Annotated in this window: 60 protein-coding genes and 1 pseudogene (2 of these 61 only partly in view); 29 read left to right on the top strand and 32 right to left on the bottom strand. The window is 66.1% G+C overall.

The genetic code is table 11. From position 1 onward, the window contains the following. Positions 1-615, bottom strand: partial view of an ABC transporter ATP-binding protein gene (locus R4823_RS26815; protein WP_338616786.1) — the beginning only. Its footprint begins 1,200 nt before the window's first position; 615 of the gene's 1,815 nt are visible here — the first part of the coding sequence; the start codon lies at positions 613-615; its stop codon lies off the left edge, out of view. A gap of 151 nt (positions 616-766) precedes the next feature. Here R4823_RS26815 and R4823_RS26820 point away from each other — a divergent pair, with 151 nt between their 5' ends. Then, positions 767-1,366: an SDR family oxidoreductase gene (locus R4823_RS26820; RefSeq protein ID WP_132979492.1), complete on the top strand. Its 600-nt coding sequence runs from the start codon at positions 767-769 to the stop codon at positions 1,364-1,366. An 8-nt stretch (positions 1,367-1,374) separates the two neighbouring features. Here the strand turns inward: R4823_RS26820 and R4823_RS26825 are convergent, their stop codons facing one another. The 3 genes from R4823_RS26825 to R4823_RS26835 are packed head-to-tail and all read right to left on the bottom strand — an operon-like array spanning position 1,375 to position 4,011. Further along, the gene (locus R4823_RS26825) at positions 1,375-2,112 is read right to left on the bottom strand and encodes an SDR family oxidoreductase (protein WP_087838118.1); all 738 of its coding nucleotides are present in this window, start codon (positions 2,110-2,112) and stop codon (positions 1,375-1,377) included. Continuing rightward, complete coding sequence (locus tag R4823_RS26830; RefSeq protein ID WP_087838119.1) at positions 2,093-3,010, bottom strand: amidohydrolase family protein; 918 nt, start codon at positions 3,008-3,010, stop codon at positions 2,093-2,095. Before R4823_RS26830 ends, R4823_RS26825 begins: the two co-directional genes overlap by 20 nt. Before the next feature lie 32 nt (positions 3,011-3,042). After that, complete coding sequence (locus R4823_RS26835) at positions 3,043-4,011, bottom strand: tripartite tricarboxylate transporter substrate binding protein (protein WP_087838120.1); 969 nt, start codon at positions 4,009-4,011, stop codon at positions 3,043-3,045. Positions 4,012-4,266: 255 nt separating this feature from the next. Between R4823_RS26835 and R4823_RS26840 the strand changes: the two genes are divergently transcribed. Next, a complete protein-coding gene (locus tag R4823_RS26840) occupies positions 4,267-5,256 on the top strand; it encodes a tripartite tricarboxylate transporter substrate binding protein (protein WP_338616791.1) in 990 nt (329 codons plus the stop codon). A 42-nt stretch (positions 5,257-5,298) separates the two neighbouring features. Here R4823_RS26840 and R4823_RS26845 read toward each other — a convergent pair whose 3' ends face one another. Together R4823_RS26845 and R4823_RS26850 are read right to left on the bottom strand one after the other, a co-directional pair. Continuing rightward, positions 5,299-6,738, bottom strand: coding sequence for an aldehyde dehydrogenase family protein (locus R4823_RS26845; RefSeq protein WP_279817859.1), 1,440 nt, complete (start codon positions 6,736-6,738; stop codon positions 5,299-5,301). Continuing rightward, the gene (locus tag R4823_RS26850; RefSeq protein ID WP_087838123.1) at positions 6,735-7,808 is read right to left on the bottom strand and encodes a hypothetical protein; all 1,074 of its coding nucleotides are present in this window, start codon (positions 7,806-7,808) and stop codon (positions 6,735-6,737) included. The genes R4823_RS26845 and R4823_RS26850 overlap by 4 nt, the downstream gene beginning before the upstream one ends. Before the next feature lie 208 nt (positions 7,809-8,016). On the opposite strand from R4823_RS26850, the gene R4823_RS26855 reads away from it, so the two are divergent. Then, positions 8,017-8,874 (top strand): AraC family transcriptional regulator, encoded by an 858-nt coding sequence (locus tag R4823_RS26855; RefSeq protein WP_132979489.1) that lies wholly within the window; start codon positions 8,017-8,019, stop codon positions 8,872-8,874. A 47-nt stretch (positions 8,875-8,921) separates the two neighbouring features. Here R4823_RS26855 and R4823_RS26860 read toward each other — a convergent pair whose 3' ends face one another. From R4823_RS26860 to R4823_RS26900, 9 genes are all read right to left on the bottom strand, one after another. Beyond that, positions 8,922-9,629: an ABC transporter ATP-binding protein gene (locus R4823_RS26860; RefSeq protein ID WP_338616795.1), complete on the bottom strand. Its 708-nt coding sequence runs from the start codon at positions 9,627-9,629 to the stop codon at positions 8,922-8,924. Then, positions 9,622-10,386, bottom strand: coding sequence for an ABC transporter ATP-binding protein (locus R4823_RS26865; protein ID WP_087838126.1), 765 nt, complete (start codon positions 10,384-10,386; stop codon positions 9,622-9,624). Before R4823_RS26865 ends, R4823_RS26860 begins: the two co-directional genes overlap by 8 nt. Beyond that, positions 10,383-11,399 carry a branched-chain amino acid ABC transporter permease gene (locus R4823_RS26870; RefSeq protein WP_087838127.1) on the bottom strand — a complete coding sequence of 339 codons (1,017 nt, stop codon included), beginning with the start codon at positions 11,397-11,399 and terminating at the stop codon, positions 10,383-10,385. The genes R4823_RS26865 and R4823_RS26870 overlap by 4 nt, the downstream gene beginning before the upstream one ends. Further along, positions 11,399-12,259: a branched-chain amino acid ABC transporter permease gene (locus R4823_RS26875; RefSeq protein WP_087838128.1), complete on the bottom strand. Its 861-nt coding sequence runs from the start codon at positions 12,257-12,259 to the stop codon at positions 11,399-11,401. Before R4823_RS26875 ends, R4823_RS26870 begins: the two co-directional genes overlap by 1 nt. Positions 12,260-12,437: 178 nt before the next feature. After that, entirely contained in the window at positions 12,438-13,613 is a 1,176-nt protein-coding gene (locus R4823_RS26880; RefSeq protein WP_087838129.1) for an ABC transporter substrate-binding protein, read from the bottom strand. A 135-nt stretch (positions 13,614-13,748) separates the two neighbouring features. After that, positions 13,749-14,531 (bottom strand): GntR family transcriptional regulator, encoded by a 783-nt coding sequence (locus R4823_RS26885; RefSeq protein WP_132979486.1) that lies wholly within the window; start codon positions 14,529-14,531, stop codon positions 13,749-13,751. Between the two features lie 350 nt (positions 14,532-14,881). After that, positions 14,882-16,114, bottom strand: a complete 1,233-nt coding sequence (gene amt / locus R4823_RS26890) for an ammonium transporter (protein ID WP_087838159.1) — start codon at positions 16,112-16,114, stop codon at positions 14,882-14,884. 120 nt (positions 16,115-16,234) lie between these two features. Beyond that, positions 16,235-16,573 (bottom strand): P-II family nitrogen regulator, encoded by a 339-nt coding sequence (glnK, locus tag R4823_RS26895; RefSeq protein WP_087838131.1) that lies wholly within the window; start codon positions 16,571-16,573, stop codon positions 16,235-16,237. A 61-nt stretch (positions 16,574-16,634) separates the two neighbouring features. Beyond that, on the bottom strand, positions 16,635-17,357 hold the full coding sequence (locus R4823_RS26900) for a TorF family putative porin (protein WP_087838132.1): 723 nt from the start codon (positions 17,355-17,357) through the stop codon (positions 16,635-16,637). A 281-nt stretch (positions 17,358-17,638) separates the two neighbouring features. On the opposite strand from R4823_RS26900, the gene R4823_RS26905 reads away from it, so the two are divergent. Next, complete coding sequence (locus tag R4823_RS26905; RefSeq protein WP_087838133.1) at positions 17,639-17,905, top strand: accessory factor UbiK family protein; 267 nt, start codon at positions 17,639-17,641, stop codon at positions 17,903-17,905. A gap of 63 nt (positions 17,906-17,968) precedes the next feature. Here the strand turns inward: R4823_RS26905 and R4823_RS26910 are convergent, their stop codons facing one another. Together R4823_RS26910 and R4823_RS26915 are read right to left on the bottom strand one after the other, a co-directional pair. Continuing rightward, a complete protein-coding gene (locus R4823_RS26910; RefSeq protein ID WP_338616797.1) occupies positions 17,969-18,934 on the bottom strand; it encodes a tripartite tricarboxylate transporter substrate binding protein in 966 nt (321 codons plus the stop codon). Then, entirely contained in the window at positions 18,931-19,251 is a 321-nt protein-coding gene (locus R4823_RS26915; RefSeq protein WP_338616798.1) for a YciI family protein, read from the bottom strand. The genes R4823_RS26910 and R4823_RS26915 overlap by 4 nt, the downstream gene beginning before the upstream one ends. A 36-nt stretch (positions 19,252-19,287) precedes the next feature. Here R4823_RS26915 and R4823_RS26920 point away from each other — a divergent pair, with 36 nt between their 5' ends. Continuing rightward, positions 19,288-19,548, top strand: coding sequence for a hypothetical protein (locus R4823_RS26920; protein ID WP_338616799.1), 261 nt, complete (start codon positions 19,288-19,290; stop codon positions 19,546-19,548). Positions 19,549-19,731: 183 nt separating this feature from the next. Continuing rightward, on the top strand, positions 19,732-21,366 hold the full coding sequence (locus tag R4823_RS26925; RefSeq protein WP_338616800.1) for an ABC transporter ATP-binding protein: 1,635 nt from the start codon (positions 19,732-19,734) through the stop codon (positions 21,364-21,366). Positions 21,367-21,615: 249 nt separating this feature from the next. On the opposite strand, the gene R4823_RS26930 is transcribed toward R4823_RS26925, so the two are convergent. The 4 genes from R4823_RS26930 to R4823_RS26945 all read right to left on the bottom strand — a co-directional run bounded on the left by R4823_RS26930 (position 21,616) and on the right by R4823_RS26945 (position 24,649). Beyond that, positions 21,616-22,089 carry a GNAT family N-acetyltransferase gene (locus R4823_RS26930; RefSeq protein ID WP_132979464.1) on the bottom strand — a complete coding sequence of 158 codons (474 nt, stop codon included), beginning with the start codon at positions 22,087-22,089 and terminating at the stop codon, positions 21,616-21,618. A 58-nt stretch (positions 22,090-22,147) separates the two neighbouring features. Beyond that, complete coding sequence (locus R4823_RS26935; RefSeq protein ID WP_243724494.1) at positions 22,148-22,993, bottom strand: DUF817 domain-containing protein; 846 nt, start codon at positions 22,991-22,993, stop codon at positions 22,148-22,150. 143 nt (positions 22,994-23,136) lie between these two features. Continuing rightward, a complete protein-coding gene (locus R4823_RS26940; RefSeq protein WP_338616801.1) occupies positions 23,137-24,261 on the bottom strand; it encodes a XylR N-terminal domain-containing protein in 1,125 nt (374 codons plus the stop codon). 121 nt (positions 24,262-24,382) lie between these two features. Beyond that, a complete protein-coding gene (locus R4823_RS26945) occupies positions 24,383-24,649 on the bottom strand; it encodes a hypothetical protein (RefSeq protein ID WP_087836745.1) in 267 nt (88 codons plus the stop codon). 200 nt (positions 24,650-24,849) lie between these two features. On the opposite strand from R4823_RS26945, the gene R4823_RS26950 reads away from it, so the two are divergent. Then, entirely contained in the window at positions 24,850-26,178 is a 1,329-nt protein-coding gene (locus R4823_RS26950; RefSeq protein WP_132979455.1) for an amidohydrolase family protein, read from the top strand. 39 nt (positions 26,179-26,217) lie between these two features. Here the strand turns inward: R4823_RS26950 and R4823_RS26955 are convergent. The 3 genes and pseudogenes from R4823_RS26955 to R4823_RS26965 all read right to left on the bottom strand — a co-directional run. After that, positions 26,218-26,394: pseudogene (locus R4823_RS26955) on the bottom strand (HipA domain-containing protein); the annotation flags it as partial. A gap of 183 nt (positions 26,395-26,577) precedes the next feature. After that, entirely contained in the window at positions 26,578-27,585 is a 1,008-nt protein-coding gene (gene dmpG / locus R4823_RS26960; RefSeq protein WP_087836748.1) for a 4-hydroxy-2-oxovalerate aldolase, read from the bottom strand. A gap of 10 nt (positions 27,586-27,595) precedes the next feature. Beyond that, positions 27,596-28,546 carry an acetaldehyde dehydrogenase (acetylating) gene (locus R4823_RS26965; protein WP_338616802.1) on the bottom strand — a complete coding sequence of 317 codons (951 nt, stop codon included), beginning with the start codon at positions 28,544-28,546 and terminating at the stop codon, positions 27,596-27,598. A 221-nt stretch (positions 28,547-28,767) separates the two neighbouring features. On the opposite strand from R4823_RS26965, the gene R4823_RS26970 reads away from it, so the two are divergent. Next, positions 28,768-29,988, top strand: coding sequence for a GGDEF domain-containing protein (locus R4823_RS26970; protein WP_338616804.1), 1,221 nt, complete (start codon positions 28,768-28,770; stop codon positions 29,986-29,988). After that, complete coding sequence (locus R4823_RS26975; protein ID WP_087836751.1) at positions 29,985-30,470, top strand: Lrp/AsnC family transcriptional regulator; 486 nt, start codon at positions 29,985-29,987, stop codon at positions 30,468-30,470. Before R4823_RS26970 ends, R4823_RS26975 begins: the two co-directional genes overlap by 4 nt. Positions 30,471-30,474: 4 nt before the next feature. On the opposite strand, the gene R4823_RS26980 is transcribed toward R4823_RS26975, so the two are convergent. Continuing rightward, a complete protein-coding gene (locus R4823_RS26980; protein ID WP_165963109.1) occupies positions 30,475-31,143 on the bottom strand; it encodes a hypothetical protein in 669 nt (222 codons plus the stop codon). A gap of 219 nt (positions 31,144-31,362) precedes the next feature. Here R4823_RS26980 and R4823_RS26985 point away from each other — a divergent pair, with 219 nt between their 5' ends. Next, positions 31,363-31,551 (top strand): hypothetical protein, encoded by a 189-nt coding sequence (locus R4823_RS26985; protein ID WP_338616805.1) that lies wholly within the window; start codon positions 31,363-31,365, stop codon positions 31,549-31,551. A gap of 33 nt (positions 31,552-31,584) precedes the next feature. Here R4823_RS26985 and R4823_RS26990 read toward each other — a convergent pair whose 3' ends face one another. Together R4823_RS26990 and R4823_RS26995 are read right to left on the bottom strand one after the other, a co-directional pair. Next, a complete protein-coding gene (locus tag R4823_RS26990) occupies positions 31,585-32,454 on the bottom strand; it encodes an alpha/beta fold hydrolase (protein WP_087836768.1) in 870 nt (289 codons plus the stop codon). Positions 32,455-32,480: 26 nt separating this feature from the next. Then, positions 32,481-33,425, bottom strand: coding sequence for a 3-carboxyethylcatechol 2,3-dioxygenase (locus R4823_RS26995; RefSeq protein ID WP_254914536.1), 945 nt, complete (start codon positions 33,423-33,425; stop codon positions 32,481-32,483). 152 nt (positions 33,426-33,577) lie between these two features. On the opposite strand from R4823_RS26995, the gene R4823_RS27000 reads away from it, so the two are divergent. From R4823_RS27000 to R4823_RS27050, 11 genes are all read left to right on the top strand, one after another. Beyond that, positions 33,578-34,846, top strand: a complete 1,269-nt coding sequence (locus R4823_RS27000; RefSeq protein WP_165963108.1) for a Rieske 2Fe-2S domain-containing protein — start codon at positions 33,578-33,580, stop codon at positions 34,844-34,846. 21 nt (positions 34,847-34,867) lie between these two features. Next, positions 34,868-35,350, top strand: coding sequence for an aromatic-ring-hydroxylating dioxygenase subunit beta (locus tag R4823_RS27005; protein WP_087836755.1), 483 nt, complete (start codon positions 34,868-34,870; stop codon positions 35,348-35,350). 48 nt (positions 35,351-35,398) lie between these two features. Next, positions 35,399-36,358 carry a tripartite tricarboxylate transporter substrate binding protein gene (locus tag R4823_RS27010; RefSeq protein ID WP_132979452.1) on the top strand — a complete coding sequence of 320 codons (960 nt, stop codon included), beginning with the start codon at positions 35,399-35,401 and terminating at the stop codon, positions 36,356-36,358. A gap of 16 nt (positions 36,359-36,374) precedes the next feature. Further along, a complete protein-coding gene (locus R4823_RS27015) occupies positions 36,375-37,406 on the top strand; it encodes an alcohol dehydrogenase catalytic domain-containing protein (protein ID WP_132979451.1) in 1,032 nt (343 codons plus the stop codon). 106 nt (positions 37,407-37,512) lie between these two features. After that, positions 37,513-38,322 (top strand): helix-turn-helix domain-containing protein, encoded by an 810-nt coding sequence (locus tag R4823_RS27020; protein WP_087836758.1) that lies wholly within the window; start codon positions 37,513-37,515, stop codon positions 38,320-38,322. 52 nt (positions 38,323-38,374) lie between these two features. Then, positions 38,375-39,147, top strand: a protein-coding gene (locus tag R4823_RS27025; RefSeq protein WP_132980470.1) for an IS5 family transposase whose coding sequence is annotated in 2 segments (ribosomal slippage) — positions 38,375-38,699 and positions 38,699-39,147 — 774 coding nt in all. Because the reading frame shifts where the segments join, the coding sequence is not laid out codon by codon here. 89 nt (positions 39,148-39,236) lie between these two features. After that, a complete protein-coding gene (locus tag R4823_RS27030; RefSeq protein WP_087836759.1) occupies positions 39,237-39,623 on the top strand; it encodes a hypothetical protein in 387 nt (128 codons plus the stop codon). 12 nt (positions 39,624-39,635) lie between these two features. Further along, positions 39,636-40,139: a sigma-70 family RNA polymerase sigma factor gene (locus tag R4823_RS27035; RefSeq protein WP_338616810.1), complete on the top strand. Its 504-nt coding sequence runs from the start codon at positions 39,636-39,638 to the stop codon at positions 40,137-40,139. 4 nt (positions 40,140-40,143) lie between these two features. Further along, entirely contained in the window at positions 40,144-40,923 is a 780-nt protein-coding gene (locus R4823_RS27040) for an anti-sigma factor (protein ID WP_132979448.1), read from the top strand. Positions 40,924-41,019: 96 nt separating this feature from the next. After that, on the top strand, positions 41,020-41,301 hold the full coding sequence (locus R4823_RS27045) for a DUF1778 domain-containing protein (protein ID WP_087836762.1): 282 nt from the start codon (positions 41,020-41,022) through the stop codon (positions 41,299-41,301). Further along, positions 41,298-41,801 carry a GNAT family N-acetyltransferase gene (locus tag R4823_RS27050; RefSeq protein ID WP_132979447.1) on the top strand — a complete coding sequence of 168 codons (504 nt, stop codon included), beginning with the start codon at positions 41,298-41,300 and terminating at the stop codon, positions 41,799-41,801. The genes R4823_RS27045 and R4823_RS27050 overlap by 4 nt, the downstream gene beginning before the upstream one ends. 4 nt (positions 41,802-41,805) lie before the next feature. On the opposite strand, the gene R4823_RS27055 is transcribed toward R4823_RS27050, so the two are convergent. The 5 genes from R4823_RS27055 to R4823_RS27075 all read right to left on the bottom strand — a co-directional run bounded on the left by R4823_RS27055 (position 41,806) and on the right by R4823_RS27075 (position 46,441). Continuing rightward, a complete protein-coding gene (locus tag R4823_RS27055; protein ID WP_338616814.1) occupies positions 41,806-42,672 on the bottom strand; it encodes an ABC transporter permease in 867 nt (288 codons plus the stop codon). Beyond that, a complete protein-coding gene (locus R4823_RS27060) occupies positions 42,662-43,501 on the bottom strand; it encodes an ABC transporter ATP-binding protein (RefSeq protein WP_207958616.1) in 840 nt (279 codons plus the stop codon). The genes R4823_RS27055 and R4823_RS27060 overlap by 11 nt, the downstream gene beginning before the upstream one ends. Further along, positions 43,482-44,630, bottom strand: coding sequence for an NADH:flavin oxidoreductase/NADH oxidase (locus R4823_RS27065; protein WP_132979445.1), 1,149 nt, complete (start codon positions 44,628-44,630; stop codon positions 43,482-43,484). Before R4823_RS27065 ends, R4823_RS27060 begins: the two co-directional genes overlap by 20 nt. A 73-nt stretch (positions 44,631-44,703) precedes the next feature. Then, positions 44,704-45,411 (bottom strand): GntR family transcriptional regulator, encoded by a 708-nt coding sequence (locus R4823_RS27070; RefSeq protein WP_087836549.1) that lies wholly within the window; start codon positions 45,409-45,411, stop codon positions 44,704-44,706. Between the two features lie 16 nt (positions 45,412-45,427). Further along, positions 45,428-46,441 carry an ABC transporter substrate-binding protein gene (locus R4823_RS27075; protein WP_338616816.1) on the bottom strand — a complete coding sequence of 338 codons (1,014 nt, stop codon included), beginning with the start codon at positions 46,439-46,441 and terminating at the stop codon, positions 45,428-45,430. A gap of 377 nt (positions 46,442-46,818) precedes the next feature. On the opposite strand from R4823_RS27075, the gene R4823_RS27080 reads away from it, so the two are divergent. From R4823_RS27080 to araD1, 8 genes are all read left to right on the top strand, one after another. Further along, positions 46,819-47,811, top strand: coding sequence for a tripartite tricarboxylate transporter substrate binding protein (locus R4823_RS27080; RefSeq protein ID WP_338616817.1), 993 nt, complete (start codon positions 46,819-46,821; stop codon positions 47,809-47,811). 119 nt (positions 47,812-47,930) lie between these two features. Continuing rightward, entirely contained in the window at positions 47,931-49,499 is a 1,569-nt protein-coding gene (locus R4823_RS27085; RefSeq protein ID WP_338616818.1) for a sulfatase-like hydrolase/transferase, read from the top strand. 60 nt (positions 49,500-49,559) lie between these two features. Continuing rightward, the gene (locus R4823_RS27090) at positions 49,560-50,285 is read left to right on the top strand and encodes a FadR/GntR family transcriptional regulator (protein ID WP_338616820.1); all 726 of its coding nucleotides are present in this window, start codon (positions 49,560-49,562) and stop codon (positions 50,283-50,285) included. After that, entirely contained in the window at positions 50,282-51,202 is a 921-nt protein-coding gene (locus R4823_RS27095; RefSeq protein ID WP_338616822.1) for an SMP-30/gluconolactonase/LRE family protein, read from the top strand. Before R4823_RS27090 ends, R4823_RS27095 begins: the two co-directional genes overlap by 4 nt. A 9-nt stretch (positions 51,203-51,211) precedes the next feature. Beyond that, positions 51,212-52,138: a YncE family protein gene (locus tag R4823_RS27100; protein WP_338616823.1), complete on the top strand. Its 927-nt coding sequence runs from the start codon at positions 51,212-51,214 to the stop codon at positions 52,136-52,138. Positions 52,139-52,169: 31 nt separating this feature from the next. After that, a complete protein-coding gene (locus tag R4823_RS27105; protein ID WP_338616824.1) occupies positions 52,170-53,198 on the top strand; it encodes a 4-hydroxythreonine-4-phosphate dehydrogenase PdxA in 1,029 nt (342 codons plus the stop codon). A 20-nt stretch (positions 53,199-53,218) separates the two neighbouring features. Then, on the top strand, positions 53,219-54,391 hold the full coding sequence (locus R4823_RS27110; protein ID WP_087836557.1) for an L-rhamnonate dehydratase: 1,173 nt from the start codon (positions 53,219-53,221) through the stop codon (positions 54,389-54,391). A gap of 5 nt (positions 54,392-54,396) precedes the next feature. Beyond that, positions 54,397-55,112, top strand: the 5' portion of a protein-coding gene (gene araD1 / locus R4823_RS27115) for an AraD1 family protein (protein ID WP_338616825.1). Its footprint extends 274 nt past the window's final position; only the first 716 of its 990 coding nucleotides appear in the window; the start codon lies at positions 54,397-54,399; its stop codon lies off the right edge, out of view.

Raw genomic sequence — 55,112 nt, forward strand, 5'->3', positions numbered from 1 at the left:
CGACTCGGTGATGAAGCCCGAATTGCGGTTGGTCTCGCGCACGATGGAACGCTGCTGCGTCTTGATCTCGCGGCTGAGCAGGCCGGTCAGCCCGCCCAGCAGCAGCACCCCGACCAGGAACACCGGCACCAGCAGCCAGTTCTTCGTGACCGAATACCAGGTCAGGAAACCCACTCCCACCACCGCCGCGAACACCGTGTTGATAAAGGTGTTGATGAAACGCTCGCTGTCCGCCCGGACCTTCTGCAGCAGGGACAGCACCTCGCCGCTGCGCAGGTCCTCGAACTCCTGGAAGCGCAGGCGCAGCACCTGCCGCAGGCCGTCGTTGAAAAGATGCGTGCCCAGCTTCTGCATCACCAGCCGGGTCGTGTACTCCTGCAAGGCGCGGGCCAGGCGCGACAGGATGGCGATCCCCACCGCCAGGCCCAGCAGTCCCAGCACGCCCGTGACCAGCTCGTGCTCGGTCTTGCCGGCGCGATTGATCGCGTACTCGTCGATGATGCGGCCGAAGATGATGGGGTCGACCAGGGCCAGTACCTGGGAGGCGCCCGCCAGCAGCAGCGCGACGAAGGCCAGGGAGCGGTGGGGCTTGAGGTAGGTCCACAGGAGGCGCATGGAGATCCTTGGGACGATGTATCGCCCCAGAGGATACCTCCAGGGTTGCGGGTGGACCAGGCACCCTTGGCCGATAATGATGCGCGAGGCAGCCGGATCGCCTTCGATACAGACCACGAGGCCGCCCACGGCCCGCTCCAGAGAGACACACATGCTGCTTCAGGACAAGACCGCCATCGTCTACGGCGCCGACGTCGCGGCCAAGGCCGGACGCATCGACGTCAGCCTGAACGCTGCCAGTATCCGCGGCGACCTGCAGGGCACTCCACTGCTGGACATGGCCATGGCCGATTTCATGGCGCCCGTGGAGACGGGCGTGCGGGCCAATTTCCTGACGATGCGCGGCGCGGCCCGGCACATGGTGCGGCAGGGGCACGGCGTCATCCTGGCGCTTTCGGCGACGTCCGCCGGCCTGTCCGGCCGGGATCGGGTCTACCACCGGACCGGCGGGTTCGCCGTCGCGTGCACGGCCATCGAGGCAATGGCCCGAACCTTCGCGGGGGAACTGGGGCGGCACGGCGTGCGCGTCGTCTGCCTGCGCTCGGACGCGCTGCCGGAGACCTGGCCGCCGGAAGCCGAGGCCGAGCTGCGCGAGATCCGGGACTACATGAATGCAGGAACGGCGCTGGGGCGCCTGCCGCGGATCGCCGAGGTGGCGGATGCGGCGGCCTTCGCGGCCTCCGACCGCGCGGGCGCGATGACGGGCGCCATCGTCAACCTGACCTGCGGATCCATCATGGACGCGGACTGAGACCGCCGTCAGCCCCGCTCGGCCGCCGCGATGTCCCGCCCGCCACACACGAACAGGTTCTGCCCCGTGACATAGGACGTCTCGTCCCGCAGGAAGAACATGGCCGCATTGGCCACGTCCTCGGGCTGCGCTACCCGTCCCATGGGAATCGAGGCCTCCAGCGCCAGGGCCCGCTCCGAGCCGGCGGGGTGGTAGACCCGTAGCATGGGCGTATCCACCGGCCCGGGGCTGACGACGTTGACATTGATGCCGTGCGGCGCCAGTTCAACCGCCAAGGCCCTGGCCATGCCCAGGATGCCGGACTTCACCGCGCCGTAGAGCGAGCTGCGCACGCGCCCCAGGCTGACCCGGCTACCCAGCAGCACGATGTGCCCATGTCGCCGGGCTTTCATGGACGGGACCACGAGGCCGATGCATTGCATGGCGGCGCGCAGATGGAGGTGCACGATGCGGTCGAAGCCTTCGGCGTCGAAAGCCTCGACTGGCGCCATGTGCGGTATTCCCGCGCAATGCACGAAGCCGGTCACGCGGTGCTCGCGCAAGATGGCCTCGCACACCTCCCGCGTGGCCACGGCGTCGGTCAGGTCGACGATCCGGTCCATGGCACCGAGCGGCACCGCGGGCGGCCGGTCGGACAGGTTGACCACCCGTCCGCCCTCTGCCAGCACACGCCGGGCAAGAGCCGCTCCTATCCCGCCACTGGCCCCGGTTATCACCGTCACGCCGTCATTGGGCGGCGCGGCCATCCCGGCCCTCCCGGGTCGAATCCACGGCGGCAGGCCCGGGCAGTCCGAACACTCGCACCGCGTTCTCGCCCAGCGTCTTGCGAAAGCTCGTATCCGACAAGGGAAGTTGCATGTACGCGTCCAGGCAGGCGTCGATCTCCCGCACCGGATATCCTGACCCGTACATCATCTGGTCCTGCAGGAACCCGTTGGCCGCCTGGACCAGCAGGTCTCCCCCAGGCATGAAGAGGTAGGCATCGGCCGATACGTATACGTTCTCGTGGCGATAGGCCACGCCCAGCAGCTCGGCGAAAAAGGGCCAGCAGGCGTGCCCGGCAACGATGGACAGGTTGGGAAAGTCCCGCGCCACCCCCTGGATGTACCGCGGGTGAGTATCCTCGATCTCCGGCCCCGCGAACGGTCCGGACATCAGCACCACCGGCACCTTGCGGTCATCGCACAACTCGTACAGCGGATAAAGGCGCCGGTCGTCCCAGTGCGTGGCGAGCGCGCTGCGCGTGGGCGCGATATGGATGCCGCGCAGGCCCAGGTCGTCGATGGCCCGGCGGGTTTCCTCCAGGGGGTCGCCGAAGTCCCCGCCCACGTCGATGCCCGCGACGCCCGACAGGCGGTCGGGATGGGCATGCACCACTTCGGCGATATGGTCGTTGGATACGTCGCTGCGCGGCGATCCGCCTGCGGCCGGCACCACCCGATGCACGCACAGCATCCGGTCCACGCCGGCGCGATCCGCCTCCTGGAAAAACAGTTCCACCGACGCATTCAGGTAGGACGGCGGGATGGTCTTCATTCCCAGGTGGCCACCGAAGAACTTCAAGTGATCCGGCGTGAAATAGGTCAGGATCTCCTTGGTAGGCGGGCGGGCTCGCAGGTCCACGACATGGTATCCGTCTCGCATGATTCTCCACTCCCCTCAAGTATCGGTTCGCGCTAGTCGGCCGTGATCGAGGCCGACTGGATCAGGTTGCCCCATTTGTCCGTTTCGCTGGCGATGAACGCGGCCAGCGCCTCGCCCGTCACCGACCTGGGCTCCACCGCCAATTGCCGCATCCGCTCGCGCATGTCGTCGGACTCCATGATCTTTCTGAGCGTCGCGCGCAGCTTGTCCAATACATCGGCTGGCGTGTGCGCCGGCGCCATGATGACGTTCCACGAGCTGGCGGCATACTCGGGAAAGCCCACCTCGGCCAGCGTCGGCACGTCCGGCAGCAGCGGCGAGCGCTTGTCGCCGGCCAGCGCGAGGATCTTCAGCATGCCGGACTTGTGCATCGTCATCGCCGTGGGCAGCACGTCCACGCAGAACTCCGCCTCGCCCGCCGCGATCGCCGCCAACGCGGGGCCCGCGCCCTTATAGGGCACGTGTACCGTGTCGAGCTTGTACGTGCGCACGAACAGCTCCGAGGCCAGGTGGCTGGGCGACCCCACGCCGGACGATGCATAGTTCACTTTGCCCGGATGCTTGCGTAGGTAGTCGACCAGCGCGGGGGCGGAGTCCGGCTCGAACTTGGGCGAACGCAGCAGCACCATCTGGGTGCTCGAGATCTGGATGACGGGAACGAAGTCGCGCTGCACGTCGTAAGGCAGTTTCTTGTACAGCGAGGGATTGATGGCCAGCGCGGCGCTGGACAGCAGCAATGTGTAGCCATCGGGCCTGGCGCGTGCGGCCTGCTCGGTGCCCACGACGCTGCCAGCGCCCCCCTTGTTCTCCACCACCACGGGCTGGCCCAGCTCGGCCGTCAACCGCGGCGCGATGATGCGGGCGAGCACGTCGTTCAGTCCGCCCACCGCGAACGGCACCACCATCTTGATGGGGCGATCGGGATAGCCGGCGGCGCATGCCGTGCCGCCTCCCAACAGCGAGACGAGGATCGTCGCGCAAAGACTCGACTGCCGGTTCATGCTGCCTCCTTGTGATCAGGTGACGAGGGCGTATCCGGAAATTGAAGCGGATTATAGGAATGGGGTCGCGGCGGCCCATTACCGTTTCGTCGCCGCATTTACGATGGCGTCCGATTAATTGCGCAGGCGATCCACGCCGGCGTCGCCGGCGCAAAAAATGAGATCAATGCGTAAATGGGAGGACAGTGGGATAACTACAAAGAATGAAGCCCCTCCTACACTCGCCGATGCCTTTTTCAACCATCAGGAGTCCCCATGCATCGTCGTCCGCCCCTCGTCCTGAAACAGGCTGCACTCCTCGCCCTGGCCTTCGGAGCCCATGCCCCCCTGCTTGCCGCCGAGGCCTTTCCCACGCGGCCCATCACGCTGATCGTGCCTTATGCGCCAGGCGGCGCGGGCGACATCCTCGGACGCTCGGTCGCCAAGGAACTGGCGGGCATCGCAGGCAAACCCGTGGTGGTCGAAAACAAACCCGGTGCGGGGGGCAACATCGGCGCCGAGCTCGTCGCGCGCGCCCAGGACAAGGACGGCCATACCCTGCTGCTCGGCGCCACGAGCCTGGCCAGCAACCCCAGCCTGATGCGCAGCATGCCCGTGGACCCGCTGAAGGACCTGGTCGCCATCAGCGGCGTGGCTTCGCTGCAGAACGTCATAGCGGTCAATCCGTCTTCCCGGCTGCGCAACGTGAGCGAGCTCGTCGCAGAGGCCAAGAAACATCCTGGCAAGCTGACCTTCGGCACCGCCGGCATCGGTACCTCCAGTCACCTGTCGGTCGAACTGTTCAAGAGCGAAGTCGGCGTGGACCTCCTTCACGTGCCGTACAAGAGCGGAGGACCGGCGATGGCCGACGTGATGGCGGGCAATCTCGACCTGGTGTTCGAATTGATGCCGGCGGTGGTGGGACACGTCCGCAGCGGCAAACTGCGCGGCATCGCCGTCACCGGGTCGGCGCGGTCCGAAGCGCTGCCCGATCTTCCCACCGTGGCGGAATCGGGCTATCCCAAGTATTCATTCGTCTCGTGGTTCGGCATCTTCGGCCCTTCCGGCATGGATTCCAGACGCGTGGCGCAACTCAACGAAATGATGGCCAAGGCCCTGGCGTCCGGCGAATTCAAGTCCCGGCTCGAGCAACTCGGAGCGGAAGGCATGTCGGGCTCTCCCGCCCAGTTCGACAGGTTCTTCCAGGGCGAAGTCGCCAAGTGGAAGCGTGTCGTGGCCGAGCAAGGACTTCCCTTGATGAACTGAAGAAGAAGGCGTGCCGTCCTTGATGGACGGCACGCCTTGGCGCTACTGCCAGGCAATACCCGTGAACTTGAGTTGCGACAACTCCTCGATGGCATAGCGCACGCCTTCCCTACCGGTGCCGCTCAGTTTCATGCCGCCGAAGGGGTACATGTCCAGGCGGAAGCGACTGGCCTCGTTCACCCACAACGCCCCCACCTCGAAAGACTCGGCGAACCGGAACGCCTGGCTCAGACTGCGGGTAAACACCGCCCCCTGGAGACCGAAGGGAGAATCATTGGCCAGTTCCAGTGCATGGTTGGCATCGCTGGCCCGGATCAGCACGGCCACAGGCCCGAAGACTTCCTCGTGCCATAGCCGCGCCGACGGTGAAAGCTCCTCGATGATGACCGGAGACAGGACCAGCCCCTCGCGGCGGGGCGCGAGCCGATAGCGTGCGCCCAGCGAGATCGCATCGTCGCACAGGGCCATGATGCGATCGGCCGACGCCTCGGACACCAGCGGGCCGACGTCCGTCCGCTCGTCGTCGGCGGGCCCGACCCGCATCCGTCCGGCAGCGGCGGCGAAACGTTCCGCGAACTCGTCGTAGATCCGCGCCTCGACGATGATCCGCTGCGCCGATATGCACTGTTGCCCGCTGGCCTCGAACGCCGCCGTGGCGATCTTGGCGACGGCCGACTCCAGGTCCGCGTCGGCCAGTACGACATTGGCGGCGCTCGACCCCAGTTCCGACACGAATCGGCGCACGCCCGTCGCCCTGGCCAGTGCTTCCCCGGCCTGCACCCCGCCCGTGAACGACACGACGCCGACGTCGGGATGGCCCGCCAGGGCCAGCGCCGTCGCCTTGTCGCCCGCCAGCACGTTCATCATGCCCGGAGGCAGGCCCGCCTCGACCGCCGCGGCAGCCAGGTGCAGGGCCGTGCGCAGCGACGCCGGAGCGGGCTTGGCCACGCACGCGTTGCCCGCCGCCAGCGCGGGGGCCAGTTTCTGCACGAGCAGGTTCACCGGCGCATTGAACGGCGTGATCGCACCCACGACCCCATAGGGGAAGCGGCGGGTGTAGCCGATGCGCCCCACGCCGGCGGGCACGGCATCCAGGGGCAGGACTTCGCCCCCCAGATGTGACAGCTCCGACATGCATGCTTCGACGAATTGCAGGCCCCGCGCCACCTCCCCGCGCGCCACGCGTATCGGCTTGCCGACGTCCTCGCTGATGAGGCGCGCCAAGGCCGCGGCCTCCCGGGACAGGGCGTCCTTCAGGCATTGCAGGTGCCGCAGGCGCACGGTCGACGGCGCAGGGCGCTGCGCCTGGAACGCGCGCCGCGCGCTGTCAACCGCCTGCGCCACGATGCCTTCGTCCGCCTCGGCAATGGCCAGCATGCCGCCGCTGCCGGCCTGGCGCCACGGCATGCGCGCCACGCCCGGCGCCACCCGGGCGCCGTCGATGAACGAGGCCTGTACCTCTCCAGCCAGCGTGTCCTTCATCGTCCGCCTCCCTGCTCGGCGCGCAGATGCCGGATGTTCATGTTCGCCAGGAACCCGATCAGCGGATGCAGCCCCATCTCGGCGAACTTGAGCTGGTCCATGTCCAGCAAGGCTCCGCGATGCGCCTCGCTGAGTTCGAAGCGGGCGACGTAGGCCCGCGGATCCGCGACGAAGGCACGCTGGTTGGCCTGATCGTAGGCCAGGCCATGCAGGGCGCGCGTCAGCTCCGCCAACTCGGGAGCGATGCGCGGATAGTGCGGGCGAGGAGCCGGCCGGGGCGGAGAAAAGAATCCCACCGAGGCATAGTTGTGGTGCCAGCTCGGATCCATCTGCACCACGTCGGGAACGCGCTCGCCCAGCGCTCCCGCGGCCACCGCCCAGCAGCGCAGCTCGATGTTGCCGGTATCGTCCAGCTTCGACTCGGCGTATCCGATCAGCGACTTCAGATTGCCGGTTCGCAGGGTGTCCAGTACCCGGTTGTCGAACTCCAGGTCGGGCTGGCTGTAGCGGTCCGTTCCAGGAAAATGCGACATGCCGCCGCTGGCGACGACGACCGTGCGCAAGCCAAGGCGGCGCACGGCGTTGGCCAACGCCACGCCGAAGGCATAGCATCGCTCAGTGGTCGGTTGCGGCGGCAGATAGGCGTTCACGTAGACCGGCAGTACGGGCGCGGATACCCCCAGGTGCGTCAACGGAATGCCGAGCGCATAGTCGATCTCGGCACTGCTGGTGAAGGCGGGATCGAAGCCCGACCGGTACAGGTCCTCGACGATCGCGAAGGAAATGTCGCTGGGCACCTGGTAGCGAAACCCCCGGCCCGCGAACTCGCCCCTGGCCACGCCACCCACGTGCAGCGTGAACGGCGGCGCGCACTGGTGGAAGAATTGCTGCGCATGGTCGTTGGCAATCATGATCCACAGCTCCGGCTCCAGCGCCTGCAGCCGCTCCCCGATCGATGCAGCCACGTCCCGAACGCGCTGGACGGTGTTCTTGTCCTCGGTATCGGGCAAGGTAAAGAACTGCGGGGCATGCGGCAGCATGGCGCCACCGACGATCAGATCCTGGGTCATTCCGTCTCTCCTTTCTTGGCAATGTGTCCTTGGGTGCCAGGGAGTGTAGGAACGCGGGCCTGGGCGGCCATTACGCCTGCGTCTGCCGATTTATGAATTCATCCGATTTTGTCTGGCCAGCCGATGGCGTTCGCCGGGGCCTTGGATATACTGTCCGCACACACGCAACATCGCCGTCTCATCGCCTTCGGGGCGAAGGAAGTGCCACGTGTCCAGAGTCCTAGCCGTTACCCATGGCCATATCGGCCGGGCCTGCCTGCTCGACAAGGTGCGTCCCGCAGGCCCGCATGCGCATCCCGTCCACCATGCCATGATCGAACTGGACGGCCCCTGCCATGAATACCAGGTTGGAGAAACGTCGGCGATGCTGGCCCCCCGCCACGCCGTCCTCGTCAATAGCCACGAACTGCACGCCAACCTCTCCGTCGGCCAGGGCAAGAGCACGATCCTGATGCTGTATTTCTCGCCCCTGTGGATCGAGGAACAGTTTCCCGGCCTGCCCTCTTATGTGCGTTTTTTTCGGCACAGCAGCGTTCAACTGGGAACACGCGCGGTCGAGCTCGCCCAGCGTCTGGCCAGGCACATGCTCGAGGCGGTCGAGCTCAACGCCCCCGAAGTCCAGGCCTTGTTCGGCGAGCTCGCCGAGCATCTTTGCCATCAGCACGGCCCCACCTATCCGAATCGCGAACGGCCTGCCCGCAGCAACGACTATCGCATCCGGCGGGCGATCTCGTTGATGCAGGAACACCTGGAAGAACCGCTGCCCACCCAGGAGATCGCCGCGCGGGTAGGCCTGTCCCGCTCCCGCTTCTTCGAACTGTTCACTGCCTGCACGGGCCTGTCGCCCAAGCACTATGTCAATATGCTGCGGCTGCATGCCGCGGTGGAGTATCTGGCCGACGACGCGGGTCCCATCGCCGAGCTGTCGCAGCGCTGCGGCTTTGGCGCGCAAAGCCATTTCTCGAAGTTCTTCGTCGACCAGCAGGGCTTCACTCCCCGGGACTACCGCCGCGCAGCGGTACCGGCCCTGCCCCGGCAGTGCGAGCACGCCGACGCCCGGCTCTGAGGCAAACGCGCCGGAAGCCGCCAGGGACTTCCGGCTTTCGCCACATCCTAATGCTTGGCCACGCCCAGCAATCCGTCCAGCGTCGCGCCATCGGCCAGCAAGGCCTGCGCGGAGCTGGCGTGCACCACGCTGCCGCGTTCCAGCACGATGGCGGAGTCGGTGATGCTGAGCGCCTTGCGGGCGTTCTGCTCGACCAGGATCACCGACATCCCCTCGTCGCGGATGATCCGCTGCAGGGCGCTCATCAGTTCCTGCACGATGATGGGCGCGAGCCCTTCCAGCGGCTCGTCCAGCAGCAGCACGCGCGGGTTCAGCATCAGCGCGCGGCCGATGGCCAGCATCTGCTGCTCGCCGCCCGAGAGCTGGTTGCCCATGTTGGCCTTGCGTTCCTGCAGGCGCGGGAACATCTCGTAGATGCGCTTGAGGTTCCACGGTCCGGGCACGGCCACGGCGGTCAGGTTTTCCTCGACGGTCAGCGACTTGAAGATGTTGCGCTCCTGCGGCACCCATCCGATGCCCGCCAGCGCACGCTGGTCCGGACGCAGCCCGGTGATGTCCCGGCCCCCCAGGTGCAGGCGGCCGGCGAAGCGCCGCGTGTGACCGACGATGGTATTGATCAGCGTGGTCTTGCCGGTGCCGTTGCGGCCCAGCAAGGCCAGCGCCTGGCCTTCGCCCAGGCCCAGGTCTATGCCCATCAGGACCTTGGCTTCGCCGTAGCCGGCGACGATGCCTTCCAGCTTGAGCAGCTCAGTCATGGTAGCCCTCCACCACTTCTTCGCCCAGGTACACCGCCTTCACGCGCGGGTCGCGGGCGATCTCGGCATTGGTGCCTTCGACGAACAAGCCGCCGTTGACCAGTACCGAGATGCGGTTGGCGAAGGAAAATACCAGGTCCATGTCGTGTTCGATCAGCAGGATGGTCACGTCCTCGGGCAGGGCGCCGACCGTGTTGAGGATCTCGCGGCGCTCGCCGTCGGGCACGCCGGCCACGGGTTCGTCCAGCAGCAGCACGCGCGGCTTGGCGGCCAGCGCCAGCGCGATCTCCAGCAGGCGCTGCTTGCCGTAGGGCAGCACCGCCGTCTTGCGGTCTTTCACGTCGAGCAGGTTGCACTGCTCCATCAGGGCCGCGCACTCGTCCATGATCTCGCCGCGCTTGCCCAGCGGGCGCAGGCAGCGCCAGCCCTTGCCTTCGCGTTCGGAGATGGCCACCGCCAGCGATTCCGCGGGCGTCATTTCGGCGAACAGCTGGTTGATCTGGAAGGTGCGTACCAGGCCGCGGCGTGCGCGCGCGTGCACCGGCAGGCGCGTGACGTCTTCGCCTTCCAGCTCGATACGGCCGGAAGTGGCGGACAACACGCCGGTCAGCAGGTTGATCAGCGTGGTCTTGCCCGCGCCGTTGGGGCCGATCAGCGCCTGGCGAGCGCCGCGCTCGACCTTGATCGACACGTCGTTGGTGGCGACCAGCCCGCCGAAGCGCTTGGTCAGGTTGAAGGTCTGCAGTACGGTGGTCATTGCTTGCCTCCATGGCCACGGCGGAACCAGGTCCAGGGACGCACCAGCTTCTCGTGGCCGACGACCACGATGACGACCAGCAGCAGGCCGATCCAGAATTGCCAGTATTGAGGCGTGATGCCCGACAGCCAGTCCTGCATGAACTTGAAGATGACCGCGCCGATGATGCCGCCGTACAGGTAGCCGGCGCCACCGATCACCAGCATCAGCATCACGTCGGCCGACCGGTGGAAGGCCAGCACGTCCAGCGAGGCGAAGCCGGTGGTCTGCGCCAGCAGCGCGCCGGCCACGCCCGCATAGGCGGCCGCCAGCGTGTAGACGGCGGCGCGGCGGCGGTTCACGGCCACGCCCATGGCCGCGGCGCGCAGCGGATTCTGGCGCACCACCTGCAGCGACATGCCGAACGGCGAATGCACGATGGCCCGGGCGATGAAGAACAATATCGCCACCACGATGATCGAGTAGGTATAGGCAGTGCGGCCGAACAGGTCGAACTCGAAGGTGCCGAACAGGGGCACCATGGTCACGCCGGTCAGGCCGTCCGCGCCCCCCGTCAGCCAACCCATCTTGTTGGCGATCTCGTACAGGATCAAGGCGACGCCCAGCGTCACCATCAGACGGGTCAGGTCCGAACCGCGCATCACCAGCACGCTGGTCACCAGTCCCAGCAGCGCGCTCAGGGCGGCCGAGATGGCCAGCCCCAGGAGAGGATCGATGCCGAAGTGCTTGGCCAGCAGCGCCGCGCAATAGGCGCCCAACCCGAAGAAGGCCGCGTGCCCCAGCGAGACGATGCCGGCGTAGCCCAGGATCAGGTCGAGCGAGACCGCGAACAAGGCCAGGATGGCCAGTTCGTTCAGCAGCAGGAATCCCCTGGGCAGCACGAAGGCGGCGCCGATGGCGACCACCCAGAAGACGATTTCGAACCACCGGATGCGGGACCAGCGCGCGCCGACGGCGCGCAGCGAATCAGGGGCCGCCACGGCGGCGGCCCGGGGTGCGATCGTGGCTTTCATTACTTACCCCCCGCCCGGGCGAACAGGCCTTGCGGGCGCCACATCAGCATGATGATCATGACGCAATAGATGATGAATGCCCCCACAGTGGGGATGTAGTATTTGCCGGCCACGTCGGCCACGCCCAGCAGCAGCGAGGCCACCAGCGGCCCCGTCAGGGACGACGTGCCGCCCACGGCCACCACGATCAGGAAATAGATCATGTACTTGACCGGGAAGGTCGGATCCAGGCCGAGCAGGTCGGCGCCCAGCGCGCCCCCCAGGCCGGCCAGGCCGGAACCGAAGGCGAAGGTCGACAGGAACACCAGGTTGATGTTGATGCCCAGCCCGCTGGCCGCGCGCGGATCGTCCACCGAGGCACGCAGGCGGCTGCCGAACCGCGTCTTGCTCAGGATCAGTTGCAGCCCGATCACCAGCGCCACGCAGATCACGATCACGAACAGCCGGTAGTGCCCGATGCCCACGCCGCCGATGACCGAACGGCCGCTCAGCCACTCCGGCAGGTGCAGCAGCTGTTGCTGCGATCCCATGAAGTAGTCGACCATGGCCATGGCCATGAAGGTCAGGCCGATCGAGAACAACACCTGGTTCAGGTGCGATTGCCCGTACACCCGCTTGTACAGCGTGCGCTCCAGGATCGCCCCCATGACCGCCGACACGATGAAGGCCAGCGGCAGACACAAAAGGAAAGGCACGTTCAGGCGCTGCATGGCCAGCACGGTCACATAGCCGCCCACCATCGCGAACGCCCCGTGCGCCAGGTTGATGAAGTTCATCAACCCCAACGTCACGGACAGCCCGCAAGCCAGCACGAACAACAGCATCCCATATGCAATGCCATCGAACAAGATAGTCAACATGAAGCCACCGCAATTCCAAACCGCGCTCAAGACACGGCAACACCCAAGACCCGCATGACGTCACTACAGAACGCCACCCCCGGCCAGCCCGGTAGTACCCCAGGGCACAGCGGATCCGGCTCCGCCGGTCCGCCAGTGCCGCCCCCCCTGGGGAAGCGCGCGAAGCGCGTAGGGGGGGTTACTTAATCTTTGCTGGATCTTTGACGGCTTCGATCTTGTCGAAAGGCACGTTATAGAGACCGCCGTTCACGCGTTCCACCTTGGTGATGTAGACGTTCTGCACCATCTCGCGCGTCTGCGGATCCAGCATGACCGGACCGCGCGGGCTGTCCCACTTCTGGCCCTTCATGGCGGCCAGCAGCTTGTCGCCGTTGGTGTCGCCCTTGGTGGCTTCCAGGGCCTTGTAGATCAGGTGCATGCCGTCATAGCCGCCCACGCTGTGGAAGTTCGGACGCATGCCCTTGTTGGCCTTGGCGATGCCGGCCACGTAGGCCTTGTTGGCCGGGTTGTCCAGCGCGGCGGAGTAGTGCATGGACGTCACCACGCCCAGCGCCACGTTGCCCATGTCGTTCAACAGATCGTCGTCGACCACGTCGCCGGTGCCGATCATCTTGATGCCGGCCTTGTCCAGGCCGCGCTCGGCGAACTGCTTCATGACCACCGAGCCCATGCCCGAGGGCACGAACACGAACACGGCGTCGGGCTTGGCATCGCTCACGCGCTGCAGGAAGGGCGCGAAGTCGGGGTTGTTCACCGGCACGCGCAGTTCTTGCAGCACCTCGCCGCCGTTGGCGGTGAAGACCTTCTTGAACGAATTCTGGGCATCGATGCCGGGGCCGTAGTCGGCGACCAGGGTCACGACCTTCTTGATGCCGTTCTTCGGCGCCCACTGGGCGATGCCCAGCGTGGCCTGCGGCAGCGTGAAGCCGGAACGCACGACGTAGGGCGACTGTTCGGTGATCATCGCGGTCGCGGCGGCCATCACCACCATGGGAATCTTGGCCTGGGTCGCGATGGGCGTGGTCGACAGGGCCAGCGGCGTCAGGCCGAAGCCGGCCAGCACGGCGACGCGGTCATTGATCACCAGTTCCTGCGCCAGGCGCTTGGTGGTGTCGGCGACGTTGGCGTCGTCCTTGATGATCAGCTCGATTTTCTTGCCCGCCACGGTGGTGCCGTGTTCGGCCATGTACAGGCGGACGGCCGCTTCGATCTGCCGGCCGGTGGACGCGAACGGACCCGTCATCGGCAGGATCAGGCCGACCTTGACCACGTCCTGCGCGTAGGCGGGCACGGCGGCCGTGCCGGCCAGCATCAGCGCGGCTGCGATCTTGAGCAGATTGCGTTTGTTGTTCATGGTGTCTCCTTGCTAACTCACCAGATGGGACAACGTGGGAAATCAGAAGCCAGGGGCCGCTGAAAAGCGCGGCATAGCGTATCAGCTTGTAAACGGGAAAAGTGACGCTTGCGGGTAATCCGCAAGCGCGAAACGTTATCGCGGTATGCGTCTGCGTATCAGTCGGGCTCCTGGGATCTGCGAGAACATGTCCTGGTTGCGCAGCACCGATTGCATGTTGCGGAAGGCGATGCGCGCGTGTTCGCGCATGATGGCTTCGGCGCGTGCGCCTTCGCGGTTCTCGATGGCGGCCAGCACCATCCAGTGCTGGTCCTGCGCCACGATCAGGCTCAGCCAGGCTTCCTCGTCGTCCGCCTGGGCCTGCAGGAAACCGTTGGGCGAGGCGAACGGCAGGTTCGTCGCGCGCGCGATCTGGCGTTCGAGCACCGAGCTGCCCGGCAGGTAGTGCAGCATCTGGTGGAAGCGGCGATTCAGCTCGATGTAGCTGGACAGGTCGGCGACGCCCTTGTCGCGGCCGGTCAGGATGCGGTCGATCTCGGTCAGGCAGTCGCGCATCGCATCCAGGTCGGCGGCCGACACGCCGCGTTCGCCGGCCATGCGCGCGGCCAGCCCTTCCAGGGTGCCGCGCACCTCGATGGAATCGCGGATCTCGGATTCGGTGAAGGCCTTGACCGCATAGCCGCCCGAAGGAATCACTTCCAGCAGGCCTTCGTCTTCCAGCCTGGCCATCGCGGCGCGGATGGGCGTGCGCGAAATGCCCAGGCGCTCGGCCACGCTGGGCTCGGACAGCCGCGCCCCGGGGGTCAGCTCGCCCGACAGGATCAGTTCCCGCAGCCCCAGTTCGGCCGCGGTCGTCTGCGCGCCGCCCGACTTGGCCTTGCCCTCGGCCCGGTCGCGCGCGGAAGCCCGCTCAGTCATGCAGGCCTCGCAGCGAAGAGGGGGAACGCGGACAGGAAGTCCGGACAGGCAAGGCGCCGATGGCGCCCGGAATACGGCAGGGGGTAGTCATGTCTCCGTTACAGCTCTTCACCGCTTTGCTGGATACAGACTGTATACAGATATTCCGACCGAGAACAAGAACTTTGTACCAGGCCTAGGGAAAACGCCAAGCCCCGTATACAACCCCTGAAAAAAAAGCGGCGCCCAATTCTGGACGCCGCTCCTGCAAGAACCCACCCGATGTTGCCAGGATGCGGTGGATCCGGCTTTGCCGGTCCACCCGCATCGCCCCCTGGGGGGCGCGCATCAGCGCGTAGGGGGGAACTTATCTACGAGTGATACGCGCTTTCCCCGTGCGTCGTGATGTCCAGGCCCTCGCGCTCTTCCTCTTCGGTCACGCGCAGTCCCAGCAGCGCGTCGGCGATCTTGTAGGCGATCAGCGCGACGATGGTGGTCCAGACGATGGTGATCACCACGGCCTCGACCTGCACCCACAGCTGGCCCAGGATGGTCATGCCGTCCACGCCCGGGCCGCCCAGCACCTTCGCGTTGAAGATGCCGGTCAGCAGGGCGCCGACGATGCCGCCCACGCCGTGCACGCCGAACACGTCCAGCGAGTCGTCCACCTTCAGCATGCGCTTCAGGCCGGTCACGCCCCAGACGCAGATCACGCCCGCGGCCAGGCCGATCACCAGCGCGCCCACCGGGCCGACCACGCCGGCCGCCGGGGTCACGCCCACCAGGCCCGCCACGGCGCCGGACGCGCCGCCCAGCATCGAGGGATGGCCCCGGACCGCCCATTCCGTGAAGACCCAGGCCAGCACCGCCGCGGCCGTGGCGATCAGCGTGTTCATGAAGGCCAGCGAGGCGATGTTGTTGGCCGCCAGCGCCGAACCCGCGTTGAAGCCGAACCAGCCCACCCACAGCAGCGAGGCGCCGATCATCGTCATGGGCAGGTTGTGCGGCGACAGGGCTTCCTTGCCGAAGCCGATGCGCTTGCCGATCACGTAGGCGCCGATCAGGCCCGCCACGCCGGCGTTGATGTGCACCACCGTGCCGCCCGCGAAGTCCAGCGCGCCGCGCTCGAACAGGAAGCCCTTGACCTCGCCGCCGAACCACACCATGTGCGCGATGGGGATGTAGGCGAAGGTGAACCACAGCACCATGAACAGCAGGATGGCCGAGAAACGCGCGCGTTCGGCGAAGGCGCCCACGATCAGCGCGCAGGTGATGCCGGCGAACGTCGCCTGGAAGGCCGCGAAGCTGAGTTCCGGCACGGTGCCCGACAGCGGGAAGGTCCCGGTGTCGGCATCGAACAGGCCTTTCAGGAACAGGCGGTCAAGCCCGCCGAAGAAGGCATTGCCCTCGGTGAAGGCCAGCGAATAGCCGTAGATGAACCACAGCACGACGATCAGCGAGAACGTGACCAGCACCTGCATCAGGACCGACAACATGTTCTTGCTGCGCACCAGGCCGCCGTAGAACAGCGCCAGGCCCGGCACCACCATCAGCAGCACCAGGATGGTGGACGTGCTGAGCCAGGCCAGATCGGCCCCGACCAGCGTGGGGGCGGCATCCTCCGCCAGCGCGGGCGCGGCGAACAGTGCCAGCGCCAGCGCCAGTCCCGCCCCAAGGGCTTTCATCGATGAAGCATGCGTTGTTTTCATTTTTGAATCGTCCTATCAGAGGGCGTCCTTGCCGGTTTCCCCGGTACGAATCCGGATGACCTGTTCCAGCGGGAATACGAATATCTTGCCATCGCCGATCTTGCCGGTGCGGGCCGAGGTCTCGATGGCCTCGATCGCGCGGTCCACCAGATCGTCCGCCAGGGCGATCTCGATCTTGACCTTGGGCAGGAAATCGACGACGTACTCGGCGCCGCGATACAGCTCGGTATGGCCCTTCTGGCGGCCGAAGCCCTTGATCTCGGTAACGGTGATGCCCTGGACCCCGATGCCGGAGAGGGCTTCTCGTACCTCGTCAAGCTTGAAAGGCTTGATGATTGCAGTGATGAGTTTCATGACGAACCCCACATGGTGATGAATCGAAATTGACCGGCGCGGCCCGGCGGCCGCCCCGTGATCAGAACGCCTTGCTCAGGCCAAGCACCGCGCCGAAGCGGCCGGCGTTCTTGCCCTTGTTGGTGATGACCCAGTCCTTCTTGCTGGTGGTGACCAGCGACAGGCCCAGGATCCAGCCGTTCAGGTCCTTGGTCACGCCCGCCTTGTAGTCGACGTAGTGATCCAGGCCGGTCGCGTCGTTCTTCAGCTTCTGGTAGCCGATGTGGGCGTTCGCGCCCCAGCCGTCGCCCAGGTCGAAGGCGGCGCCCAGGTCCAGGTAGTAGTTGTTCTTGCTGTTCGGCGCGCCGAAGAAATCGGTCATGCCGTGCGAGTACTTCAGCGTGAACGGGCCCCAGCCCACCGCGCCGTACAGCTCGAAGTTGTCGATCGTGCTGCCGTTCAGCTTGGAACCGGGGTAGTAGTAATAGAGGCCGCCCACGTCGAAGGCGAAATCCTCGTACTTGAACTTGTAGCCGCCGTAGAAATCCATCTCCAGGTTGCCGCCGCTGAACAGCTCGCTGGCCACGTTGGAGTTCCAGTTGCCCAGATAGAAGCCCGACTTGTGGGCGAAGTCGAAGCCGCCCTGCATGGCAGGCTTCAGGTTGGTCTGGCTGAAGCCGCGGAAACGGTAGTCGCTGAACAGGCCGGCATTGCCGGTGAAGGTAAAGTCGGGCTCCGGATCGGCGGCGAAGGCGGTCGAGGTGGCGCACAAGGCCAGGGCGGTCGCAAGCAGAGGTTTTTTCATGGGTCGTTCCAGGGCGGGTTGTCAGCCAGGCTCCAGTGCGTGGGTGGCGCAACTGGCGTGGTCACGGGGTTTCGCGGTCAGGCGGACCCCGGTTGGTTGTTACTGAGCATTTCCCGTGCCAGCTTGCTTTCCCCATGAAACGCACCACTGTCGCTCCCGCTGCGACCCAACTTGGTGCACGGCGGGGTGCGCGGGCCGAGGCCCGCACCATGTCGTGGCGCGCGCGCACGGCCGGGCGGGACTAAACTGGAGGCCGGCAGCCGACTCAAAGGACAGACATCATGATCAATCGCACCGACTGGTTCGAAGACCTGCAGAAGAACATCTCCGACCTGATCGCCCGCAGCCCGGCGGCCGACATCGAGCGCAACGTCAAGGGATTCCTGGGCCAGACCTTCACCAGGCTGGACCTGATCACCCGCGAGGAATTCGACATCCAGACCGAATTGCTGGCGCGCACGCGGGCCAAGGTGGACGCGCTGGAAGCGCAGGTGCAGGCGTTGGAGGCGCGGGTGATCGCGCTGGAGGGGAAGGCTCCGCAGGAGTGAGCATCATGCCCGCTCCGGCGGGCATGAGCGAGGCCCGCGGCGAAACGCGGGCCTCTTCTTTTCTTATTTGTCGACGCGCACCGTGCCCGCCGCGAACAGCTTCTTCCACCGGGCATCCTCGCTGCGCAGGTAGCGATCGAAAGCCGCTCCGTCCATGTCGTCGGGCTGCCCGCCCAGCCGCAGCAGGGCCTCGACCGCCTCGTCGCGCTTGATCGCCTGCCGCACCGCGCCGGCCAGCCGTTCCACCACCGGCGCCGGCGTGCCCTTGGGCGCGGCCAGGCCGAACCACGACGTCAGGTCATACTCCGGCACCCCCGCCTCCACCATCGTCGGCACCTCGGGCGCACCCGGCGAGCGCACCGCCGTGGTGACCGCCAGCGCACGCAGCTTGCCCGCCTGGATGTTGGGCAGCGCGCTGATCAGGCTGTCGAACATGAAGGCCAGCGTGCCGGTCTGCATGTCCACCTGCGCCTGCGCCGTGCCCTTGTAGGGCACGTGCGTCACCTTGATTCCCGCCAGCCCACCGAACAGCTCGCCCGCCAGGTGGCTGGCCGAACCGATGCCCGCCGAACCGTAATTCAGTTGACCCGGCCGCGAGCGCGCGTACGCCACCAGCTCGGGCACCGTCTTCACCGGCAGCGAGGGATGCACGACCAGCACGTTGCCCACGCCCGTGATGCGCGTGATGGGCGCGAAGTCGTTCACCAGGTTGTAGTTGGCCTCGGCCGGATTGATGATGGGATTGAGCACGTCGGCGAAGGCGCACAGCAGCAGCGTATGGCCGTCGGCCGGCGCGCTCTTGACGGCCCGGGTCGCCAGCGCGCCGCCGGCGCCGGGACGGTTCTCCACCACGACCTGCTGGCCCAGGCTGTCGCTCAGCAACCGCGCGACCAGGCGCGCGCACGTGTCCGCCGGGCCGCCCGCGGCGAAGCCTACGAGAATGCGGATCGGCTTGTCGGGAAAGGCCGCCAGCGCGGGCAGGCCGAGCGTGGCCAGCGAGGCGAGGCCGAAGGCGCGGCGCGTGATCATGACGAGGACTCCCGGGCCAGGAAGTGGGTGTTGACGCGGCGCACGACCATGCGGCGATAGATGCCGGCCTGCGCGTACGGGTCCGCGTCGGCCCAGGCCCGGGCCTCTTCCATCGAATCGAAGGCGGCCACCAGCAGGCTGCCGCAGTAGTCGCCCTGGCCCGCGTCCGAATCCCACAAGGGACCCGACACGACCACGCGGCCCTGGGCGGCCAGTTCACTGCGGCGGCGGATGTGCGCGTCGCGCAGGGGGGCGCGCAGCGCCTCGCTGTGGTCGACGTCCTCGGCGTACATCAGGTAGAGCGCGCGGCCGGTCATGGCAGCCGGGCCGAAGAAAGGCTGGGGATTCTGGGCATGATCGAGCAGAGTCCGAAAAATGGAACATTCTTTCTTGAACAGGGGACGAATGTTATTCGGGCTACTGAAAAAATTGACCATCATTGGTCCGGTATATGGACCAAATTCGATCAGGCAAACCAGTATCCGCTTCGATTCATTGCAGCTCTTCGCGACCAGCACCCAAGGGGGCGAATCCAACTGCCGGAACGCCTGGCCCGGGCCTTCGTGGCGCATGGCGTGACCCGCATGCTGCGAAGCCGACTATGCTCTCATTGATCTGCTGCGAGCCTCTCGCAGACATGGTAATCATGGCATCCGACTACAAACTCGCCAGCCTATGCTTTCTCCAACGTGACGAAATCCGGTTCATCTCCTAACCTGCCCGCCATCGGCCTAGGCACCGCTGCCCGAGACCTCTACCGCGCCCTCTGGCGCCACGCAGCCGGCGTCCGCCCTCACATGCTCGGCGCTGCCGGCCTACTCTCCGCAGCCCAGTTGCTCCGCCTGACCATGCCGTGGCTGGCCGCCCAAGCCATCAACGCCTTGCAACAAGGCGACATGCCAACAGCCGGCCGCTGGATCGCCTACCTCGTCGGCGTCTACCTCCTCTCCTGGCTCCTACACGGCCCCGGCCGCATCCTGGAACGCAACGTCGGTGTCCGAGTCCGCGAACGCCTGGCCGATCAACTCTACGCCCGCATCGCCGCCGCCCCGCTCGCCTGGCGCGACGGCCGGCACTCCGGCGAGCTCCAGCACCGCGTCGTCCAATCCAGCCGCGCCCTGTCCGACTTCGCGCAAAACCAGTTCGGCTACCTGCAAAGCGCCTTCAACTTCGTCGGCCCGCTTGTCGCCCTGGCCCTGCTCTCGCGCACCAGCGGCACCATCGCCATCACCGGCTACGTCATCATCGCGCTGATCATCATGCGCTTCGACCGCGCGCTGATGCAGCTTGCCCGCGCCGAGAACGACGCGGAGCGCCGCTATGCCGCCGCGCTGCTGGACTTCGTCGGCAATGCCGGCACGGTGATCGGCCTGCGGTTGCAATCGGCCTCGCGCAAGGTGCTCGGTCGCCGCATGGAAGCGGTGATGGTGCCGCTGCGTCGCGCGGTCATGGTCACAGAAGGCAAGTGGTTCACCGTGGACATCCTCGGCATGGGGCTCACCTGGATACTGGTGGTGGTCTACGTGCTGCAATCGCGGCAGCCCGGGCAGGCGGTGATGCTGGGCACGGTCTTCATGATCTACCAGTACGCCCAGCAGGCCGCGACGGTGGTGGGCGCGATGGCCTCGAACTTCCAGAGTTTCGCGCGCATGCATACGGACTACGGCAGCGCCGAGCCGATCTGGGAAGCGCCCAGCGATCCCGACGCCGCTGTTCCGGCCGTGGTGCCCGATGCGCCGTGGCGGACGCTGGAACTGCGCAATGCCACGTGGCGCTATGCCGACGACGCACGCGGCGGATTGCATGGGATCGATCTGGAACTGAAGCGCGGAGCGCGGGTGGCGCTGATCGGCCCGAGCGGGGGTGGCAAGAGTACGCTGCTGCGCATGCTAGCGGGCCTCTATCCACCACAGCAGGGCGAATTGCTGCGTGATGGCGTGGCGGTGGACTGGTCCGAACTACGCACGCTGGCCACGCTGATCCCGCAAGAGGCCGAGGTGTTCGAAGCCACTGCGGAAGAGAACCTGACCTTCGGCGAACCTGCCGACTCGGAGGCGCTGGAGTCCGCCGTACATGCAGGGGTGTTCGACGAGGTACTGCAACGCCTGCCCGAGGGCTTGGCCAGTCCGCTGAACGAGCGGGGCGGCAATCTCTCCGGTGGTCAGCGGCAGCGGCTGGCCCTGTCCCGTGGTGCACTGGCGGCACAGGGGAGTTCGTTGCTGTTGCTCGATGAGCCAACCAGCGCACTTGACCCGCAGGCCGAAGGCCGGGTGTTCGACCGCATGGTCGCAGCGTTCCCATCGGCCTGCATCGTGGCCTCGGTACACCGGCCCAGCCTGCTCGAACGGTTCGACACCATCGTGGTGATGGAGGCCGGCAAGGTGGTCGATGCCGGCCCGCGCGATCAGGTGCTGGCAAGAAGGGCTCACTGATCCGGCGTATTGCCTGCCAAACTCGTTGCCATGCCGCCTAACGTGCTCGATCTCCTTTAATACCTCCGCGCGTCTCTGCAGGCAGGGGGTGGAAGTTATTCACCGCATCGACCGTTGCCGCGCAGCCAACGCAGCCCTGCGAAACAGGAGCAACAGGATGGCAAGACCTTTCATGGACCGGCTCTATGGATGACTGCACTGGCTTCGATCGCGGCGTCTCCGCCCGACAATAGCGAACCTTCTATAGACTCAGCCTGCAACAGGCAGCGCTTTGCGCATCAGCGCGTTCTCTAGCATCACCCCTCGGCGGACCGGAAAACGACGTTCGACGACGTGAAAACCGTGCAGAGCGAAAAAGGGCTCGGCGGTCTTGCTCACATTGGATGTCAACGCCACCAGGCCCAGGGATTTTGCCTCGTCATGAATGCGGGCCATCAGCCGCGTCCCTATTCCTTGACGCGGATGCAAGCCGGACACATAGAATTGGTCGATGTGGCCGTCTGATTGAACGTCCGCATAGCCCACGACTTCGCCATCGATCTCGGCAATAAAGGGCTGGTTTTTCCGCAACCGATCTGCCCAGGCAGCCATGTCGAGGTCCGAAGGCGCCCATGCCTCGATTTGCTCGGACGAGTAATCCTTGGAGGCGACCTCGTGGATGGAGGTGAAGAATACGCGGAACAACGCGGCTTCATCACCGGACTTGAATCTGCGAATTTCCACTGGTTCCTCGACATTGCGGCTGGGACGGCGAGTCTGCCATATCAGGCGCTTGTGCGGCTCAATCGGGCACGTGGACACGCGCCTTGATGTGCTTCAGATTCGCCACGATCGTGAAGGTCATGATGACCAGCAGCGACCAGGAGCTCCATTTACCCAGGTGCACCGTGGACCACGCGCCAAGCTGGTTGGGATAGGCCCAGACGCCAAAGAACGTGCTGATGTTCTCGGCCAGCCAGATGAAGAAGCCGATCAGTACGAAAGCCAGCAACAGCGGCATCCGTCGGTCCCGGTCCAGCGGACGGAAGATCACGGTCGTCCGGGCATAAAGGCCCAGCGCGCATGCCGCGATGTACCAGCGGTAGTCGCCGATGAAATGATGCGTGAAGAAGTTGGCGTAGACCAGCAATGCAACTAGCCAGGCCATCCAGTACGGAGGGTGATGCACCACGCGCAATTCGAACAACCGCCAGGCCTGGATGACGTAGCTTCCCACCGCGGCATACATGAACCCGGCAAAGAGCGGTACGCCCAGGACCTTGGTATAGGCGAAATCCGGATAGGACCAGGACTGGATTCCGCTGGACGTCTTGAACGCCTCCAGCGCAAAGCCGACCAGGTGAAAGACGGTGATCGCCTTAAGTTCGTCCAGGGTTTCGAGCTTGGCCCAGACCATCCAGGCCTGGATCGCCAGCGCGATGGCCAGCAGGGCGTCGTAACGGGGAATGCCCCACAGGCCGGAACGCGGCACCAGGAACACCGCGCCGAAGAAGAGTCCGACGAACAGACAGGCGCGGGCTTCCTTCAGGCCGAAGTACAGGAATTCCAGCAGGAAACGGGAAATGCCCGACAGCCCGGGCCGGTCGTGGCCGAGCAGCAGATGAGCGTCGAGCGCGCTCAGGCGCAGTGACGAAGGGCGGGCTGGAAGGTTCACGTCTCGGCTGAATCGTACGAATCCCAGCCGGAATTGTGCCTCAACTACAGGACCGGACCGGTAGCCATCATGCCAATGCCCGCCAGGCCAACTCGCGGGCGGACAACCGCCCCGGGTCATATAACCGGCATTCCGCCGGCACATCCGCCGTGCGCAATGCAAGCGGGATCTCCGTGCACGCCATTAAGAAGCCCGTCACACCGGTGCGCCTGCGCATCCGCAGCAACGCGCTGGCGAAGCAGGCCCGCCCCAGCTCGTTGTCGCCCACCTTCACCCCGTCGTAGATACCCCGCATGACCAGATCGAGCTCTTCCTCGTTCGGAGCGGGCCAGATGCGCGCCGGTGTAGGCGCCCTTCTCCACGCCGAACAGTTCGGCCTCGATCAGGTCGGCGGGAATCGCGCCGCAGTTGACGGCGATGAAGGGCCCCTTGGCCCGTTCGCCGTTGTCATGCAGCCAGCGGGCGAAGACTTCCTTGCCGACGCCGGTCTCGCCTTGCAGCAGGACGGTGATGGGGCTGCCGGCCGCGCTGCGCAGCAGTTCGAATGCCGCCTGGAAGGCGGCGGACGCACCGGCCAGGGGTTGGTTGGCCGGCTTGCGGGTAGACGAGGAACGCAGGTGTTCGAGGCCGATGGAGTATTCGATCAACTGGCCGGCGAAGGGATGGGGCGCGAAGTAGTTGAGGTAGGCTTCGTCCTGCCACGCATCGGCGGGCTGGCCGACGATGCGGCAGTGGGTATCTCCCTGGGCGCGGCACTCGATTTCCTTGTAGACGATGGGCGAGCCCATGAAGGCGCTAGAGTAGCCGGACGCATAGCCGATCTGGGTCCAGCACGCCGGGTCTTCGCCGTGGCCGTATTCCTGGACGTCGGCTTCGCATTCCCAGGAGTTGCGCCACAGGAATTCGCCGTAGAAGTGGTTCCTGGCGAGGTCGATGCTGAGTTCTATGGGTTCGACCTGGACGACGCCTTCGACGGCGTGCAGCTTGGGGCCAAGCAGGAAGGCTTCGTTGGTCTGCATGCCGGCGCGGCGGCGCTTGACGGCGTAGGCGCCGTCGCGCATACCGGAGGCGTAGCCCATGCGGACCAGGAGGCCCCGGGTGCGCTCCACGCCCAGGGAGTCGAACAGTTCCTTGCGCAGGGCGCCCAGGGCGCGGGCGTGCAAGAGCAGCATGCGCTCTTCGTCCAGCCAGATATGGCCGGACGCGGTGTTGAATTTGAGGGAGGACAGGGGGCTCTGCAAAATCGTCTCCTGCCGGGCTATGCCGTGGTGTTATGCCGTATTCTCGCACCCCGCGCGGGGGCGCGCATCCGGCATTCACGAGCAGGATACGAGGGTTGACCGCAAAGCCCCTTGATCTATGTCATCCCCGGATCCGCCCCCACAGATACGCCACCGCCGCCACCACCGCCACCGACGTGATGGGGTGCTGGCGGATGACGTCCTTGGCGCACAGCAGCGCTTCCTCCAGCGCGTCGCTGCCCTGCTCCAGGGCGTCCGAGGCGGCGTCCTTGGCGCGGTGGGCGGCGCGGGTCACCGTGTCGGCGGTGGCGTGCGCGGCCTTGTCGACGGCTTCGGCGCCGTCTTCCAGGACATCCTTGGCTTTTTCCACGTTGCGATCCGAGGCCATGTCGTGCTCCTGTCGTTGGTTGGATGGGTTCGCCTCCAGTATTCCCAACTATCCTGGAACAAGCCGCAACGGGGTGCAACAGGCGGTGCGCCCGCCACCGATACCTCGCGGGTATCGTCGCGGCAAAGCCGCCATCTCCTCGGCCGTGCCAGGGCCTCCTAAGATCCGACGCGGATAACGACATCAAACGGAGACAGGCAATGACACGACGCAAGCATGCCATTCTTGGCGCCCTTTCGGCCTTGCTGCCCATCCTTGCCGCCTGTGGCGGCGGCGGTGACGGCGGCATCGATGTGGCCGGCGGAACGGTCCTGCAGAACGCGACCGTGGTGAACACGCGCGACGGCGCGCTGGCAGCCGGCATGAACGTCCACGTGGAGGGCGGGAAGATCCGGCGCATCACCTCGCAGCCGCTGCGCGCCACGGGCGGGGCGCAGGCCATCGACGTCTCGGGCAAGTACGTCGTGCCCGGCTACCTGGACATGCACGCGCATGCCGTGGAAAGCGCCGACCGCGATCCGCCCTATTGGCCGTTGATGATTGCCAGCGGCATCACGGGGTTCCGCGAGGAGTCGGATTCGCCGGCCAATGTGGAGCGCGGCAAGGTCCTGAACCAGGACAGCGCCGCGGGGCGGGTGCTGGCGCCGGAGGTCATTTTCCACGGCGGCGAGGCGCACCTGAATCCCGCCATCAGCGCGCGTGACGCGAGCAACGCGGGCGCGCCGTCCTTCGATCACCTGGGCGCGGGCTGGGGCCTGTTGATGGATTGCTCGAGCGAGGAACAGACGCTGCGCGCGGCGGCCCTGGCCGGGTCGCTGAAGCCGCCCTTCCCGCCTACCTTCGTCACCAATCCACGCGCCTACGACGGCGCCCAGAACGCACCGTATTACCAGCGCATCCTGGACACCTACGATGAAGCCAGGTGCGTCGAGCTGAGCAAGGTATTCGCGAAGAACGGCACCTGGCAGACGCTGACGCTGATCCGGCTGCGCACGCAGGTCTACGGCAACGATCCGCAGTATCGCGATGACCCCAACCTGGTCTATGTCGACAAATCCACGCGGGCGATCTGGCAGCAGGTGGGCGATCAGTTCGACAAGCTGCCCGCTAGCGCGGTCACCACGCTGCGGCAGTTCTACGAATTGCAGAAGCGGGTTTCCAAGCTCATGAAGCAGAACGGCGTCAAGATCATGGCGGGTTCGGACTTCAGCGGCAACATGAGCATCTGGCTGGTGCCGGGCATCAGCCTGCACCAGGAGTTCCGCGAGCTGGCGGCGGCGGGTTTCTCGCCGCTGGAAGTCCTGCAGATGGCGACGCGGGATCCGGCGGAGTTCCTGGGGCGCCAGTCCAGCCTGGGCTCGGTGGAGGAAGGCAAGGACGCCGACCTGGTGGTGCTGGACGCCAATCCGTTAGCGGATGTGGCGAACCTGGACAGGATCCGCGCCGTGGTGCTGAAGGGCCGGTATCTTTCCAGTTCGGCGCTGGACAAGATGAAGGCCGATGCCGCCGCGGCGATCGCGCGGCAGTAGGGTTCTCGCACCCGGTTTGCTGGCAGCTAACTTGTAATCGAGCCGATTGGCACCCTTGCCGATCACTGGCCATGCCGATAGCACATCGTAGAGCGGCGTCAGTTGGTAATGCGCCTGAGGCAACAGATGAATGGAGAAATTCTTGGCATGCCCGTCCGTGGCCGCCAGCAGCCAGAACAGCAATTGGGCCTGCAACAGTGTGCGCAAGTCCGTGTCGCGGCGGTCGGAGTTGGCCAGGCCAAAAAATCGACAACACCGATAATCCTGAAATATCGATAGTGCCGATACTACGTAAAAAAGCCCGGAATGGAAAACCATCCCGGGCTACCAAAGCGCCCTTCGGCGCCACGTGCTAACTACTACTCAAACACCGCGGCGGCCGTCGCAACGGCCTGCCGATTACTTCTTCAGGTCCAGCGCCACGTCGACGATCATGTCTTCCTGGCCGCCCACCATTTTCCGGCGGCCCAGCTCGACCAGGATGTCCACGGTCTTCAGGTCGTACTTGGCGGCGGCGGCTTCGGCGTGGCGCAGGAAGCTGGAGTACACGCCGGCGTAGCCCAGGGCCAGGGTCTCGCGGTCGACGCGGACGGGGCGGTCCTGCAGCGGACGGACGATGTCGTCGGCGGCGTCCATGAGCTTGTACAGGTCGCAGCCGTGGTTCCAGCCCATGCGCTCGGCGGCGGCGATGAACACTTCCAGCGGCGCGTTGCCGGCGCCCGCGCCCATGCCGGCCAGGCTGGCGTCGATGCGGTCGCAGCCTTCTTCCACGGCGACGATGGAGTTGGCCACGCCCAGGCTCAGGTTGTGGTGGGCATGGATGCCGGTTTGCGTTTCGGGCTTGAGCACGTCCTTGAACGCGCGGAAGCGGTCGCGCACGTCGTTCATGTTCAGGGCGCCGCCCGAGTCGACGACGTAGACGCACGAGGCGCCGTAGCTTTCCATCAGCTTGGCCTGCTCGGCCAGCTTCTGGGGCGTGTTCATGTGACTCATCATCAGGAAGCCGACGGCGTCCATGCCCAGGTTGCGGGCGTATTCGATGTGCTGCTTGGAGACGTCGGCCTCGGTGCAGTGGGTGGCCACGCGCACCACGCGGGCGCCGGCGTCATAGGCGTTGCGCAGGTCGTGCACGGTGCCCACGCCGGGGATCAGCAGGGTGGCGACCTTGGCGTGCTTCAGGGTGTCGGCCACGGCCTCGATCCATTCGAGGTCGGTATGCGCGCCGAAGCCGTAGTTGAAGCTGGAGCCCGACAGGCCGTCGCCGTGAGCGACTTCCAGGCTGTCGACCTTGGCTTCGTCCAGCGCCTTGGCGATGTCGCGGACGTTCTTGATGCTGTACTGGTGGCGGATGGCGTGGCTGCCGTCGCGCAGCGTGACGTCGGAGATGTAGAGTTTCTTGTTGCTCATGGTGATGTCCTCAGGCGGCTTCGACCAGGTGGGTCTGCGCGAAGCGCTCGGCGCACGCCAGGGCGGCCGAGGTCATGATGTCCAGGTTGCCGGCGTAGGCGGGCAGGTAGTGCGCGGCGCCTTCCACTTCCAGGAACACCGAGGTCTTCAGGCCGGACAGCTTGCCCAGGCCGGGGACGTTCAGCGGCGCGCTGGCGGGGATTTCGTCGAACTGCACGCGCTGCTTCAGGCGGTAGCCCGGCACGTAGCTCTGCACCTTGGCGACCATCTCGGCGATGCTTTCCTCGATGGCCTTGGTGTCGGCCATTTCGGACAGCGTGAACACGGTGTCGCGCATGATGAGCGGGGGCTCGGCCGGGTTCAGGATGATGATGGCCTTGCCGCGGGCGGCGCCGCCGATCACTTCGATGGCTTTGGAGGTGGTCTCGGTGAACTCGTCGATGTTGGCGCGCGTGCCGGGGCCGGCCGACTTGCTGGAGATCGAGGCGATGATTTCGCCGTAGTGCACCTTGGCCACGCGCGACACGGCGTTGACCATCGGGATCGTGGCCTGGCCGCCGCAGGTGACCATGTTGATGTTGGGCGAGTCGAGGTGCTCGTCGATGTTGATCGCGGGGATCACATACGGGCCGATGGCGGCGGGAGTCAGGTCGATGACCTGCACGCCCTTGGCCTGCAGCAGTTCATTGTGGCGCTTGTGGGCGCCGGCCGAGGTCGCGTCGAAGGCGATGCGGATCTCGTCGAAGTTGGGCATGGCCAGCAGGCCGTCGATGCCGCCCGCGGTAATGGGCACGCCCAGGCGCTCGGCGCGGGCCAGGCCGTCCGATTTCGGGTCGATGCCGACCATGGCGCCCATTTGCAGGGCCTTGCCATAGCGCATGATCTTGATCATCAGGTCGGTGCCGATGTTGCCCGAGCCGATGATCGCCACTTTGGATTTGTTGTCGTCTTGCCGCCCCATGAGCCGCTCCTGAGTGTGGTGATGCTGATACGGATACGTCCGATAGTATCTTCCAGCCGGGCGGAAATAGCCTTGCTTTTTTTGGGCATTCCACCGCTCTTGAAAGAAGATTCTTCCTTCCAGAAGTCCTTTCAAGGAAGAAATCCCTAGACGGGCGCACGGGCACCCGAAAAGGCCCCAAAAACCCCATCAGGGCTACACTGGCGGGGACAGACCCTCCCATGTCCCATACCGATACGCTCCTCGCGCTTTCCCACCCTCTCGTGGCGCTGCTGATCGCCGCGCTGCTGGGCGGCGCGTGGCGATTCATGGGGCGTCCCGCGCACCTGCTGTATTTCATCGGCGCCTTCGCCAGCTATGCGACGGCGCTGATCCTGCAGATCACGCTCTGGCCCGCCAACCTGACCGTCAACATCGCCGCGACGGGCGTGCTGTACGGCGCCGGGGCCTTCCTGTTCGCCGGCGGCATCGCGCAACTGGAACGCCAGCGCCTGCCATCCTGGCCGTCGGCGCTGATCCTGGCGGCCATGCTGGCCGTGCGCCTGTGGAGCATCCGCGATCCGGCCTGGTCCGGCCTGCGCATCGGCGCGCTGTACACGGCGGTGACCCTGCTGTTCCTGCTCGCGCTGTGGCGGATCCGGCATCTTGCGCGGGGGACGGCGCTGGAGCGGCTGCTGTTCGGCTTCCTGCTGCTGGGCACCCTGAGCCTGCTGCCCCGCGTCCTGCTGACCATGAACGCCAAGACCCTGGACTATGGCTACGACGGCGGCATGTACTGGGTGCTGACCCAGCTCAGCTTCTATCTTTTCAGCGTCGGCGCGGCGGTGCTGCTGGTGCTGTTGACGGCATTCCGCACCATCGCCCATTTCAGCCTGGTGTCCGAACGCGATGCGCTGACCGGCCTGCGCAACCGGAACAGCCTGCTCGATTTCCTGGCCAGGAGCCGCAGGGCCACGGAGCACTACGGGCTCGTCATCCTGGACGCCGACCACTTCAAGCAGATCAACGACCGCTACGGCCACCCGGTGGGCGACGCGGTGCTGCAGGCCATGGCGGACGTCCTGGCGCAGCACGTGCGCAAGATGGACGCCCTGGGCCGCATAGGCGGCGAGGAGTTCATGCTGGTCCTGCCGGGGGCGACACTGGGGGAAACCGAGCAGGCCGCAGCGCGCTTGCAGGCGGCCTTGGCGCAGCACGATTTCTCGTCCATCGTGCCCGGCCTGCGCTGCACGGCCAGCTTCGGCATAGGCAGCTTCGAGGGGGACGTGCCTTTCGAAGCATCCTACGCCCACGTCGACCGGCTGCTGGCGCTGGCCAAGCGGCAGGGCCGCAACCGCATCGGCAAGGACGCCACCCAACCCGCCGAGGCGGTCGTCACGCAGGCAATGCCCCCGTTGGCTGCCTTTACAGGAGAAGATTCTTTTTCTACGATGAATCAATGAAAAAGAATGCTCCAACCGAATCCCTGGACCAGACCGACCTGCAGCTGATGCGCCACCTGCAGGAAGACGGCCGCCTGTCCAACGCCAAGCTGGCCCAGCGCGTGGCGCTGAGCGAGACCCCCTGCTGGCACCGGCTGCGCAAGCTGGAATCCGAAGGCTATATCCAGGGCTACCAGGCCATGCTGGACCGGCGCAAGCTGGGGCTGGGCGAACTGGCCTTCATCAGCCTGAATTTTTCGCCGCACACGGCGCAAGCCTTCGAGGCGCTGGAGCAACTGGTGGCGGCGAACGACCAGGTGCTGACCTGCCACCGCGTCACCGGCGAGGCCGACTTCGTGATGATGGTGGTGGCCGAGGACCTGGACTCGGTGCGCGACTTCATCGACAAGGTGCTGCGCACGCTGCCCAACGTGGCCACGGTGCGCACCAGCCTGTCGCTAAGGGAAGTGAAGTTCTCGAGCAAGCTGCCGCTGCCTGCGTGAAACTTCAGCCTCCGCGCAGTCGTGCCGCCGTGGCCTCGTCCGCCGGCTTGGCCAGCAGGCCGCCGCGGTCGTTGAACAACACTTCGTAGCGCGCGCCGTCGAACATGGGCATGAAGGTGGCGCTGCCGTACTCGGCATCGACGTAGGGCAGCCAGCGCGAGAATTCGCGTTTCAGCACCCACAGGTCTGGCAGGCGCCGGTCGTCGTCCAACGCGTACACGGTGCGCAGGACGCTGCGTTCGCGCTCGATGTCGTCATAGCGCCCGCCGATGCGGTCCAGGCGGTACAGCGAAGGCACCCCGGCCAGCGCCGCCGGCAGCCGCCAGCGCAGCACGCGCGCATCGATCTGCCACGCGTCGCCCGACAGCACGAACTGCCGCTCGCCCTGGGGCGCGCCGGCCGGCCCGGGCGGCAGCGCGACAGTGACGCGGTAGCGCTGCGGGCCTTCCTGCTTGAGCTCGATGGTGGCCACCTGCCGGTCTTCGAACAATTGCAGGTAGCGATGGACCGTGAAGGCCAGCAACCCCGAGACCAGGCTCAGGGCAACCAGCGCCAGGCCAAGCAGGCGCCGCAATGGCCGCAGCCCGCGCGACCCGAAGGCCATGCCGAGTCCGGGAACGGCAAGAATGACCGCCGCCACGGCGATCCAGAGAGAAGGGCTCAGCGCATCCACCCGGGGCCTCCATGTGTATTCCGGGCATCATGCTCGCACAAACCGGGGGAATGCGTATGTTACGGGTTACCACCGGAGGCTCCGGGCCGGGAGCGCCCGCTGGGGCTGGCCCTGGCTTTTCGAGGCCGTGGCGTTCATCCGCAGGGCGACAGCGGGGCGTTGTCCACGATCCTGCGCGCCAGGGTCCCGGCTTCTTTCGCCAGCTGGTCGGGGTCGCAGATGCGGTTGATCGCCACCTTGAACGAGCAGATCAACGCGGTCCTGGGCGAAGCGGCCACCAAGCGGCGCATGCAGGAACTGGGCGTGGCGCCCAGCCCCGACACGCCCGAGGACATGGCGGCCTTCATGAACACCGAGGGGCGGCGGTGGCAGGCGACGGTGCAATCGGCGAACGTCAGCTTGCAATGACGAAAGAGGCGGCCCCGCGCCGCCCCTTCCTGCTCAGTCGTCCAGGAACTCCCGCACCATCCTATTGAACTTTTCAGCGTGCTCCCACTGCGCCCAGTGCCCGCAGCGGCTGAACACGTGCAGTTCGGCATCGGGCAGCCCCCACAGCAGCCGCAGCCCGACGTCCATGGGTACGAAGCGATCATCGCGCCCCCAGATGACCAGGGTCCGGGCCTTGATCTCTCCCAGGCGATGGCCCAGGTCCGGGTACTGCTTGGGATTCACTTCCGAACTCTTCACGAAATTCCGCAAATGCTCGCGACGGGCCAGCATGTTGTCCAGGCGCGCCTGGAACAATTCTTCCGTCAGGCTGCCGGGATCATAGACGAACACGTTCATCATGCGCTTGAGATTCTCGATGGTCGGATCGCGATACAGAGCGCCGATCAACTTGAGTCCCTCGGTGGGCATGGGCACGAATTGGCTGGGACCGCCGGTACCACCGCCCATCAGTACCAGCTTGCCGGTGCGCGCGGGATTGCTCAACGCGAAGGCTACCGCGCTGTGCGCTCCCATGGAGTTGCCAATGATGTGCGCCTTGTCCAGGCCAATGGCGTCCATCATGCCCTTGAGCGCCTGGGCATTGAGGTCCGAGCGCGAGCCGGTGCTGACGACGGGGTCGCTCTTGCTCCAGCCGGGGAAGTCCAGCAGGATGACCCGGTAGCCGGCCTCAACCAGCGGCTCGATATTGCGGTTGAAGTTGGCCCAGCCGCTGGCGCCCGGCCCCGACCCATGCAGCATGACCACGGTCTCGCCGCCGCTGCCGACGTCGTTGTAGTGCAGTTGCAGCTTCTGGTCGCCAGTATCGATGCGGACGAACCTGCTGGTGGAGGCCTCGCTGAAGACGGGGGTTGGCGTGGACATGATGTCGATCTCCTCGGGTCGATGGGTCATTTGTCCTGCATGAACAGGATGCCGTAGCCGGCGATGAGTTCCGGGATGGCCTGGTAGTGCCTCAGCCCACAGGGCAGCGGCCGGGATGGCAGGGCCGCGCGGGCGACCAGCCAGGTCTTGGATTCATGGGCGGACAAGCCTGCCTCGCAGGCGATGGCATCTTCATTCCAGGCCGCCAGGGCTTGCAGGTCTCCCCCGGCCAGTGCGTCCATCCAGCGAGCATCCCACTCCGGGTTGAGCGGTTTCATGTCCGGCGCGCCGCCTGCCAGGGCCATACCAGCAGCCATCACGCGCGCGGTCTTGGCGTCACGCTCAGCGGACGTGGGCTCCTGCCGGACGATGATGCGTTCGCGCACCGCGGGATCGGGATGCGCCAGGGTCGGAACCGGCGGCTCGTGCGAAAGGCCGCCCGATCCGATCAGCAAGGTTCGACGCGGCAGCGCGTCCAGGAAGCGGCCAAGCTCCTGGCCCAGCTGCAAGCAACGGCGCAGACGTGGAATGCCCGGCTGGGCGACAGCGTTCAGGAACAAGGGGACGACCGGCGGTGTATCCAGGTCGCCCCACAGGAACTGCAACGCCTGCACGAAACCGTGGTCAACCTGCATGCGACGAGACAGCGCGATGTCGAAACCCGCATCCATCAAGTGATCCGCCAGTGCCAACACGGTGGATTCGTCGACATTCAGTGCGCCGGCCGGCGTCAGATAGTCGCCCACCGAGCGCGCAGCGCTGCCCAGGCAGAACGGCGGCATTAATTCATTGAAGAAGCCGTTGTAGTGATCGGGCCCGGCCAGCACCACCAGCTGAGGATCGAAGGCGCGCACCAGTTCGCGGGCCTGGGCGATGGCCGCATCCAGCGTCCTCTGGACATCGCTGGCCAGCGGGTTCAATCCGAACAACGGGGTGTGCGACATCCCAAGGAAAGCTCGCGTCGCAGTCACTCGATCACCTCATGCTTTATCCGCAAAGCCTGGACTTTAAGGACTCGAAGCGCCCATAGGGGTGCACATTGTGCACCTTCGTGCACGTGATCGTTGATGTCCGCAACAGAGCCACCCATAGGATGCGCCGGTCCAGAAGTAGGAGTAGAAATATGAATGTCCGGCTGGAATCCCGTCCGTTCGCCAGCATGGTGGACGAACAGCCCAACGAGTTCCGCGTCGCCACCGCGGCGTACCGCGGTCCGGAGATCTTCGAGCAAGAAATGGAGAAGATTTTCTACCGGACCTGGATCTACCTTTGCCATGAAAGCGAAATCGCCGAGCCCGGCGATTTCAAGTCGACCCAGATCGGGACACGGCCGGTCGTCGTCGCGCGCGGCCGCGAAGGTGGCGTGCACGCGTTCCTGAATGCCTGTGCGCACCGCGGCGCCACGCTGTGCCGCGAGGAAAAGGGCAATACCCGGTCTTTCGTCTGCCCGTATCACGGCTGGTCTTTCCGTCCGTCGGGCGAACTGCTCGGTATTCCGGACGAAGCGCGCTATCCGACTGGCTTCGACAAATCCGACAAGAACCTCAGGCCCGTTCCCCGCATCGCATCCTACGGAGGCCTGATCTTCGGCTCCTTCAATCCTGGCGTGGAAGACCTGGAGACATTCCTGGGCGGTGCCCGGCGGCACATCGACATCTGGCTCAAGCGCGCCGCAGGCAGCCGCTACCGCCTGGCCACTTCGCACAAGTACGGCTTCAACGGCAACTGGAAATTCCAAGCCGAGAACGTCCACGACGGCTACCATCCGGGCTTCGTCCACAAGTCGGCGTTCAATACGGTACGCAAATTCGACGGATCGTTCGAGAACCGGGAACTCAAGGCTTCGGTGCGCCAGCAAGGCCACACGCGAGGCTATCCCGAAGGGCACGGCACGCTGGAGGCGGGGGCACCGCTGGAGTCGGGCGGGATCGATCCGCGCGTGCGGCAGGCCTACAACGACCAGTTGAAGACCTTGTACGGCGAGGATGAGACCGCCGAGATCCTGACCAACCGTCAATTCCTGATCTTCCCCAACCTGGTGATCTTCGATTTCAACATTCGCGTGGTCCAGCCCATCGCGCACGATCGAACCGAGGTCTATTCCTATCCGGTGATGATCGAGGACGCGCATGAGCAGCTCAATGCCAATCGCATGCTGGACGCCCAGACCAGGGTGGGTACGGCGGGCATCCTGTCGGCCGACGATATCGATGTGTTCGCGGGTAACCAGAACGCGCTGAAGGCCAACTGCTTCGACTGGATCACACTCAGCCGCGGGCTGGACAAGGAGGAGATCCTGCCGTGCGGCGAGCACGTCGGCGTCTATAGCGACGAAACGCCTCAGCGCGCGTTCTGGCGTGCCTGGCGCTCGAAGATGGCATCAGCCCGCTGAACAATCCCGCCCGGAGCATCCATGTCCCATCCCATCCATCGACTCATACATCAAGAAGCGCGTCTGCTGGACGAGGGCCGGCTCGACGACTGGCTCGCGCTGTACGCCGACGACGCCACCTATTGGGTGCCGATCGACGAACACGCCGACCCGTTGAAGGATTCATCGGTCATCTACGACGACCGCCTGCGCCTGGCCATGCGCGTCGAGCAGATCATGCGCCAATCCCGCGTGGCGCAGTCGCCGGCATCCAATACCTTGCGCATGATCACCAACGTGGACGTGGCCGAGAACGGCGACCTGGCCTCCGCGACATTCGCCCTGCTGCTGACTGAAGTGCGTTCTGGCGACTGGCGCCAGAACGGCCTCGGAGAAACCCGGCTCTTTCCCGCCCATTGCACGATGACGTGCAGCCGGACCGCGGACGGCTGGAAGATCCAGCACAAGAAGATCGTGCTGCTGCATCGCAGACAGCCGATCGTGGGCCTGTCGTTCATCATCTAGCGGCCTGGCCGCGCGGAGTGCCCTCGGGCTCCCATATCAGGAGACATCATGAAAAACTTCGTTCCCCACCTGGCCGCTGCACTGCTGCCCATGGCCGGACTGTCGGCTCACGCCGCCGGCTACCCCGACAAACCGGTGACCATCGTGGTGCCGTTCGCACCCGGAGGTTCATCCGACAGCGCCACGCGCACCCTGGCCGAACAACTGAGCCAGAAGTGGAAAAAGCCCGTGGTGGTCGAGAACAAGCCGGGCGCCTACGGCAGCATCGGTGCCGGCCATGCGGCTCGTGCAGCCGCCGACGGCTATACCATCCTGCTGGCCTCGGTATCGGTCGGCACCATCAACCTGTTCCTCAAGAACCCGGGCTTCGATCCCGTGAAGGACCTCACGCCGGTCACGCTGGTGGCCCGCGGAGACTACGTACTCGCGGTCAACAAGATGCTGCCGGTGAACAACATGAAGGAACTGGCCGAGTATGCCCGGGCCCACCCCGACAAAGTCAACCACGGTGCCTTCGGCAGCGGCTCCATGCTGGCCTTCGAACAGTTCTCGGAGTCCATGAACTTCAAGGCGCAAAACGTCAACTATCGCGGCGAGGCGATGTCGCTCAACGCCTTGATGGCAGGCGATGTCCAGGTCATGCTTGCGACGCTGAGCGCCGCACGCCCATTCATCGAGGCCGGCCGGGTCCGTCCGCTGGCCATCCTGGCACGCGAGCGCTCGCCCATCGCCCCGGGCGTGCCCTCGGCGGACGAAAGCGGAGGTCGAGGCTTCTACGTCGACTTCTGGTTCGGTTTCATGGTACCCAACGGCACGCCCGACGCCGTCAGGAAGCAGATTGCCGCCGACACCGCGGACATCCTGAAGAAGGACGACGTCCGGAAGAAGCTGTACTCGCTCGGCCTCGTCGCCACCTCGTCCACCCCCGACGAGTTCGGCAAACTGATCCAGTTCGAATCGACCCGCTGGATAGAGACTGCCCGGCGCACCGGCCTGCAGGCGGAATGAACGGCAGGAGCGAGCAATGCTGTCTTTGAATAAGATACAGCCAGGCCTGAACGGGCTGGCAGTGCTGGACCGGGACGTACGCGCGCCGGATGCAGGCGAGATGCTGGTCAAGGTGCACGCAGCGGGCGTCTGCGGCACGGACATGCAGCTCTATGGTGGCGCCGGCGCATTCGCCCAGCGGCTGAAATTTCCCACCGTCCTTGGCCACGAGATGTGCGGAACGGTGGTCGAGACCGGCGCCGGTGTCGTCCACGTCAAGGTGGGTGACCTGGTCAGCCTGGAAAGCCACATTCCCTGCTGGACCTGCCGCGCCTGCCGCACCGGCCGCGCCCATGTCTGCCCCCACACGCGCTATCCCGGCATCGACATCGATGGCACCTTCGCCGAGTACGTCACGGTGCCGGCCGCGATTGCATGGGTCAACCCGCCAGACGTATCCCGCGAAAAGGCCGCGCTGTTGGAACCTCTGGGCATCGCCGTCCATGCCACGCTGGAGGGTGGCGGAGTTTCTGGCCGCGCAGTGGCGGTAAACGGCTGCGGCCCCATCGGCCTGATGAACGTCGCGGTCGCACGCTACTTCGGCGCACACACGGTGATTGCGGTCGATCCGAATCCAAAGCGGCGAGAGGCCGCGCTGCGCATGGGCGCGGACCGTGCCATCGATCCAGCCGCCGAGTCCGCGGCCACGGCCGTACGAGACATGACCCGGGGAGAAGGGGCGGACGTCGTGATCGAGTACACGGGTCACCCCGATGGTGTGCACAATTGCTTCGCCATGGTGGGCATGCTGGGCGAAGTGCGCTGGTGCGCGACCCCTGGCAGGTCGATGGAGTTCGATTTCGGCGCATGGCGCAAGAGTCGCCCCACCATCCGCAACATCCACGGCCGCAGGCTGTGGGAAACGTGGGAGGCCGCCGCGCCGCTCGTCTACGGAAACCGGATAGACCTGGACCCCGTCATCAGCCATCGAATTCCCCTGGCCGAGGCACCTCGCGCCTTCGAGCTGATCCTGGCGGGCCAGGCGGTCAAGCCGCTCATCCTGTGCTGAAAGCAGGCGCTTGCCCTTGACCGCGGGGTCACGCCGGTCGGCCCGGGACCGGACGCCATCTATCGTAAGATCGACGCATCGTTCCCCGATCACGAAATCTGCACAGATGGCGCGAAACCTCGACGGCGGCTACCGGCTCTGCCAATCTCTGGTGAAGGGCCTGGACATCCTGGCTGCGCTCAACCGCAGTTCCGGCGGCTCGGCCTCCATCGCCGAACTGACCCGCACCACCGGCATGCACCGGACCACCATCAAGCGCCTTCTGGAGACGCTGCGCGAGGCCGGCTATCTGGAATGGGACCCGGCCACGAACCTGTACCGGCTGACATTCCGGGTGCACCAGTTGAGCTATGGGTTTCGTGACAACGTCGCGATCACCGAAGTCGCCTGGCCCATGATGCGCGCGTTATCCAGAGCCATCGTCTGGCCCTGCTCCATCGTGTCGCTGGAAGGCGATGAGATGATCGTTCGGGCATCCACGCGCTCATACAGCCCTCTGTCCTTTCATCCCGGCATGCCCGGCCGCCGGCTACCCATCCTGACCACCGCTGCCGGCCGCGCCTACCTGGCTTACGCACAGCTGGAAGAACTGGCAGCCATCCTGGACCTGCTGCAGGGCCGGACCGACGACTACGCCAGGCTGGCGGCCGACGACCGTTTCGTCCAGACGCTGATCGCCCAGACCCGTGAGCGCGGCTATGCCTTGAACCAGGGCGAATGGACGGACGAGCCGAAATTCGGCGGCGTCGCGGTGCCACTGCGCTTCCAGGATCGGGCCGTGTCCTCGCTGAACGTGATCTTCCTGTCGCGGGGAGTGAAGGACGACGCGGCGCGACGCAAGATCGTGGACCATCTGTTCGAAGCGCAAAGGGAAATCGAGGAACGATTCGCGGCGCATAGGCAGCAGATGGGCTAGGTCGTGTTAACACTAATGGTGTTAATCATGAAAATTAAGAGATACTTCGGTGATGGAAATCAGCGAAGCCCAATTCAAGCAGATAGAGCATTGCCTTCCTCGCCAGCGGGGCAATGTGAGCATGAGCAATCTGAACGTGCTGAACGCGATCCTGTACGTGGCCGAGCACGGCTGCAAATGGAGAGGGTTGCCGGAGCGTTTTGGCAACTGGCACACGATCTATACGAGAATGAACCGGTGGTCCAAGAGCGGCGTTCTGGATCGGGTGTTCGAGCAACTGCAGCAGTCGCAGATTGTCCGGATACGCATCGAGGCGGTGTCGCTGGACAGCACGATAGTCAAAGTGCATCCGGACGGTACGGGGGCCCTCAAAAAAAAGGCCGCCAAAGCATTGGCAAGTCTCGAGGAGGCTGGACCACCAAGATTCATCTGGTTGCCGCGGATGCTCGAACGGCAGTGATCTTCGCGCTGTCGCCGGGCCAAGCCGGCGATGGCCCGCAGGGGCGGGCACTGTTGCGCCGCCTGGGCAGACCGAATCGGCCACTGCACTTGCTGATGGACAAAGCCTACGAAGGCAACGAGACTCGGCAACTGGCCTTGGATTTGGGATACATCCCAGTCGTGCCGCCATTGAAGACGCGTGTTCAGCCATGGCAGTACGACCGGGAGATGTATAAGCGGCGCAACGAGGTCGAGCGCCTGTTTCGGCGACTCAAAGGCTTCCGCAGAATCTTCTCCCGCTTCGACAAACTCGACGTCATGTTTACCGGGTTCATCAATTTCGCCCTGATTGCAGATGGGCTGCGTTGTGTTAACAGGCCCTAGGCGGCGAAATTTTCCGCCGAAGGGAATATTGGACGGCCCGCCCCCGTATACCGTTCAAGCACCCTTCATCAACCACCAAGGAGTATCCCATGGTAGCCAGGAAAACATCGCTTCTGCCCTCCCTGCTGCTGGCGACGGCGGCCCTGTTCGGCGCGTCGGCCGCGCAGGCGGCCCCCGCCCAGGCGAAGGACGGCGTGCTGGCCGGCGGCAACGGCATGACGCTCTACGTGTTCGACAAGGACGTCGCCGGCAGCGGCAAGAGCGTGTGCAACGGCCCGTGCGCGACCAACTGGCCACCGCTGATGGCCACGGCCTCGGACAAGGCCGAGGGCGACTACACGGTCATCACGCGCGACGACGGCAAGGCCCAGTGGGCGTACAAGGGCAAGCCGCTGTACTTCTGGGTCAAGGACCAGAAGCCGGGCGACAAGACCGGCGACGGCGTCAACAACGTCTGGCACGTCGCCAAGCCCTGACCTGACCGGCCCATGGACAGCCGCGCGGTGACCGCCCTGCTTCCGCGTCTGCGGCGCTATGCCCGCGCGCTGGCGGGCGATCGCGCGGCGGCCGACGATCTCGTGCAGGACACCCTGGAACGCGCGTGGGCGCGCCTGCACACGTGGCACACCGGGCGCGACCTGGGCGCGTGGCTGCTGTCCATCATGCACAACCTGCGCGTGGACCAGTTGCGGGGACAGCGGTTGAACACCGTGCCGTGGAACGAAGCCCTGGACGACATGCCCTCGCGGCCCACGCAGGCGGACGGCATCGAGCTCGAGGACCTGGAGCACGCGCTGGCGCAGTTGCCGGAGGAACAGCGGGCGGTCCTGCTGCTGGTCGCGCTGGAAGGAATGCGCTACGCGGAGGTCGCGGACACCCTGGGCATCCCGCTGGGCACCGTCATGTCCCGGCTGTCCCGGGGCCGGGAGCGGCTGCGCCTGATCCTGGACGGACAGCCGCCCGCGGCCGGAACCCTGCGGATGATCAAGTGAAACCATGATGCCCATCACCGAAGCCGATCTGCATGCCTACGTCGATGGCGAGCTGTCGCCCGCGCGGCGGGCCGACGTGGAGGCCCATCTTGCCGGCCACCCGGACGCTGCCGTGCGCGTGCGGGCGTGGCAGGAACAGAAGCGCGCACTGCAACGGCTGTTCGAACCCGTGTTGGACGAACCGATCCCGCCCGCGCTGGAAACCGCGGCGATTCCCCCGGGCGCCCGCCGTGGCCGGTCGACGCAGCCCGCCCTGCGCATAGCCGCCGGCATCATGCTGGTCCTGCTGGGCGGCATGGCGGGTTGGTGGGGACACGGCCGCTACCAGGCCCCGGCGATCGCCGACGCCCGGCCATCCCTGCCCCAGCAGGCCGCGATCGCCCATGCGGTCTATAGTCCGGACGTGCGCCGGCCGGTCGAGATCGGCGCGGACCAGGAAGCCCAGCTCGTCACCTGGCTGTCGCGGCGGTTGGGCCGGGACGTGCGGGCGCCCAAGCTGGGCGGCCTGGGCTTTGAACTGGTCGGCGGCCGCCTGCTGCCCGGCAGCGAAGGCCCCGTGGCCCAGTTCATGTACCAGGACGCCGGCGGGCAGCGCCTGACCCTGTACGTCAGCACCGAGCGCGACGGCAATCCGGACACGGCCTTCCGCTTCGCGCGCGAGGGCGGCATCAATGTCTTCTACTGGATAGACGGGCCCTTCGGCTATGCGCTGTCGGCGGGGGTTTCCAAGGACGAGCTGGCGCGGGTGGCGTCGGCCGTGTACGACCAGTTGGATAAGCGGTAGGTATCGCGGGCTGTTGCCAGGGCATGCCGATTCAAGCATCCCTACTTTTGATTTGTACGGCAATTTGCCGTATGATCGAAATAGGAGGACAGCACCATGTCTACAGCCGTTTCCACCGCTCGTCTCGAAGCCCGAATCAGTACCGACCTGCATTCGATGCTCAAACGCGCCGCCGAACTCCAGGGCAGGACCATGACTGATTTCATCGTTGCCGCGGTTCAGGATGCCGCTCAGCGGGCTATCGAACAGGCCGAAGTCATTCGTTTGTCCCTGGCCGACCAAGAGTGTTTTGCTCAGGCTTTGATGGAGCCCCCGCCCCCCACCCCGGCCTTGAAGCGCGCAATGGCTCGTCGCCGCAAACTCTTGCGTGCTGAATGAGGAATGCGCCTTTCCTGGTCGGATCCCTCGATGCGACTCATGACCGTACAGCATTCAATTGCGATTCGGAGCCTCTGAATCGCTACCTGCGAGAACAAGTGTCGCAGGATGTCCGCCGCCGAGTGGCGGCCTGTTTCGTGGCCATGGCCGATGGGCAGCGCATCGCGGGCTACTACACATTGGCCTCGGCCAGTCTACTGCTGACGGATCTGCCAGCTAGTGTCGGCAAGAAACTGCCCCGCTATCCGACCGTACCCGCCGTTCGCATGGGACGCCTGGCCGTGGATCAGACATTCAAGGGCCAGGGCCTGGGCGGCGCGCTGCTGGCCGATGCGCTTGACCGGGCCGCCCGTTCGGAAGTCGCCGCCTACGCGCTGATGGTTGACGCCAAAGACGAAGCAGCGGCGGCCTTCTATCGGCACCATGGATTCATCGCTTTGCCGGACTCGCCGCGCACACTCTTTTTGCCGCTGGCTACCGTACGCCCGTCCCGAAGCTGATCCGTCAGTGCCCGCCATTCTCCAGATCGTTCTGGCCACGCGTCGCCCAGGTCGTGGTGCGCTTTTCGATGGCGGCCGCGATGGTGTACATCGCGATGCCCATGACGCTGGTCACGATCAACCCGGCGAATACCAGCGGCACGTCGAAACTGGCGGAAGCCGCCATCATCAAATGGCCGATCCCATGCTCGGAGGACACCGTTTCCGCGGTGATGCTGCCGACGAAGGCCACGGTGATCGCGATCTTGAGCGAGGCGAAGAAATACGGCATGGCGCGCGGCAGCCCGACCTTGCGCACGATGTCCAGCGGGCGCGCGCCCAACGCGCGCAACACGTCGCGCTGCTCCGGCTCGATGGTGGCGATGCCGGTTGCGACGTTGACCACGATGGGAAAGAAGCTGATGGCGAACGCGGTAATGATGGCCGGCACGGTATTGACCCCGAACCACAACACCAGCACCGGCACCAACGCAACCTTGGGAATGCTGTTGAACGCCACGAGCAGCGGATAAAGCCCTCGATAGACGAGGGTGGACGCCCCGATCGCAACGCCGGTGACGATGCCGAGCACGACCGCGAAGGCGAAGCCTATGGTGGTCGACAGCAGCGTATGCGCGGCGTCGACCAGCAACGGCTCCCACCACTTGATCATGCCCTGGACGATCGCCGAGGGCGGCGGCAATACGAAGTCCGCGACACTCAGGGCACGAACAGCGGCCTCCCATATCAGGAAAAAGCCCAGGATGACCAGCCATGGCAGGACCCGCTCCAGGCGGCGCCGGCGTTTCAGGGCAGCGGTGCGCGCAGCGGCCCGGCTGCTGCGCGCGATTCGGCGCACCTCGTTGACAGGCAAGGCATTTTCACGCTGCATGCTCGACCCCTTCAGGATTTTCGTGCTGGCCGCGGGCGACTTCGATTGCTTCGCGCAACTCGTGGACCAGGTTATTGAATTCAGGCGAGAACGTATCCTCGCGCCTGCGGGGACGGGGAAAGGGCACGATGTGCTCGGCGATCACCCGTCCGGGACGCGAAGACATGACCACCACGCGATCAGCCAGATAGACGGCTTCGCGCAGATCGTGCGTCACCAGCATGACCGTCGGACGCCGGGCCATCCATACGTTCTGCAAGACCGACCACAGGTCCTCGCGTGTAAAGATATCCAGCGCGGCGAACGGTTCGTCCAGCATCAACAGCGCCGGCTCGTGTATCAGCGCCCGGCATAGCGATGCCCGCTGCTGCATGCCTCCCGACAGCTGATGCGGCAGCTTTGCGCCGAACCCTCCCAGCCCGACCAGTTCAAGCAATTCCTGCGCCTTGGCCATGTACTCGGCCTTGTGGGCGCGCAGGCGGCCGCGATGCTCCGTCGCCACCTCCAGAGGCAGCATGACGTTGTCCAGTATCGTGCGCCACGGCAGCAACGTAGGATTCTGAAAAGCCATGCCGACGATCGACAAGGGTTGGTCCACCTCCTTGCCATCGATGATCACGCCGCCATCGGTGGGCAGCCACAAGCCGCTCATCAACCGCATCAGCGTCGATTTCCCGCACCCCGACGGTCCCACCACGGCAACCAGCTCGCCGCGGTTGACGGTCATGTTCAGATTCTCGAGCGCAAGCGTGCCGTCAAGACCGCCGTAGTGCATGGCGACGTCGTACAGTTCCGCAAAGGGGCGGCCTTCAGGAGACAGGCTGTTCATGGGCGGACGTCCTGGAAAGTTCAAGGGTTTCTTCGCGCTTCTGCAGCCACCATGCATAGTTCCGCGGCAGCAATTCATGCGGCCGCGCCAGGCCCAGTTCCCGCGCCGCGTGCGCGGCCCAGTTCGGGTTCCACATCATCTCGCGCGCCAACGCCACCAGGTCGCAGTCGCCCGCCTGCAAATAGCCTTCCGCCTGGCCCGCCTCGCGGATCAGGCCCACCGCCATGGTGGGCATGCCGACCTCGTCGCGGATGCGCCGCGCGAACGGTACGTGGTAGCCAGGCACGCGCGGCACCACATGCAGCGTCAGCGGACCGTCGATGCCGCCCGACGAGCAGTCGAACATGTCCACGCCGCGCTCTTTCAGGCGGCCCGCCAGCACGACCGTGTCGTCCATGCTCCAGATGCCGCCGCGGCCGTCGACACACGAACCGCGGAAGAACAGCGGCCGGTCGGCCGGCCACGCAGCCCGGACCGCCTCGATCAGCTCCAGGCCGAAGCGCATGCGTCCTTCGATGTCGCCGCCGTAGCCATCGGTGCGATGGTTGGTGATCGGCGACAGGAACTGCTGGATGATGTAGCCGTGCGCACCGTGTATCTCGCAGATGTCGAAGCCCGCGTCCAACGAACGCTTGGCCGCATCGACGTGCGCCTGGATCACCGCCCGGATGTCGTCGCGATCCATTTCCTTGGGCACCATCGCCCCTTCCTTGAACGGAATGGGGCTGGGAGCCAGGCCTGACCAGGGCGGGCGGCCCTGGGCGGCGTCCGCCTCCCCCAGCGGCGAGAAGCCCTCCCACGGCGCCCGCGTCGCCACCTTGCGGCCTGCATGGCCCAGCTGGATGGCGCTGACCGTACCCTGCTCGCGCAGGAAATCGGTAATGCGGCGCCAGGCCTTGGCCTGTGCATCGGTGTAGATGCCCGGGCAGTCGTAGGTCTTGCGCGAGCGCTGGGAGACCGAGGTCTCTTCGCAGAAGACGATGCCGGCGCCGCCCAGCGCGAACTTGCCCAGGTGCACCAGGTGCCAGTCGGTGGGGCAGCCATCGACCGACTTGTACTGCGACATCGGCGACACGACGATACGGTTGCGTGCCGTCACGCCCCGCAGCGTCAGGGGCTGGAACAACATCGGAACGTCCGTCTCCGGACCTTGTTCATGGGAAAGATTTTTTTCAGTCATGGTGGTGGGTATCCTGCAACGCCTAACGCTTCATCAGGCGGGAAAGAATGTTGTCGAGAACGTGGTCGAGATGCTCGGCCATGGCCTCTCGTGCGCGAGCCTTGTCGCCGGTGGCCACGGCGTCCAGCAGACGGAGATGCTCGGCCACGGTTTGGCGGAAATCGCCGGGAACCGGCGGCGTGGCGAACAGCATGGACCGGCGGCGCAACTGCTCGATCAGTTCGGCCATGGAACGGCTACCGCAGGCATCGCAAATGGCGCGGTGCAGTTCGAGATCGAGCGCGACGCGCTGCCGGTTGTCCCGGACTTCTCCGGCCAGCAACAGCTCCAGGGCCTTGCGCAGGTCGGCGACCGTGTGGGGTTCGATCCGGCCCGCGGCGTCGCCGGCCGCCTCGACCTCCAGCAGGCGCCGGATCTTGAGCAGCTCGAGAAACTCCTCCAGCGTGATGCGGCGCACTTCCAGCACGCCGTTGTTGCGCTGGATGAAGCCTTCGCCTTCGAGCCGCCGCAGAGTCTCGCGCAAAGGGGTACGGGAAACCCCCAGCCGTATCGACAACTGCCGCTCGGAGATCGGCACTCCCAACGGGATCTCATGAGTCAGCAGCATCTCGTGCAACTGCGCATGGAGCCGGTCGACCAGGCCTTTGCCGCCCTCCAGCAGCGGCTCGGTGCCGTCGGCGCCGTCTTCCTCCACGGGACGCACGCCGGCGCCGGAAGAAATGATTGCCATGAAGCGATGCTCCGCTTTATTGCACTGCCGACTTGCCGCCCGGCGCGAACTGCGGGTCGTACACCAGCGACACCGGCGGCGCGGCCGGCAACTCGAAGCTCTCGGTGATGGTGGCGATGTTTTTCTTCATCCGGTCGGCATCGACATAGCCGATCCCGTACTTCTGGACATTCGGCGTCTTGACCTTGTGGTCGATCAGGAACTGCAGGCGCTCGGTTTCGAGCACGGGGTCGATCAGCCGGTTGCGAGCGGCCACCGCCTTCGTCGCCGCCGCCGGGTCGGCTATGGCATCCCGCCATCCTTTCAGCGCGGCGGCGATGAACTTGCGGACCGCCTCGGGCTTGTCACGCAGCAATGCCTGGCTGGCGATGATGGAGTTGCTGTAGACATCCAGGCCGAAATCCGCATATTCCAGAATGTCAACGTTCTCGCGCTTGGCGCCGCGTCCTTTCAGGTTGAACCAGGACGTGTAGTCATTGCCGATCACCGCGTCGACCTGTCCGGTCAACAGCATGGAGTCGCGCAACTGCGGCGAGATCTGCTTGTAGGTGATCTTGGACGGATCGACGTCGGCGATGCGCATCAGCGCCGGGAACAGACGCGCCGGACCGTCGGCGTTGCCGCCGCCCACGGTCTTGCCCGCCAGATCGGCCGGCTTCTTGATGCCCGCGCTCGACAGGCTGATGATCGCCTGCGGCGCGCGCTCGTACATCACGAAAACAACCTTGGGCGTTACCGCGGGTTGGCGGCTGGCGAACTCGACAAGCGTGGAGAAATCGGCCGAGGCCATCTGATAAGTCCCCGACGCCACGCGGGTTACCGCATCGCCCGATCCCGAAGAAGGATCGATGGTGACATCGAGGCCCTGCTCTTTGAAGTAGCCGCGCTCGAGCGCCAGCAGATACGGTCCGGCACTCCCATCGAGCGTGAAGTTGAAGGCGAACTTGATGCGGGTCGGCTCGGCCGCTTGTGCAGAACCCGCGAGCAAAGCGCCCACGGCGAGAAGCTTCAAACCTGACAGCAGTTTCATCGGAATCCTTTCTGGCTGTGGGTCACACGGAAAGGGGCATGCCGATATGGTGCATACATGTGGCATACCACCTTGATGCCACGGTTATGCAAGTCACATGCCAGCATGGAAACCCGTGTTCGAGATGACCTGCATTGCCAGGAAAACCGGGCTTGCAGGGGAAAAGCGACCGCAGGACGAAACAAGGCAAGCCGCCGCTGGAGAAGCCACGCGGCGCACCAGCAAGGGGCTCGCGCTAGCCTATGTTGGTGCCGGGAGGGCAGCGGGTCGTCTCGCTCGATCGCGGGTTAACCCTAGATAGTGAGTCCGCTTCAACTGGTCTACTATCCGTACCAGCAGACCAGTACCCGATCCCATCCGCAAGGACCACCCCGCTCATGAGCCCCCGTCTTCCCCGCATTCCGCGCCGCCGGTCGCTGGCCGCGCTGGCCGCCGGCCTGCTGCTGGCCACGGCCGGCACCGCCGCCGCCCAGGACTATCCGCGCCAGCCCATCAAGGTGCTGGTGCCGTCGGTGCCCGGCAGCGCGCCCGACGCCTTCGCCCGTATCCTGGCGGAACCCCTGTCCAGCGGGCTGGGACAGAAGGTCGTGGTCGAGAACAAGCCTGGGGCGGGCGGGTTGATCGCGATGGAAACGCTGGCCAAGGCGGAGCCGAACGGCTACACGCTGGCGATCGCGCACGACGGCAACATGGCGATCAACACCATCGTCTACAAGCAATTGCCCTACCGGCCCTTGCAGGATTTCACGCCGGTCTCGCTGCTGGGTTTCAACGAGTTCGTGCTGGCGGCCAACCCCGCCCTGAAGATCAAGACCTTCGCCGAATTCGTGGCCTACGCGCGCGGCAAGCAGGGCAAGGCCACGTACGGGTCGGCGGGCGTGGGTTCGCCCAACCACCTGTTCATGGAACAGCTGATGCAGGCCGCCGGTATCCCGCTTTCGCACGTGCCCTACAAGGGCGGGCCGGCCGCGATGCAGGATCTGCTGGGCGGCCAGATCGACGTGATGCTGGTCGGGCTTTCGCCCGCGCTGCCGCACATCCAGGGCGGCAAGCTGGTGGCCGTGGCGGTGCCGCAGTCCACGCGCTCGAAGATGCTGCCCGGCACGCCCACGGTGGCCGAATCCATCCCGGGTTTCGCGACGCGCACGTGGTTCGGGCTGTACGGTCCGGCGGGCCTGCCGGCGGCGGTGGTCGAGCGCCTGAACCGGGAGCTGCGCCGCGTGCTGGCCGATCCTTCGGTGAAGGACCGCATCGCCGCGCAGGGCATGGTGGCCGAGGCCGGTTCTCCGGCCACGCTGGCGGCCATGACGGAAGAAGACATCCGCCGCTACCGCCAACTGGCCGACGCGATCAAATTAGAAGCGAATTGAACCCACCCCTACGCGCTTCGCGCGCCCCTCAAGGGGCGGCACTGGCGGACCGGCAAAGCCGGATCCGCTGTGCCCTGGATCGGACCGCGCACTTCCGCGCGGCGTCATAGAGCATCGAAATGTCTACCCTGCGGCCTAATTTTCTGATCTTCGTGACCGACCAGCAGCGCGCGGACCACCTCGGCTGCTATGGCAACACACAGGTGCGCACCCCGCACATCGACGGCATCGCCGCGCGTGGCACGGTGTTCGAGCGGTGTTATGTCGCTTCGCCGGCGTGCATGCCCAACCGCGCCGCCATCATGACCGGGCGCATGCCTGGCGCGGCCGGGGCGCGCATGAATGGCGTGCCGCTGCCGCTGGACAGCCGCACCTTCGCCGACGCGCTGCGCGAGGCGGGCTGGCGCACGGCGCTGATCGGCAAGAGCCATTTGCAGAACATGACGGACGTCGAGCCGTCCTGGCGCAAGGGCGAGGCCGCCGACCGGCCGCAGGCACGGCGCGAGGACCGCGATTGCGCCGCCTACGAGCAGGAGTCGGTGGTGCGCTGGCGGGACCCGGACCATGCGGTGCGGCTGCCCTACTATGGTTTCGATCACGCCGAACTGTGCCTGGAGCACGGCGACGAAGTCGGCGGCGCCTACGACCGCTGGCTGCGGGCCCGCTGCCCCGAGGCCGACACGCTGCGCGGCCCGGACCACGCCCTGCCCGGCGGCGAGACGGCGGCGCCCCAGGCCTGGCGCACCGCGCTGCCCGAGGACCTGTATCCCAGCGCCTTCGTCCGGGACCGCGCCATCGACTGGCTGGAAGACCATGCGGCGCGAGGCGACCAGCCCTTCCTGCTGGCCTGCTCCTTCCCCGACCCGCACCACCCGTTCACGCCGCCCGGTCGCTACTGGGACATGTACCGGCCCGAGGACGTCGAACTGCCCGCGACCTGCGGGCCGGCCACGCCGGCGGACACGCCGCTCAAGCGCGCGCTGCACGAGGAACTCGCCGCCGGCCGGCGCTCCACGGCCGGCAGCCGGGTCATCGCCGTCACCCAGGACGAAGCCCGCGCGGCCATCGCGCTGAACTACGGCGCCATCACCTGCATCGACGACATGGTCGGCGCCATCCTGGCGAAGCTCGAAACGCTGGACCTGGCGCGCGACACCGTGGTGCTGTTCCTGAGCGACCACGGCGATTTCATGGGCGACCACGGCCTGCTGTTCAAGGGTCCGCTGCACTACCGCAGCGTGATCCGCATGCCGCTGATCTGGGCCGACCCCCAGGCCGGCGCAGGCGGCCGGCGCGCCGACCTGGCCAGCGCGATCGACATCGGCCCCAGCATCCTGGCGCGCGCGGGCCTGGCCGCGCCGCATGGCACGCAGGGGCGCGACCTCGCTCCCGCCGCCGCGCCCGCCACGCCGCGCGCCTCGGTCCTGGTCGAGGAAGAAGGCCACCGCCCCATGCCCGGCAGCGGCCTGCCCAAGGTGCGCACGCTGGTCACGCCCGATTGGCGGCTGTCGGTCCATGCCTTCGAGGATTGGGGAGAACTCTACGATCTGCGCGAGGATCCCGACGAACGCGTCAATCGCTGGGACGATCCCGGCTGCGCCGCCGTGCGCGCCGAACTGACGCTGGAACTGGTGCGCGCCATGGCGCGGCATGCGGACGAATGCCCGCTGCCGACGCGGATGGCCTAGGCCGACACCCTGACAGGTATGCTTACCGAACCAGTGACCACAGTGACAGGGATCACACGCATGCAGCTCATTCCCCGCATCCCCGGCGACACCCCGAACATCACGCGCCGGACCATTCGCGACCAGATCAGCGACAAGCTGGCCTACATGATCCACTCGGGCCTGCTGCGCCCGGGCGACGAGTTGCCGTCCGAGCGCGAACTGGCGATCACGCTGGGCGTCTCGCGCGAGACGGTCCGCGCCGCCATCGGCATGCTGCAGGCCTGGCGCATGCTGGAGGTCAGCCAGGGGGCGCGCACGCGCGTGCTGGGGCCGGGCACGGTGGCGGTGCAGGACTCGGTCAGCACGCTGCGCGACCTGGGCGACCGCTCGCTGGAAGAAGTGGCCGAGGCGCGCGCCGCGGTGGAAGTACAGGTAATCCGCCTGGCGAGCCGCCGCATCACGCCCGCGCAATTGAACCGGCTGGACCGCCTGGTGGCGGACCAGGAAACCATGATGGACGACCCCGTCCGCTTCCAGATCTCGGACCAGGAATTCCACGAAGTGCTGTACCGCGCCTGCGGCAACGGCCTGCTGGCCGACGTGGTGTTCGACTTCTACGGCTATGCGCTGGAGCACCGGCGCCGCGCCTTGCAGCGGTCGGGCGCCATCGCGCACAGCGTGACCGACCACCGCGCCATCGTCGCCGCGCTCAAGAGCGGCGACCCGGAAACGGCAGTGGCCGCCATGCAGCGGCACCTGGACCAGGTCCATCGCACCACGCTACAGGAAATCGATCACTCATGAGCACTCCCGTTTCCCTGGACCCGCGCGCCGCGGGCCTGTTCGGGCCCGACAGCCGGCTCGAGCGCCTGTACACCGGCGCCACCTGGAGCGAAGGCCCCGTATGGCTGGCCGCGCGGCGCATGGTGTTGTGGAGCGACATCCCCAACAACCGCATCCTGGCCTGGGACGAGCGCGAAGGCGGACGGGTCTGGCGCGACCGGGTCGAGTTCACCAACGGCCACACGGCTTCGGCGGACGGTTCGCTGCTGCACTGCTCGCACGGCATGCGCGCCATCCTGCGCACGCGCTTCGACAGCGACGGCCGGCCCGGCGCGCCCGAGGTGCTGGTCGACCGCTACCAGGGCCGCCGCCTGAATTCGCCCAACGACCTGGTCGAGAAGCGCGACGGCAGCATCTGGTTCACCGATCCGCCCTACGGCATCCTGTCCGACCGCGAAGGCCACCAGGCGCCGTCCGAGCTGCGCGCCAACTACGTGTTCCGCTACGACCCGGCCACCGGCGCGCTGGACGTCGCCAGCGACCTTGCCGAAGAACCCAACGGCCTGGCGTTCTCGCCCGACGAAAGCGTGCTGTACGTGACCGACACGTCGGCCGCGCTGCGCACGGACGGCAGCGGCAATCACCACATCCTGGCCTTCGACGTGATCGGCGGCCGCACGCTGGCCCGCCCCCGCGTGTTCGCGGTGGTCGAGCCCGGACTGGCCGACGGCATACGGGTAGACGAACGCGGCCGGGTCTACACCAGCAGCGAGGACAGCGTCCAGGTCTATCACCCCGACGGCACGCGCCTGGCCCGCATCCCCGTCCCCGAGAAGGTCGGCAACCTGACCTTCGGCGGCGCCGCGCGCGACGAACTCTACATCTGCGCGTCGACGTCGCTGTATCGCATCCGCCTGAACACGCACGGCCATTCCTGAGACCCCGCCATGAGCCAAGACACCCTTTTGCTGGTAGAAAAATGTTCGCACTGCATCAGCTGGTACGACCCCGAGTCGGGCGAGCGGCTGCGCAGCCTGCCCCTGCCCGACTTCCCGCATGAATTCGCGATCGACTCGGCCCAGCGCTACGTCTACGTGGGGCACTATGGCGTCGAGACCTCCGGCCACGTTGGCCCGGGGGGATCCGCGATCCTGCAGATCGATATTCGTTCGGCCCAACTGGTAAGGTCTATAGACCTGTTCCCGTTCAACCGCATCCACGGCATGCAGATGGACCAGCACGACCGGCTCTACGCGCTGAGCGAGGAAAAGGCCATGCTGCTGGTGCTGGACCAGCCCGACACCGACACCGCGCCCAAGCGCGCCATGCCCTCGGGCGGCGTGAAAAGCCATCTGTTCGTGCTGACGCGCGACGGCCAGACCGCCTTCAGCATGAACCTGCTCAGCCACACGGTGACCAAGCTGCGCCCCTGGGAACCGCTGTCCCAGCCCGTGGCCTGCCATCCCGGCCTCAAGCCCGAAGGCTGCTGCCTGAGCGAGGACGAACGCACGCTGTTCGTCAGCAACCGCTGGAGCAACACGCTGTCGGCCATCGACACCCAGACCATGGAAGTGCGCCTGACGGTGCCCTCGCGCGAGGACGCGACCCGCATCTACCGCACCGGCAACCGCCTGCTGGTGACGAACTACGGCGACCGCAGCGTCTCGGTGGTCGACCCCGTCACCTTGCAGGAAACGGGCTACGTGAAGATGGACGCGCGCGCCATCGCGCTGTCGCTCCATCCCACGCGGCCATTGGCCTACATCTCGCAGGACGACGACCGCGTCGGCGTGCTGGACCTGCAATCGCTGCGCTTCACCCGCTTCATCGCCACGCAGCGCGAACCCGACGTCTCCCGGATCGTCCGGATCTGAGCCCCTTCCCCTTCTTGATGGCTGACATTCCATGACTACCCCTCTTCGTCCCGTCGTCGCGCTTACCCTGGGCGATCCCGCGGGCATCGGTCCCGAACTCGTCGCCCGGCTGCTGTCGCGGCCGGACGTCCCGCGCCAGGCCAACATCGTGCTGGTCGGCGATCCCTGGCTGTGGGAACAAGGCCAGCGTGTGGCCGGCGTACGGGTCGGGACCCGTCCGGTCGAGGACTTCGCCGAAGTCCGCGCGCGTCCGGATGCCGACATGCCCGCCTTCCTGCCCATGAACACCGTCGACCCGGTGGACGTGATCGTGGGCAAGGCGCGGGCGGCGGGCGGCAAGTCGGTGCTGCAAGTGCTGGACCGCTGCATGACCGCGGCCATGGACGGCCAGATCGACGCCATCTGCTTCGCGCCGCTGAACAAGCACGCGATGAAGCTGGGCGGCCTGCGCCACGAGGACGAGCTGCATCACTTCGCCGAGTACCTGGGCGTGACCACCTATTTCTGCGAGTTCAACACCATGGGTTCACTGTGGACCTCGCGCATCTCGTCGCACATTCCCATCAAGGACGTGCCGCGCTACATCGACAAGGACCGCATCAAGGACGCCACGCGCCTGATCCACCGCTCGCTGCTGGCCAACGGCGTCCAGGCCCCGCGCGTGGCGGTGGCCGCGCTCAATCCGCACGGCGGGGACGGCGGCACCTGCGGCCGCGAAGAGGTCGAGATCATCGAACCGGCCGTGCGCGAACTGGTGGCCGAGGGCCTGCCCATCGAAGGCCCGTACCCGGCCGACACCATCTTCCTGAAGGCCCGCGACGGGCTGGTCGATGCCGTCGTCACCATGTACCACGACCAGGGCCAGATCGCCATCAAGCTCCTGGGATTCTCCAAGGGCGTGACCGTGCAGGGCGGACTGCCCATTCCCATCACCACGCCCGCCCACGGCACCGCCTACGACATCGCCGGCCAGGGCCGCGCCGACGACAACGCCATCGCCAACGCCTACGCCATCGCCTGCCGCATGGGCCTGGCCCAGCGCCAGGCCGCCACCCGATAACTTTCCTTTCGCGAACCATCATGAAAATCCAATCCGTCCGCGCCCGCGTCTTCGAATGGAAGGGCAAGACCGTTCCGCCCCAGGCCAATTTCTGCTCCAACGCCATGGACGCCCTGTACGACCGCGGCGACTCCATGAAGACCTTCCGCTTCCACGGCTGGACCGTGGTCGAGATCGAGACCGACGACGGCATCGTCGGCCTGGGCAACGTCGCGCTGGCGCCGCACATCGCCAAGGCCATCATCGACCAGTACCTGGCCCCGCTGGTGATCGGCCAGGACCCCTGGGACTACGAATACCTGTGGCAGCGCATGTACCGCTCCACGCTGGCCTGGGGCCGCAAGGGCGTGGCCATGGCGGCCATCTCGGCGGTGGACCTGGCCATCTGGGACATCCTGGGCAAGTCGGTGAACAAGCCCGTGTTCAAGCTGCTGGGCGGCCGCACCAAGGAACGCATCCCCTGCTACTACTCCAAGCTGTACCGGGGCGACCTGAAGGCCATGCAGGAAGAAGCGCAGACCTTCCTGGACCAGGGCTTCACCGCGTTCAAGATGCGCTTCGGCTACGGCCCCAACCACGGCACGCGCGGCGTGGCCGAGAACCTGAAGTCGGTGCAGGCCGTGCGCGAGGTCATCGGCTACGAGTCCGACCTGATGCTGGAGTGCTACATGGGCTGGGACCTGGACTACGCGCGCCGCATGCTGCCCAAGCTGGAGAAGTTCGAGCCGCGCTGGCTGGAAGAGCCCGTCATCGCCGACGACGTGGACGGCTATGCCGAACTGTCGCGGCTGAGCGCCATTCCCATCTCGGGCGGCGAGCATGAATTCACGCTGCACGGCTTCCGCCAGCTGCTGGACAAGAAGGCGGTGTCGGTCGTGCAGTACGACACCAACCGCGTCGGCGGCATCACCGCTGCCCACAAGATCAACGCGCTGTGCGAGGCGCATGCCATACCCGTGATCCCGCACGCCGGCCAGATGCACAACTACCACCTGACCATGAGCACGCTGGCCTCGCCCATGAGCGAGTACTTCCCGCAGTTCGACGTGGAAGTGGGCAACGAACTCTTCTACTACATCTTCAAGGGCGAACCCGTCGCCAAGGACGGCTTCCTGCAGCTGGACGACACGGTGCCGGGCCTGGGCCTGACCCTGAACACCGAGTATCTCGATCAATTCCAGATCAGCGAGTGAACATCATGCGCGTCATCCAATTCATCGAGGACGGCCAGCTTTGCGTGGGCGTCGTGGCCGGCGACGACGAGATCGAAGTCAGCTCCGCCCGCGAGGGCGTCTACGGCCTGGCCTTGCAGGCGGCCCGCGATGGCGTGGCGCTGGAAGCGCTGATCCGGCGCCTGGCCTCGGGCCGCCGGGTCCGCTACCAGTCGCTGGTGGACGAACGGCGCCTGCTGCCGCCGGTCACCCATCCCGATGCCGCCCGCATGCTGATCTCCGGCACCGGCCTGACCCACCTGGGCAGTGCCGCATCGCGCGACGCCATGCATGCCAAGCTGCGGGAAGACGCCAACCTGACCGACTCCATGAAGATGTTCAAGCTTGGCGTCGAGGGCGGCAAGCCGGCGGCAGGCCAGGTGGGCGCGCAGCCGGAGTGGTTCTACAAGGGCGACGGCAGCCTGCTGGTGGCGCCGGAATGCGATTTCCCCGTGCCCGGCTTCGCGCTGGACGCCGGCGAGGAACCCGAGCTGGTGGGCGTATACGTGATCGACGACCAGGGCGCGCCGCGCCGCATCGGCTTCGCCGTGGGCAACGAATTCTCGGACCACTTGACCGAGCGCTTCAACTACCTGTGGCTGGCGCATTCCAAGCTGCGGCCCTGCGCCTTCGGGCCCGAACTGCTGCTGGGCGAGTTGCCCGCCGACCTGCGGGGCACCAGCCGCATCGTGCGCGGCGACGA

The sequence above is a fragment of the Pigmentiphaga sp. CHJ604 genome, assembly GCF_036972535.1.
Taxonomy (GTDB): domain Bacteria; phylum Pseudomonadota; class Gammaproteobacteria; order Burkholderiales; family Burkholderiaceae_B; genus Pigmentiphaga; species Pigmentiphaga daeguensis.

Excerpts from the sequence above, each read along its gene's own strand:
- R4823_RS26820 (WP_132979492.1), top strand. The coding sequence starts at position 767 with ATGCTGCTTCAGGACAAGACCGCCATCGTCTACGGCGCCGACGTCGCG.
- R4823_RS26825 (WP_087838118.1), bottom strand. The coding sequence starts at position 2,112 with ATGGCCGCGCCGCCCAATGACGGCGTGACGGTGATAACCGGGGCCAGT.
- R4823_RS26830 (WP_087838119.1), bottom strand. The coding sequence starts at position 3,010 with ATGCGAGACGGATACCATGTCGTGGACCTGCGAGCCCGCCCGCCTACC.
- R4823_RS26835 (WP_087838120.1), bottom strand. The coding sequence starts at position 4,011 with ATGAACCGGCAGTCGAGTCTTTGCGCGACGATCCTCGTCTCGCTGTTG.
- R4823_RS26840 (WP_338616791.1), top strand. The coding sequence starts at position 4,267 with ATGCATCGTCGTCCGCCCCTCGTCCTGAAACAGGCTGCACTCCTCGCC.
- R4823_RS26845 (WP_279817859.1), bottom strand. The coding sequence starts at position 6,738 with ATGAAGGACACGCTGGCTGGAGAGGTACAGGCCTCGTTCATCGACGGC.
- R4823_RS26850 (WP_087838123.1), bottom strand. The coding sequence starts at position 7,808 with ATGACCCAGGATCTGATCGTCGGTGGCGCCATGCTGCCGCATGCCCCG.
- R4823_RS26860 (WP_338616795.1), bottom strand. The coding sequence starts at position 9,629 with ATGACTGAGCTGCTCAAGCTGGAAGGCATCGTCGCCGGCTACGGCGAA.
- R4823_RS26865 (WP_087838126.1), bottom strand. The coding sequence starts at position 10,386 with ATGACCACCGTACTGCAGACCTTCAACCTGACCAAGCGCTTCGGCGGG.
- R4823_RS26870 (WP_087838127.1), bottom strand. The coding sequence starts at position 11,399 with ATGAAAGCCACGATCGCACCCCGGGCCGCCGCCGTGGCGGCCCCTGAT.
- R4823_RS26875 (WP_087838128.1), bottom strand. The coding sequence starts at position 12,259 with ATGTTGACTATCTTGTTCGATGGCATTGCATATGGGATGCTGTTGTTC.
- R4823_RS26880 (WP_087838129.1), bottom strand. The coding sequence starts at position 13,613 with ATGAACAACAAACGCAATCTGCTCAAGATCGCAGCCGCGCTGATGCTG.
- R4823_RS26885 (WP_132979486.1), bottom strand. The coding sequence starts at position 14,531 with ATGACTGAGCGGGCTTCCGCGCGCGACCGGGCCGAGGGCAAGGCCAAG.
- glnK (WP_087838131.1), bottom strand. The coding sequence starts at position 16,573 with ATGAAACTCATCACTGCAATCATCAAGCCTTTCAAGCTTGACGAGGTA.
- R4823_RS26900 (WP_087838132.1), bottom strand. The coding sequence starts at position 17,357 with ATGAAAAAACCTCTGCTTGCGACCGCCCTGGCCTTGTGCGCCACCTCG.
- R4823_RS26905 (WP_087838133.1), top strand. The coding sequence starts at position 17,639 with ATGATCAATCGCACCGACTGGTTCGAAGACCTGCAGAAGAACATCTCC.
- R4823_RS26910 (WP_338616797.1), bottom strand. The coding sequence starts at position 18,934 with ATGATCACGCGCCGCGCCTTCGGCCTCGCCTCGCTGGCCACGCTCGGC.
- R4823_RS26915 (WP_338616798.1), bottom strand. The coding sequence starts at position 19,251 with ATGACCGGCCGCGCGCTCTACCTGATGTACGCCGAGGACGTCGACCAC.
- R4823_RS26920 (WP_338616799.1), top strand. The coding sequence starts at position 19,288 with ATGATCGAGCAGAGTCCGAAAAATGGAACATTCTTTCTTGAACAGGGG.
- R4823_RS26925 (WP_338616800.1), top strand. The coding sequence starts at position 19,732 with ATGCTCGGCGCTGCCGGCCTACTCTCCGCAGCCCAGTTGCTCCGCCTG.
- R4823_RS26945 (WP_087836745.1), bottom strand. The coding sequence starts at position 24,649 with ATGGCCTCGGATCGCAACGTGGAAAAAGCCAAGGATGTCCTGGAAGAC.
- R4823_RS26950 (WP_132979455.1), top strand. The coding sequence starts at position 24,850 with ATGACACGACGCAAGCATGCCATTCTTGGCGCCCTTTCGGCCTTGCTG.
- dmpG (WP_087836748.1), bottom strand. The coding sequence starts at position 27,585 with ATGAGCAACAAGAAACTCTACATCTCCGACGTCACGCTGCGCGACGGC.
- R4823_RS26965 (WP_338616802.1), bottom strand. The coding sequence starts at position 28,546 with ATGGGGCGGCAAGACGACAACAAATCCAAAGTGGCGATCATCGGCTCG.
- R4823_RS26970 (WP_338616804.1), top strand. The coding sequence starts at position 28,768 with ATGTCCCATACCGATACGCTCCTCGCGCTTTCCCACCCTCTCGTGGCG.
- R4823_RS26975 (WP_087836751.1), top strand. The coding sequence starts at position 29,985 with ATGAAAAAGAATGCTCCAACCGAATCCCTGGACCAGACCGACCTGCAG.
- R4823_RS26985 (WP_338616805.1), top strand. The coding sequence starts at position 31,363 with ATGCGGTTGATCGCCACCTTGAACGAGCAGATCAACGCGGTCCTGGGC.
- R4823_RS26990 (WP_087836768.1), bottom strand. The coding sequence starts at position 32,454 with ATGTCCACGCCAACCCCCGTCTTCAGCGAGGCCTCCACCAGCAGGTTC.
- R4823_RS27000 (WP_165963108.1), top strand. The coding sequence starts at position 33,578 with ATGAATGTCCGGCTGGAATCCCGTCCGTTCGCCAGCATGGTGGACGAA.
- R4823_RS27005 (WP_087836755.1), top strand. The coding sequence starts at position 34,868 with ATGTCCCATCCCATCCATCGACTCATACATCAAGAAGCGCGTCTGCTG.
- R4823_RS27010 (WP_132979452.1), top strand. The coding sequence starts at position 35,399 with ATGAAAAACTTCGTTCCCCACCTGGCCGCTGCACTGCTGCCCATGGCC.
- R4823_RS27015 (WP_132979451.1), top strand. The coding sequence starts at position 36,375 with ATGCTGTCTTTGAATAAGATACAGCCAGGCCTGAACGGGCTGGCAGTG.
- R4823_RS27020 (WP_087836758.1), top strand. The coding sequence starts at position 37,513 with ATGGCGCGAAACCTCGACGGCGGCTACCGGCTCTGCCAATCTCTGGTG.
- R4823_RS27030 (WP_087836759.1), top strand. The coding sequence starts at position 39,237 with ATGGTAGCCAGGAAAACATCGCTTCTGCCCTCCCTGCTGCTGGCGACG.
- R4823_RS27035 (WP_338616810.1), top strand. The coding sequence starts at position 39,636 with ATGGACAGCCGCGCGGTGACCGCCCTGCTTCCGCGTCTGCGGCGCTAT.
- R4823_RS27040 (WP_132979448.1), top strand. The coding sequence starts at position 40,144 with ATGATGCCCATCACCGAAGCCGATCTGCATGCCTACGTCGATGGCGAG.
- R4823_RS27045 (WP_087836762.1), top strand. The coding sequence starts at position 41,020 with ATGTCTACAGCCGTTTCCACCGCTCGTCTCGAAGCCCGAATCAGTACC.
- R4823_RS27050 (WP_132979447.1), top strand. The coding sequence starts at position 41,298 with ATGAGGAATGCGCCTTTCCTGGTCGGATCCCTCGATGCGACTCATGAC.
- R4823_RS27055 (WP_338616814.1), bottom strand. The coding sequence starts at position 42,672 with ATGCAGCGTGAAAATGCCTTGCCTGTCAACGAGGTGCGCCGAATCGCG.
- R4823_RS27060 (WP_207958616.1), bottom strand. The coding sequence starts at position 43,501 with ATGAACAGCCTGTCTCCTGAAGGCCGCCCCTTTGCGGAACTGTACGAC.
- R4823_RS27065 (WP_132979445.1), bottom strand. The coding sequence starts at position 44,630 with ATGTTGTTCCAGCCCCTGACGCTGCGGGGCGTGACGGCACGCAACCGT.
- R4823_RS27070 (WP_087836549.1), bottom strand. The coding sequence starts at position 45,411 with ATGGCAATCATTTCTTCCGGCGCCGGCGTGCGTCCCGTGGAGGAAGAC.
- R4823_RS27075 (WP_338616816.1), bottom strand. The coding sequence starts at position 46,441 with ATGAAACTGCTGTCAGGTTTGAAGCTTCTCGCCGTGGGCGCTTTGCTC.
- R4823_RS27080 (WP_338616817.1), top strand. The coding sequence starts at position 46,819 with ATGAGCCCCCGTCTTCCCCGCATTCCGCGCCGCCGGTCGCTGGCCGCG.
- R4823_RS27085 (WP_338616818.1), top strand. The coding sequence starts at position 47,931 with ATGTCTACCCTGCGGCCTAATTTTCTGATCTTCGTGACCGACCAGCAG.
- R4823_RS27090 (WP_338616820.1), top strand. The coding sequence starts at position 49,560 with ATGCAGCTCATTCCCCGCATCCCCGGCGACACCCCGAACATCACGCGC.
- R4823_RS27095 (WP_338616822.1), top strand. The coding sequence starts at position 50,282 with ATGAGCACTCCCGTTTCCCTGGACCCGCGCGCCGCGGGCCTGTTCGGG.
- R4823_RS27100 (WP_338616823.1), top strand. The coding sequence starts at position 51,212 with ATGAGCCAAGACACCCTTTTGCTGGTAGAAAAATGTTCGCACTGCATC.
- R4823_RS27105 (WP_338616824.1), top strand. The coding sequence starts at position 52,170 with ATGACTACCCCTCTTCGTCCCGTCGTCGCGCTTACCCTGGGCGATCCC.
- R4823_RS27110 (WP_087836557.1), top strand. The coding sequence starts at position 53,219 with ATGAAAATCCAATCCGTCCGCGCCCGCGTCTTCGAATGGAAGGGCAAG.